The 57,671-nt window shown below is 73.8% G+C and carries 5 protein-coding genes (2 of these 5 cut by a window edge); all 5 read left to right on the forward strand.

The window, feature by feature from the left end; all coding sequences use genetic code 11:
* On the forward strand, positions 1-16,673 hold the 3' end of the coding sequence (locus tag ACZ6ZT_RS22590; protein WP_469721567.1) for a type I polyketide synthase. The gene continues 17,629 nt to the left of window position 1, outside the view; 16,673 of the gene's 34,302 nt are visible here — the last part of the coding sequence; its start codon lies beyond the left edge, outside the window; it ends in the stop codon at positions 16,671-16,673.
* A 108-nt stretch (positions 16,674-16,781) separates the two neighbouring features.
* The gene (locus ACZ6ZT_RS22595) at positions 16,782-27,119 is read left to right on the forward strand and encodes a type I polyketide synthase (RefSeq protein ID WP_469721568.1); all 10,338 of its coding nucleotides are present in this window, start codon (positions 16,782-16,784) and stop codon (positions 27,117-27,119) included.
* A 24-nt stretch (positions 27,120-27,143) separates the two neighbouring features.
* On the forward strand, positions 27,144-47,204 hold the full coding sequence (locus ACZ6ZT_RS22600) for a type I polyketide synthase (RefSeq protein WP_469721569.1): 20,061 nt from the start codon (positions 27,144-27,146) through the stop codon (positions 47,202-47,204).
* Positions 47,205-47,306: 102 nt separating this feature from the next.
* On the forward strand, positions 47,307-52,328 hold the full coding sequence (locus tag ACZ6ZT_RS22605) for a type I polyketide synthase (protein ID WP_469721570.1): 5,022 nt from the start codon (positions 47,307-47,309) through the stop codon (positions 52,326-52,328).
* A gap of 291 nt (positions 52,329-52,619) precedes the next feature.
* Positions 52,620-57,671 carry the 5' portion of a type I polyketide synthase gene (locus ACZ6ZT_RS22610; RefSeq protein WP_469721582.1) on the forward strand. Its footprint extends 10,488 nt past the window's final position, so only the first 5,052 of its 15,540 coding nucleotides appear in the window; its start codon is at positions 52,620-52,622; its stop codon lies off the right edge, out of view.

The raw sequence follows: 57,671 nt of genomic DNA on the forward strand, positions 1-57,671 counted from the left end.
AGCTCACGGGCACGGCTGCCCGGAGCGGTTTCGCCGGTGATCTGGACTCTCGCTTCTGGGACGCGGTGGAGCGCGAGGACGCGCAGTCCCTCGCCGGCACGCTGGAGATGGCGGACGAGAGTGCGTGGGGTTCGGTCCTGCCGGCGCTGTCGGCCTGGCGCCGTGGCCAGCGGACGCAGTCCGAGGTCGACCGCTGGCGTTACCGGGTGTCGTGGAAGCCGCTGATGGATTCGGCGCGCGGTGCGCGGTTGTCGGGTAGTTGGTTGGTCGTGGTGCCTGCCGGTGGTGTGGATGACGCTGCTGTGGTGGGTGCGCTGGCCGGGCGGGGGGCTGAGGTCCGTCGGGTCGTGGTGGAGGGTGGCGCGGTGCGTGCCGCGCTGGCTGACACGGGTGCGGTCGCGGGTGTGGTGTCGCTGTTGGCGCTGGATGAGGCGGCTGGGGTGGTTCCCACCGCTGAGCTGCTTCAGGGGTTGGGTGCGGCTGGGGTGGAGGCGCCGTTGTGGTGTCTGACCCGTGGTGCGGTGAGTGTGGGTCGGTCCGACCTTCTGGTGTCTGCTGTTCAGGCGCAGGTGTGGGGTCTGGGTCGGGTTGCCGCTCTGGAGGTTCCGGAGCGGTGGGGTGGTCTGGTGGACCTTCCCGAGGTGTGGGATGAGCGGGCGATGGGCCGGCTGGTCGCCGTGCTGGCCGGTGGTCTCGCTGGTGAGGACCAGGTCGCGGTGCGGTCGTCGGGGGTCTTCGGGCGTCGGCTGGTTCGCGCGGCTGCTGGTGGTTCGGGTGCGTGGGTGCCGTCCGGGACGGTGCTCGTCACTGGTGGTACGGGTGCTCTCGGCGGTCGGGTGGCTCGTTGGCTGGCCGGTGCGGGCGCTGAGCGGCTGGTGCTGACCAGCCGTCGGGGTGCGGACGCGCCGGGTGCTGCTGAGCTGGTGGCGGAGCTGTCCGGGCTGGGTGTTGAGGTTTCGGTGGTGGCGTGTGATGCCGCCGATCGCGATGCGCTGCGTACGCTCCTCGCGGGTGAAGCCGACGGCTTGACCGCTGTCGTGCACACCGCTGGGATCCTGGACGACGGTGTGCTGGACGCGCTGACCGCCGAGCGGTTCGAGGGCGTGCTGCGGGCGAAGGCCACGTCCGCGCTGAACCTGCACGAGCTGACTGTCGAGCTCGGGATCGAGCTCTCCGCCTTCGTGCTGTTCTCCTCGATGAGCGGCACGATCGGTGCGGCCGGTCAGGGTAACTACGCTGCCGCGAACGCCTTCCTGGATGCTCTGGCCGAGCAGCGGCGGGCCGCCGGGCTGCCTGCGACCTCCCTCGCGTGGGGTCCGTGGGCTGAGGGCGGTATGGCGGCCGACGAGGCGATGGACGCCCGTATGCGGCGTGAGGGGTTGCCGCCCATGGCGCCCGATACGGCGATGGCCGTGCTGCGGCAGAGCGTGACCCCGTCGGGTGACGCGGCGCTGCTCGTCGCGGACGTGGACTGGGAGCGGTTCGGCCCCGCCTTCACCGTCGTACGGCCCAGCACCCTCTTCGCCGAACTGCCCGAGACCCGCCCCGCCGGGCCGGCTGCCCGCGCGGAAGCCACCGGTACGCCGGTCGGGAAGTTCGCCGGGCTCGGTGCGGCCGAGCTGGAGCGGGAGCTGCTCGGCATGGTCCGCGCTCAGGTCGCGGCGGTGCTCGGACACGAGGGTTCCGGCACGGTGGGTGCGGAACGCGCTTTCAAGGAGCTGGGGTTCGACTCGCTGACGGCTGTGGAGCTGCGCAACCGGCTCGGTGCCGTGACCGGTGTGTCCCTGCCGGCGACGCTGATCTTCGACTACCCGACGGCCTCCGCCCTCGCCGCGTACCTGCGTGATGAACTGCTGGGCAGCCAGGCCGAGATCGCCGGTCCGGTCGCCGTCACCGTCGCGGCCGACGACGACCCGATCGCGATCGTGGCGATGAGCTGCCGCTTCCCGGGTGGTGTCCGTACGCCCGAGGATCTGTGGAAGTTGCTGTCCGAAGGCGGAGACGCCATCGGCGAGTTCCCCGCCGACCGTGGCTGGGACATGGAGCGGCTCTACAGCCCGGACCCGGACCAGCAGGGCACCTTCTACGCCCGTGAGGGCGGTTTCATCTACGACGTCGCGGACTTCGACGCCGACTTCTTCGGGATCTCGCCGCGCGAGGCCCTCGCCATGGACCCCCAGCAGCGGCTGCTGCTGGAGACGACGTGGGAGGTGTTCGAGCGAGCCGGGATCGACCCCGAGACGCTGCGCGGCAGCCAGGCCGGAGTCTTCGTCGGCACCAACGGCCAGGATTACGACGGCACGTTCAAGGTGGTCCCGGAGGGCATCGAGGGCTTCCTCGGTACGGGTAACGCGGCGAGCGTCGTTTCGGGTCGTCTTTCGTACGCGTTCGGGCTTGAGGGCCCGGCCGTGACCGTCGACACGGCGTGCTCCGCCTCCTTGGTGGCGCTGCACTGGGCCGTTCAGGCGCTGCGCAACGGCGAGTGCTCGCTCGCGCTGGCCGGTGGTGTGACGGTGATGTCGTCGCCGGGTGCCTACATCGACTTCAGCCGTCAGCGCGGTCTGGCCGCCGACGGCCGGATCAAGGCGTTCGCGGCGGGTGCGGACGGAACCGGCTGGGGCGAAGGCGTCGGCATGCTGCTCGTGGAGCGGCTGTCGGACGCGCGGCGCAACGGCCACCCCGTGCTGGCGGTGGTGCGGGGTTCCGCGATCAACCAGGACGGTGCCAGCAACGGTCTGACGGCGCCCAACGGGCCGTCCCAGCAGCGCGTCATCCGCGCCGCCCTCGCCAGCGCCGGCCTCTCCGCCACGGATGTGGACGCGGTGGAGGCGCACGGTACGGGGACCCGGCTGGGTGACCCGATCGAGGCGCAGGCCCTGCTGGCCACGTACGGCCAGGAGCGCCCGGCAGACCAGCCGCTGCTGCTCGGTTCGATCAAGTCGAACATCGGGCACACGCAGGCCGCGGCCGGTGTCGCAGGTGTGATGAAGATGGTGCTGGCGATGCAGCACGGGGCGCTTCCGCAGACCCTGCACGTCGATGAGCCCACCCCGCACGTCGACTGGACGACGGGCGACATCGAGATCCTGACCGAGCGGCGGGAGTGGCCGGAGACCGGCCGTCCGCGCCGGGCCGGCATCTCCTCGTTCGGCTTCAGCGGCACCAACGCCCACACCATCATCGAGCAGGCCCCCGAGGCCGAGGCCGAGGCGACGGAGACGGCCGGGCTGCCCCAGGTGCGTCCCGGTGTCCTCCCGTGGGTGGTGTCCGCGAAGAGCGCGGCTGCCCTCCGCATCCAGGCGGAACGCCTGGGTGCCTGGATCGCCGCGAACGACGGGCTGCACGCCCCCGCCGACATCGCCTACTCCCTGGCCACGTCGCGAGCGGCGCTCGAACACCGGGCCGCTGTCGTCGCCGAGGACCAGGTGGAGTTCCTCGCCGCGCTGAACGCTCTTGCCGCCGGTGAGTCGGCGCCCGGGCTGGTGCGCGCTGCGGCCTCCGGCGGCGGGCTGGCCTTCCTCTTCACGGGTCAGGGGAGCCAGCGCCTCGGGATGGGGCGTGAGCTGTACGAGGCCTTCCCGGTGTTCGCGGACGCGCTGGACGCGGTGTGTGCGTGGTTCGATCTGGAACTGCCTTTGCGGGATGTCCTGTTCGGTACGGATGGTGATCTGCTGGACCGTACGGAGTTCACGCAGCCGGCGTTGTTCGCGGTGGAGGTGGCGCTGTTCCGGTTGGTGGAGTCGTGGGGTGTGCGGCCGGACTTCCTTTCCGGGCACTCCGTTGGTGAGATCGCCGCCGCGCATGTGGCGGGTGTGCTGTCGCTGGATGACGCGTGCACGCTGGTTGCCGCGCGGGGCCGACTGATGCAGGCGCTGCCGGGTGGTGGCGTGATGATCGCCGTGCAGGCCTCGGAGGACGAGGTTCTGCCCCTGTTGACGGAGCGCGTGAGCATTGCCGCGGTCAACGGGCCGACGTCGGTGGTCATCGCCGGTGACGAGGATGCTGCGGTCGCCGTCGTGGAGGCGTTCTCCGGTCGTAAGAGCAAGCGGCTGACCGTTTCGCACGCGTTCCACTCGCCGCACATGGACGGCATGCTGGAGGACTTCCGCCAGGTGGTGGAGGGACTGACCTTCGACGCCCCGCGGATCCCGGTGGTGTCGAACCTGACCGGTTCGATCGTTTCCGACGAGATGGGTTCGGCGGACTTCTGGGTCCGCCACGTCCGCGAGGCCGTGCGCTTCCTCGATGGTGTCCGCGTCCTGGAGGCGGCCGGAGTAACGACGTACGTCGAGCTGGGCCCGGACGGGGTGCTCTCCGCCCTCGCCCAGGAGTGCGTCGGCGAGGATGCCGTCTTCGTGCCCGTGCTCCGCAAGGACCGGGCCGAGGACCGGTCGGCCACCGCGGCCCTCGCGCAGATCCACGTACGCGGCCTGGCCGTTGACTGGTCGGCGTTCTTCGCGGGTACGGGTGCGCGGCGGGTGGACCTGCCGACGTACGCGTTCCAGCGGCAGCGCTTCTGGCCCGCTGCGGCGGCCTACGTCGGCGGGGATCCGGAGTCGATCGGCCTCGGCGACGCCGCTCACCCGTTGCTCGGTGCGACGGTGACCTTGGCCGACTCGGACGGAGTGCTGCTCGCCGGCCGGCTGTCGCTCGACACGCATCCCTGGCTCGCCGATCACGTGATCCACGGCGGTGTGCTGCTGCCGGGTACGGCCTTCGTGGAGCTGGCGGTGCGGGCTGGTGACCAGGTTGGTTGCGATGTGGTGGAGGAGTTGACGCTGGAAGCGCCGTTGGTGCTGCCCGAGCGGGGCGGTGTGCAGCTCCAGTTGGTGGTGGAGGCGCCCGGCGCGGGTGGTGGGCGGTCGTTCGCCGTGTACTCGCGTCGTCAGGACGCGGCGGCCGAAGAGCCGTGGACGCGCCACGGGTCGGGTGTGCTGGCGGCCGGTGGCCGCTCGGAGGCTTCGCAGGAGTTCGGTGAGCTGGCGGTGTGGCCGCCGGTGGACGCCGTCCCGGTCGACGTGAGCGGGCTGTACGCGGAACTCGCCGGGGACGGCATGGCTTACGGGCCGCTGTTCCAGGGACTGAAGGCCGCCTGGCGGCGCGGAGCGGAGCTCTTCACCGAGGTGGCGCTCCCGGAGCACGGGCACCAGGACGCGGCCCGGTTCGGGCTGCACCCCGCCCTGCTCGATGCGGGCCTCCACGCCATCGGCCACGGTGACCCCGCCGTGGCGGAGACCGGCGCGCAGCTGCCCTTCTCCTGGGCCGGTGTCTCCCTGTACGCGGTGGGTGCTGCTGCTCTGCGGATGCGGTTGACGCCGACGGGTGCGGGTGATCCGCATGCGCTGGCGTTGCTGGTGGCGGATGAGTCGGGGCGGCCGGTGGCGGCGGTGGAGTCGCTGACGCTGCGTCCCGCTTCGGCGGAGCAGGTCAACGCGGCCGGTGCCGGTCACGTGGAGTCGCTGTTCCGCGTGGAGTGGATGACTGCCCCGGCCGGCGCGCCGGTCGTGGCGGCCGACCTCCGGTGGGCGGTGCTGGGCCGGGACGAGCTCGGACTGGGCGACACGGGCGCGTTGGTCACCGAGTACGCCGACGCGGAGGCGTTGGGTGCGGCCTTGGCGGCGGGCGAGCCGGTTCCGGACGCGGTGTTCGTCGTGCCGACCGGTGAGGTGCCCGGCGGTGATGTCGTCGGAGCCGTTCACGGAGCGGTCGCCGCAGCGCTGGAGACGGTGCAGGGGTGGCTGGCGGACGAGCGGTTCGCCGGTACGCGTCTGGTGTGGCTGACCTCCGGGGCCGATGACGGTGCCGGTGAGGGTGTGGTGGACCTGGCCGGTGGCGCGGTGCGCGGCCTGCTGCGGTCCGCGCAGTCCGAGAACCCGGGTCAGCTGGTCATGCTGGACGTGGACGAGGCGTCTTCCGCGTCTGCGGCTGCCGTTGTGGCGGCGTTGGCTTCCGGGGAGCCGGAGGTCGCGGTCCGTGGTGGTGTGATCAGTGCGCCGCGTCTGGTGCGGGTGCCGTCGTCGGAGCGTGGGGACGGGGTGCGGATCGGGTCCTCCGGCACGGTGCTCGTCACCGGTGCTACGGGCAGTCTGGGGCGGCTTTTCGCCCGTCACCTGGTTTCCACGTACGGGGTTGAGCGGCTGCTGTTGACGAGCCGTCGGGGTCCGGCGGCCGAGGGTGCGGATGAGCTCGTCGCGGAGCTCGCCGAGTTGGGTGCGCACGTCGACCTGGTCGCCTGTGACACGGCGGACCGGGAGGCGCTCGCCGCGCTGCTGGCCGGCGTACCGGCCGAGTATCCGTTGACCGCTGTGGTCCACACCGCGGGTGTGCTGGACGACGGTGTGCTGGAGTCGCTGACCCCGGAGCGGGTGGCGACGGTGCTGCGTCCGAAGGTGGACGCGGCGTGGTATCTGCACGAACTGACCCGGGACTTGGACCTGGATGCCTTCGTCCTGTTCTCGGGTGCGGCTGCCGCGTTCGGGGCGGCGGGGCAGGCGAATTACGCCGCCGCGAATGCCTTCCTGGAGGGTCTGGCGGAGCAGCGGCGGGCCGAGGGCCTGCCGGCGACCGCACTGGCCTGGGGGCTGTGGGCCCCGCAGGCGGGCAGCGCCGGTGGCATGGCGGCACAGCTCGACGAGGCCAACCTGCGGCGCATCGCCCGGGAAGGCGTCGCGGCACTCACGGCCGAGGAGGGCCTCGCGCTCTTCGATACGGCGATGACGGTGGAGGACGCGGCGGTGCTGCTGCCGATGCACCTCGACGTCGCGGTGCTGCGGGCGCAGGCGGTGTCGGCCGGTTCGGTGCCGGCGCTGCTGCGGGCACTCGTACGGGTACCGGCGCGCCGGACGGTCGAGCGTCGGGGCGGCGCCGCTGAGGGTGGTTCGCCGCTGGTCGCGCGGTTGCTGGCGCTGCCGGTGGCCGAGCACGAGGCTGCACTGCTGGAACTGGTCTGCGGGCGCGTGGCTGCGGTCCTGGGGCACTCGGGCGCCGAGTCGGTGGACGCCGAACGGGCCTTCCGGGACCTGGGCTTCGACTCGCTGACGGCGGTCGAGCTGCGCAACGTACTGAAGGCCGAGACCGGTCTGCGCCTGCCGCCCACGCTGATCTTCGACTACCCGACGCCGGTCGCCCTCGCCCGCCACCTGCTGGCCGAGCTCGCCGTCACCGTCGGGGCCGACGAGCAGAACGTCGGCCGCGGACGGCTGATGGCCCCCGTACGCCCGGTCACGGGTGTGACGGACGACCCGATCGTGATCGTGGGCATGGGCTGCCGGTTCCCGGGTGGCGTGCGGACGCCGGAGGACCTGTGGCAGCTCGTGGCCGCCGGCCAGGACGGCATCACCGCCTTCCCGACCGACCGTGGCTGGAACCTCGAAGCCCTCTACCACCCGGACCCGGACCACGCCGGTACGTCGTACACCCGTGAAGGCGGGTTCCTGCACGACGCGGCGGAGTTCGACCCGGCGTTCTTCGGGATCTCGCCGCGCGAGGCCCTGGCGATGGACCCGCAGCAGCGCTTGCTGCTGGAGACCTCGTGGGAGGCCTTCGAGCGGGCCGGGATCGACCCGGTATCGATGCGTGGCAGCCGTACCGGCGTCTTCGCCGGCGTGATGTACCACGACTACGCGACCGGATACGGCAACGGCGAGGACCTGCCCGAGGGCGTCGAGGGCTACCTCGGCACCGGAATCTCCGGCAGCATCGCCTCGGGCCGCGTCTCGTACGCGTTCGGCCTGGAGGGCCCGGCCGTCACGGTCGACACGGCCTGCTCGTCCTCGCTGGTGGCGCTGCACTGGGCGATCCAGGCGCTGCGCAACGGCGAATGCGACATGGCACTGGCCGGTGGTGTGGCGATCATGGCCACGCCGGAGACCTTCGTCGACTTCAGCCGTCAGCGCGGTCTGGCGGCGGATGGCCGTTGCAAGTCCTTCGCGGACGGCGCGGACGGCACCGGCTGGGCCGAGGGTGCGGGCATGCTGCTCGTGGAGCGGCAGTCGGACGCCCGTCGTCACGGGCACCCGGTCCTGGCCGTGGTGCGCGGTTCGGCGATCAACCAGGACGGTGCGAGCAACGGCCTGACGGCGCCGAACGGTCCTTCGCAGCAGCGGGTGATCCGTGAGGCGCTGGCCAGTGCGGGACTCGCCACGGCCGATGTGGACGCGGTCGAGGCGCACGGCACCGGGACCCGGCTGGGTGACCCGATCGAGGCGCAGGCGCTGCTGGCGACGTACGGCCAGGACCGGCCGGAGGGCCGGCCGCTGCTGCTCGGTTCGATCAAGTCGAACATCGGGCACTCGCAGGCGGCTGCCGGTGTCGCGGGCGTGATCAAGATGATCATGGCGATGCGGCACGGCGTGCTGCCGAAGTCCCTGCACGTGGACGCGCCGTCGTCGCAGATCGACTGGGAGGCGGGCGAGGTCAGCCTGCTGACCGAGGCGGTGGAATGGCCGGAGACGGGCCGTCCGCGCCGGGCCGGTGTCTCTTCGTTCGGTATCAGCGGTACGAATGCGCACACGATCATCGAGCAGCCGCCGGTCACCGACATGGGGGAGACGCCCACGGAGGACGCCCCGCTGCCGGTGGTGACGTGGACGCTGTCCGCGAAGGGCGGCGAGGCGCTGCGGGCGCAGGCGCGCCGCCTCCAGACCTACGTACTGTCCGCGGCGGATTCCGCGGCGGATGTGCGTCCGGTGGACGTGGCGTGGTCGCTGGCGTCGGGCAGGGCGTCGTTCGAGGACCGTGCGGCGGTCGTGGCCGCTGACCGTGAGGGGCTGCTGGCCGGCCTTGCGGCACTGGCGGAAGGCCGTACGTCCGCTGCTGTGATCGAGGGGGCGCCGGTCTCCGGCAAGGTCGCCTTCCTGTTCACGGGTCAGGGCAGCCAGCGGCTCGGGATGGGGCGTGAGCTGTACGAGGCCTTCCCGGTGTTCGCGGATGCGCTGGACGCGGTGTGTGCGCGGTGTGATCTGGAAGTGCCGTTGCGGGATGTGCTGTTCGGTGCGGATGCCGATCTGCTGGACCGTACGGAGTACACGCAGCCGGCGCTGTTCGCGGTCGAGGTGGCTCTCTTCCGGCTCGTGGAGAGCTGGGGGCTGAAGCCCGACTTCCTCTCCGGGCACTCGATCGGTGAGATTGCCGCCGCGCACGTCGCGGGTGTGCTGTCGCTGGATGACGCGTGCGTGCTGGTGGCGGCGCGTGGTCGGCTGATGCAGGCGCTGCCGGGCGGTGGCGTGATGATCGCGGTGCAGGCCTCGGAGGACGAGGTCCTGCCGCTGCTGACCGAGCGGGTGAGCATCGCGGCGGTCAACGGGCCGACGTCCGTGGTCATCGCCGGTGACGAGGATGCTGCTGCCGCCGTGTTGGAGGCGTTCCCCGACCGTAAGAGCAAGCGGCTGACGGTCTCACACGCGTTCCACTCGCCGCACATGGACGGGATGCTGGACGACTTCCGCCAGGTGGTGGAGGGGCTCACCTTCGACGCCCCGCGCATCCCGGTCGTGTCGAACCTGACCGGCGCCCTGGTCACCGACGAGATGGCCTCGGCCGAGTTCTGGGTCCGGCACGTCCGCGAGGCGGTCCGCTTCCTCGACGGCATGCGGGCCCTGGAGACGGCAGGCGTGACGACGTACATCGAAATCGGCCCGGGGGGCGTGCTCTCCGCCATGGGCCAGGAGTGCGTGAGCGGCCAGGCCGTCGGCTTCGTACCCGTTCTGCGCAGCGGGCGGTCCGAGCCGGAGACGGTCGTCACGGCACTGGCTCAGGCGCATGTGCGGGGTATGCAGGTGGACTGGTCCGGCTTCTTCGCCGGTACGGGTGCCCGCCGCATCGAGCTGCCGACGTACGCCTTCCAGCGCCAGCGCTACTGGCTGGAGATGCCGACGGCTTCGGCGGCCCGCAAGGGGGTCGTGGACGATGTGGACTCCCGCTTCTGGGACGCGGTGGAGCGCGAGGACATGGAGTCCCTGGCTGCCGCGCTGGACTTGGACGACGAGAACGTCCGGGATTCCGTCCTGCCGGCGCTGCCCGCCCTCTCGGCGTGGCGCCGTGGCCTGCGGACTCGATCCGAGGTGGACGCCTGGCGTTACCGGGTGTCGTGGAAGCCGCTGACGGATTCCGCGGGCGGTGCGCGGTTGTCGGGAATCTGGCTGCTCGTGGTGCCCGCCGAGGGCGTGGACGGCACGGCCGTGGCGGAGGCGCTGGCCGGACGCGGTGCCGAAGTGCGCCGGGTGCAGGTCGAGCCGGGTACGGATCGCGTCGCCCTGGCCGGGCTGCTGGCTGATACGGGTGCCAGTGCGGTTGCGGGTGTGGTGTCGCTGCTGGCGCTGGATGAGGTGGCGGGGGTGGTTCCGACCGCTGAGCTGCTTCAGGTGCTGGGTGCGGCTGGGGTGGAGGCGCCGCTGTGGTGTCTGACCCGGGGTGCGGTGAGTGTGGGCCGTTCCGATCTCCTTGTGTCTGCTGTTCAGGCGCAGGTGTGGGGTCTGGGCCGGGTCGCCGCTCTGGAGCTGCCGGAGCGGTGGGGTGGTCTGGTCGATCTGCCCGAGGTGTGGGACGAGCGGGCCATGGGCCGGCTGGTCGCCGTACTGGCCGGTGGTCTTGCTGGTGAGGACCAGGTCGCGGTGCGGTCGTCGGGCGTGTTCGGGCGTCGGCTGGTTCGTGCGGCTGCTGGTGGTTCGGGTGCGTGGGTGCCGTCCGGGACGGTGCTCATCACCGGTGGTACCGGTGCCCTGGGTGGCCGGGTGGCTCGTTGGCTGGCCGGGGCGGGCGCTGAGCGGCTGGTCCTGACCAGCCGCCGTGGTGCGGACGCGCCGGGTGCCGCCGAGCTGGCGGCGGAGCTTGGCGAGCTGGGTGTGGAGGTGTCGGTGGTGGCGTGTGACGCCGCCGACCGGGGTGCTCTGCGTACGCTGTTGGCCGCTGAGGCCGAGACGCTGACCGCTGTGGTCCACACCGCTGGGATCCTGGACGACGGTGTGCTCGACGCGCTGACGCCGGAGCGGTTCGAGAGCGTGCTGCGGGCCAAGGCGACGTCCGCTCTGAACCTGCACGAGCTGACCGTCGAGCTCGGTATCGAGCTTGCCGCCTTCGTGCTGTTCTCCTCGATGAGTGGGATGACCGGTGCGGCGGGTCAGAGTAACTACGCTGCCGCGAACGCCTACCTGGATGCTCTGGCCGAGCAGCGGCGGGCCGCCGGGCTGGCGGCGACCTCCCTCGCCTGGGGTCCGTGGGCTGACGGCGGCATGGCCGCCGACGAGGCGATGGACGCGCGGATGCGGCGCGAGGGGCTGCCGCCCATGGCGCCCGATACGGCGATGGCCGTACTGCGAGAGAGCGTCGGGGATTCCGGCGATGCGGCGCTGCTCGTCGCGGACGTGGACTGGGAGCGGTTCGGCCCGGCCTTCGGCCTCGTACGGCCCAGCACCCTCTTCGCCGAGTTGGTGGAGACCCGGCCCGACGTCCGGCCCGACGCGACCGGTTCGCCGGTTGACCGGCTGGCCGGGCTCGGTGCGGCCGAGCTGGAGCGAGAGCTGCTCGGCATGGTCCGCGCTCAGGTCGCGGCGGTACTCGGACACGACGGCGCTGACGCCGTCGGAGCCGAGCGCGCCTTCAAGGAACTGGGGTTCGACTCGCTGACGGCTGTGGAGCTGCGCAACCGGCTCGGTGCCGTGACCGGTGTGTCCCTGCCGGCGACGCTGATCTTCGACTACCCGACGGCTTCCGCCCTCACCGCGTACCTGCGTGATGAACTGCTGGGCAGCCAGGCCGAGATCGCCGGTCCGGTCGCCGTCACCGTCGCGGCCGACGACGACCCGATCGCGATCGTGGCGATGAGCTGCCGCTTCCCGGGTGGTGTCCGTACGCCCGAGGATCTGTGGAAGTTGCTGTCCGAAGGCGGAGACGCCATCGGCGAGTTCCCCGCCGACCGTGGCTGGGACATGGAGCGGCTCTACAGCCCGGACCCGGACCAGCAGGGCACCTTCTACGCCCGTGAGGGCGGTTTCATCTACGACGTCGCGGACTTCGACGCCGACTTCTTCGGGATCTCGCCGCGCGAGGCCCTCGCCATGGACCCCCAGCAGCGGCTGCTGCTGGAGACGACGTGGGAGGCGTTCGAGCGAGCCGGGATCGACCCCGAGACGCTGCGCGGCAGCCAGGCCGGCGTCTTCGTCGGCACCAACGGCCAGGACTACGGAGCGATGCTCCAGACCGTTCCGGACGGTATCGAGGGCTTCCTCGGCACGGGCAATGCGGCGAGCGTCGTGTCCGGTCGGCTTTCGTACGCCTTCGGGCTTGAGGGTCCGGCCGTGACCATCGACACCGCCTGCTCGGCCTCGCTCGTCGCCCTGCACTGGGCGGTCCAGGCGCTCCGCAACGGCGAGTGCTCGCTCGCACTCGCCGGTGGTGTGACGGTGATGTCGTCGCCGGGTGCCTACATCGACTTCAGCCGTCAGCGCGGTCTGGCCGCCGACGGCCGGATCAAGGCGTTCGCCGCCGGTGCGGACGGTACGGGCTGGGGTGAGGGTGTCGGCATGCTGCTCGTGGAGCGGCTGTCGGATGCCCGACGCAACGGCCACCCGGTCCTGGCGGTGGTGCGGGGTTCCGCGATCAACCAGGACGGTGCCAGCAACGGTCTGACGGCCCCCAACGGGCCGTCCCAGCAGCGCGTCATCCGCGCCGCCCTCGCCAGCGCCGGCCTTTCCGCCACGGACGTGGACGCCGTCGAAGCACACGGCACGGGAACGACCCTCGGCGACCCGATCGAGGCACAGGCGCTCCTGGCCACCTACGGCCGGGAGCGGCTCGACGGGCAGCCGCTGTTCCTGGGCTCGATCAAGTCGAACATCGGGCACACGCAGGCCGCGGCCGGTGTCGCGGGTGTGATGAAGATGGTGCTGGCGATGCAGCACGGGGTGCTTCCGCAGACCCTGCACGTGGATGAGCCCACCCCGCACGTCGACTGGCAGACGGGGGAGATCGCCCTGCTGACCGAGCGGCGGGAGTGGCCGGAGACCGGCCGTCCGCGCCGGGCCGGCATCTCCTCGTTCGGCTTCAGCGGCACCAACGCCCACACCATCATCGAGCAGGCTCCGGACGGCGCCGAGGACGTAACGCCGACCGCTTCGGAGCGGAAGCGGCCGACGGTCACCCCGTGGACGTTGTCCGCGAAGAGCGACGCGGCCCTGCGGTCGCAGGCCGAGCGGCTGGCGTCGTGGATCGCGTCCGGTGAGGAACTGCCGGACACCGCCGACGTCGCCTACTCCCTGGCCACGTCCAGGTCGGCGCTCGCGCACCGGGCCGTCGTCGTGGGCCGGGAGCGCGAGGAGTTCCTGTCCGCGCTGAAGGCCCTCGCCGCCGGTGAGCAGCCGGCCGGAGCCGTGCGCGCCACGGCTTCCGGCGGCGGGCTGGCGTTCCTCTTCACGGGGCAGGGGAGCCAGCGCCTCGGGATGGGGCGTGAGCTGTACGAGGCCTTCCCGGTGTTCGCGGACGCGCTGGACGCGGTGTGTGCGCGGTTCGATCTGGAACTGCCGTTGCGGGATGTCCTGTTCGGTACGGATGGTGATCTGCTGGACCGTACGGAGTTCACGCAGCCGGCGTTGTTCGCGGTGGAGGTGGCGCTGTTCCGGCTCGTGGAGAGCTGGGGCGTGCGGCCTGACTTCCTCTCCGGGCACTCGATCGGTGAGATCGCGGCGGCGCATGTCGCCGGAGTGTTCTCCCTGGAGGACGCGTGCGCGCTGGTTGGCGCGCGGGGTCGTCTGATGCAGGCGTTGCCTTCGGGCGGGGCCATGATCGCGGTCCAGGCGTCGGAGGACGAGGTCCTGCCGCTGCTGAACGACCGGGTGAGCATCGCCGCCGTGAACGGTCCGCAGTCGGTGGTGGTCGCGGGTGATGAGGATGCGGCTTTCGCCATCGCTGCGGCCTTCCCGGACCGCAAGTCGAAGCGGCTGACCGTTTCGCACGCGTTCCACTCGCCGCACATGGACGGGATGCTGGCCGACTTCCGCAAGGTGGCCGAGGGCATCACGTACGACACCCCCCGTATCCCGGTCGTCTCCAACCTCACCGGGGCCCTCGTCTCCGACGAGATGGGCTCGGCGGACTTCTGGGTCCGCCACGTCCGCGAGGCCGTCCGCTTCCTCGATGGCATCCGCGCCCTGGAGGCCGCCGGAGTGACCATGTACGTGGAGCTGGGCCCGGACGGGGTGCTCTCCGCCCTGGCCCAGGACTGCGTCACCGACGGCATCGCCGCTTTCGCGCCGCTGCTCCGCAAGGGCCGGGACGAGGCGGAGACGCTGGTCACCGCCCTCGGCCAGGCCCATGCCCACGGCGTCACCGTCGACTGGGCGGCGTACTTCGCCGGTACCGGCGCCCGCCGGGTCGACCTGCCCACGTACGCCTTCCAGCGCAAGCGGTACTGGCTGGAGGAGGCCCACCGCCCGTCGGCGGCGCCGTCCGACGCCGCCGGTGCTGCGGCGGTGGACGCCCCCTTCTGGGAGGCCGTCGAGAACGCCGACCTGGCCGCCCTCACCGCCACCCTGGACATCGACGCCGAGCAGCCGCTGAGCGCCCTGCTCCCGGCCCTGTCCGCCTGGCGGCGGCAGCGCGCGGAGCGGTCGGTCGTCGACACCTGGCGTTACGGGGTCACCTGGAAGCCCCTGGCCGGCGCGGACGCCGCCGCCCGCCCCGCCGGGACGTGGCTGGTCGTCACCCCCGCGACGGGTGACGGCACCGCGCTCCCCGGCATCGCCGAGGCGCTGCGGGCCCAGGGCGTGGACGTACGGGAGGTCCTGCTGGACCCGGCCGTCACCGACCGGGGTGCCGTGGCCGACCGGCTGCGTACGGCCCTCGCGGGGGACCGGACGCCCGACGGCGTGGTGTCCCTGCTGGCCTTCGCGGACTCCCCGCACCCGGCCCACCCGGCAGCGCCGGCCGGCCTGCTGCTCACCGGCACGCTGGTCCAGGCCCTCGGCGACGCCGAGGTCGACGCACCGCTGTGGTGCCTGACCTCCGGCGCCGTCGCGACCGGCCCCGCCGACCGGGTCCGCAGTGCCGCCCAGGCGCAGGTCTGGGGGCTCGGCCGGGTGGTCGCCCTCGAACACCCCGAGCGCTGGGGCGGTCTGGTCGACCTGCCCGCCGCCCCCGACGGCCGCACGCTCGCCCGGCTGCTCGCCGTACTCGGCGGGGCCGACGGGAGCGGGGCCGAGGACCAGATCGCCGTACGGTCCGCCGGTCTCCTCGTACGCCGCATCGAGCACGCCGCCTCACCGGCCGCCGTCCCCGCCACCGGCGGCGGCGACGCCGGAGCGCGGTCCGGCTCCTGGCGGGCGCGCGGCACCGTCCTGGTCACCGGCGGCACGGGCGCGCTCGGCGCGCACGTCGCCCGCTGGCTGGCCGCGCACGGCGCCGAGCACCTGGTGCTGGCCGGGCGGCGCGGGGCGCAGGCCCCGGGCGCTGCGGACCTGGTCGCCGAGCTCGCGGGACTCGGCGTAAGCGCCACGGCCGTGGCGTGCGACGTGGCCGACCGGCAGTCCGTGGGCGACCTGCTCGCGGCGCTGCGCGAGGACACGTCGGTGCCCGCCCTGACGGCCGTCTTCCACACGGCGGGCGTCGGGCAGCTGACCCCGCTCGCCGAGACCGGACCGGACGAGGTCGCCGCCGTCCTCGCCGCCAAGGTCGCGGGCGCCGAACACCTCGACGAGCTGCTCGACGGCGCGGAGTTGGACGCCTTCGTCCTCTTCTCCTCCATCGCCGGCGTCTGGGGCAGCGGTGGCCAGGGCGCCTACGCGGCGGCCAACGCCCACCTCGACGCGCTGGCGCGGCGGCGCCGCGACCGCGGGCTGACGGCGACCGCCGTCGCCTGGGGGCCGTGGGGCGAGGGCGGGCTCGTCGCCGACGACGAGGCCGCCGGTCAGCTGCGGCGCCGCGGCCTGCCGGTGATGGCGCCCGAACGGGCCGTCGCCGCACTCCAGCAGGCGCTGGACGCGGATGACACGGCCGTCACGGTCGCCGACGTCGACTGGGACCTGTTCGTCCCGGCCTTCACCGCCGCCCGCCCGCGCCCGCTCATCGCGGACCTGCCCGAGGTGAGCCGCGTCCTCGACGCCGAACGGCACGCCTCCGGCGCCGGTACCGGTGCGGACGGCGGCGCCGGTGAAGCCGGCCGGCTGGTGGACGAGTTGCGGGGCATGGGCGCCGAGGAGGCCGAGCGCCGCCTGCTCGGCCTGGTACGGGAGCACGTCGCGGCGGTCCTCGGACACGAGGGGACCGCCACCGTCGAGGCGGGCCGCGCCTTCAAGGAGCTGGGCTTCGACTCGCTCACCGCCGTCGAACTGCGCACCCGCCTCGGCGCGGCCACGGGGCTGCGACTGCCCGCCGCCCTCGTGTTCGACCACCCCACGCCCGCCGCGCTGGCCGCGCACATCCGCGCCGAACTCCTCGGCGAGGACACGGTGCCCGCGCTCCCGGCCCTCGCGGAGATCGACAAGCTGGAGTTCGTCCTCTCGTCCGTCCCCGGGGACGACGCCGCCGAACGCGCCCGCGTCACGGCACGGCTCGAAGCGCTCCTGGCGACCTGGAACAGGACCGAGCGCGCCGCCCTCGCCCTGGAGGACGAGGAGACGGTCATCGAATCGGCGTCCGCCGAGGACCTCTTCGACATCATCAACAACGAATTCGGAAAAGCCTGACCTTGATGCCCGATCCGATGCCCGATCTGATATCCGATCTGATATTCGATCCGATGGCTCAGCCGAATCCCGCATGCAATCCGCATTTCTCCAGGAGGTGACGTTCCAGTGGCCGGCGCGAACGAAGAAAAGCTTCTCGAAAACCTGAAGTGGATGACCACGGAGCTGCGGCGGTCCCGCCGCCGCCTCCAGGAGGTCGAGCAGGACGCCCGTGAGCCCCTCGCGATCATCGCGATGAGCTGCCGCTTCCCCGGCGGCGTCCGGTCCCCCGAGGACCTGTGGCGCCTGGTGTCCGAGGGCGGCGACGCCATCACCGGATTCCCCGACGACCGGGGCTGGGACATCGCGTCCCTCGCGAACCCGGACCCGGACCCGGACGCCGACCGAAAGGGCACCTTCTACAACACCGGCGGCGGATTCCTCGCCGACGCCACCCGGTTCGACCCGGCATTCTTCGGAATATCGCCGCGCGAGGCCCTGGCGATGGACCCGCAGCAGCGCCAGATCCTGGAAACCTCGTGGGAGGTCTTCGAACGGGCCGGGATCGACCCCGCCGCCGTGCGCGGCAGCCGGACCGGCGTCTACATCGGCGCGGGCGCCATGGGCTACGGGTCCGACCTCCGCGAGGTCCCCGAGGGCCTCGAAGGACTCATGCTGACCGGTGGCGCGACGAGCGTGCTGTCGGGCCGCGTCAGCTACGTCCTCGGCCTGGAGGGCCCGGCCGCCACCATCGACACGGCCTGCTCCTCCTCCCTCGTCGCCCTCCACCTGGCCGGGCAGGCGCTGCGCCAGCGCGAGTGCTCGCTGGCCCTGGTCGGCGGGGTGTGCGTGATGCCCACCCCCGACGTGTTCGTCGAGTTCAGCCGCCAGCGCGGCCTCGCCGCCGACGGCCGCTGCAAGTCCTTCGCCGCCGCCGCCGACGGCACCGGCTGGTCCGAGGGCGTCGGCGTGCTCCTCGTGGAACGGCTGTCCGACGCGCAGCGCAACGGGCACCCCGTACTGGCCGTCGTCCGGGGCAGCGCGGTCAACCAGGACGGTGCCAGCAACGGCCTCACCGCCCCCAACGGGCCCGCCCAGCAGCGCGTCATCCGCCAGGCCCTGGAGAACGCCCGCCTTTCGGCCGCCGAGGTCGACGCGGTGGAGGCGCACGGCACGGGGACCCGGCTCGGCGACCCCATCGAGGCACAGGCGCTGCTCGCCGCGTACGGGCAGGACCGCCCGGCCGGCCGGCCGCTGCGCCTCGGCTCCCTCAAGTCGAACCTCGGCCACACCCAGGCCGCCGCCGGCGTCGCCGGGATCATCAAGACGGTCATGGCGATCCGCCACGGCGTCCTCCCGCAGACCCTGCACGTCGACGAGCCGACCCCCGACGTCGACTGGTCGGCCGGCGCCGTGTCGCTGCTCACCGAAGCCATGCCCTGGCCCGAGACCGGGGCTCCGCGCCGCGCGGCCGTCTCCGCCTTCGGCGTGAGCGGCACCAACGCGCACACCATCATCGAGCAGGCCCCCGAGGCGGAGGCGGCCGACGAGGCCGCGGGAGAGGCGCCCGCCCCGGCACCCGTACAGGCGCCGGCGCTGCTGCCCTGGACGCTGTCCGGGCGCAGCGCCGCCGCCCTGCGCGCCCAGGCCGCCCGGCTGATCGCCGCCCGCGCGGCGCGCACCGTCGACGCCTCCGGCCTCGACCTGGGCTTCTCCCTCGCGACCACCCGGGCCGCCCTGGAACACCGCGCGGTGCTCATCGGTCGCACGGACGCCGACCTCGACGCCGCCCTCGCCGCGCTCGCCGCCGGTGAGGAAGCGCCGGGGCTGGTCACGGACACCACGGCCGAGGGCAGGACCGCCTTCCTGTTCACGGGGCAGGGCAGCCAGCGCCTGGGCATGGGGCGCGAACTGTACGAGACGTATCCGGTGTTCGCGGACGCGCTGGACGAGGTGTGCGCCCGTATCGAACTGCCGCTGAAGGAGGCGCTGTTCGGCGCTGACGCGGCGCTGCTGGACCGTACGGAGTACGCCCAGCCGGCGCTGTTCGCGGTCGAGGTGGCGCTGTTCCGGCTGCTCGAAGCGTGGGGTGTGCGGCCCGACTTCCTGTCCGGGCACTCCGTCGGCGAGATCGCCGCCGCGCACGTGGCGGGCGTCCTCTCGCTCGACGACGCGTGCGTACTCGTCTCCGCCCGGGGCCGCCTGATGCAGGCGCTTCCGGCCGGTGGTGTGATGATCGCGCTCCAGGCGTCGGAGGACGAGGTTGTGCCGCTGCTCACCGATGGCGTGAGCATCGCGGCCGTCAACGGTCCGGCTTCGGTCGTGATCGCCGGTGACGAGGACGCGGCGGCCGCCATCGTGGAGGTGTTCACGGACCGCAAGTCCAAGCGGCTGACCGTCTCGCACGCCTTCCACTCCCCGCACATGGACGGCATGCTCGACGCCTTCCGCGAGGTGGCCGAGGGACTGACGTACGCGGCCCCCGGCATCCCGGTCGTGTCCAACGTGACCGGTGCCCTCGTCACGGACGACATGGCCTCGGCCGAGTTCTGGGTCCGCCACGTCCGCGAAGCCGTGCGCTTCCTCGACGGCGTCCGCGCCCTGGAAGCCGCCGGCGTGACCACGTACGTGGAGCTCGGGCCCGACGGCGTCCTGAGCGCCCTCGCCCAGGACTGCGTCACCGGTGCGGGCGCCGCCTTCGTCCCGGCCCTGCGCGCCGGCCGTCCGGAGAGCGAGTCGGCCCTCGCCGCCCTCGCCCGTGCCCACGCCCACGGCGGCACGGTCGACTGGTCGGCGTACTTCGCCGGCACCGGCGCCCGCCGCGTCGACCTGCCCACCTACGCCTTCCAGCACGAGCGCTTCTGGCTGGAGCCCGGCGCCGACCCGGCGGGCGACGTCAGCGTGGCCGGACTCGACCCCGCCGGGCACCCCCTCCTGGGCGCGGCCGTCACCCTGGCCGGCTCCGGCCACCTGCTGTGCACCGGCCGGATCTCGCTCCGCACCCACCCTTGGCTCGCCGACCACACCGTGGCCGGTACGGCGGTACTGCCCGGCGCCGCGTTCGTCGAACTCGCCGTGCGCGCCGGTGACCAGGCCGGCTGCGGGCACATCGAGGAACTCGCGCTGGACGCGCCGCTCGCCCTGCCCGCCGACGACGGCGTACGGATCCAGGTGCTGGTGGAGGACCCCGACGAGCGGGGGCGCCGCGCCTTCACCGTGTCCGCCGGGCGGGAGGGCGCAGTGGGCGGGGCCGGTGGCGACACCGGCTGGACCCGCCACGCGCACGGCGTCCTCGCCGCCACCGCCAGCGCCGTGTCCGATGCTTCGGACGGACTCGCCGAGTGGCCCCCCGCCGGGGCGGAAACCGTGGACACGGCCCGGCTGTACGAGATCGACGTGGATGCCGACGCCGTCAGCGGCGAAGTCCCCGTGCGCGGACCCCTGTTCCGGGCCCTGGAAGCCGTCTGGCAGCGCGACGGGGAGTACTTCGCGCAGGTCCGCCTGCCCGAAGGGGCTTCGCAGGCCGACCAGTTCGGCCTGCACCCCGTGCTCCTCGACGCCGCCACGCACGTGACCGGCACCGCTGTCGGCCCGGGCAGCGCCTGGTCGGACGTGGCCCTGCACGCCGTCGGCGCGGGAGCCCTGCGCGTCCGCGTCCGGCCCACCGGCGACGGGGCGTTCGCGCTGGACCTCGCCGACGACCACGGTGACCCCGTGGCCACCGTCGGCCGACTGACCCCGCGGGCTTTCGCCGCCGGAGCCACCGCCACCACCACCGCCGAGCCGGTACCGGCCGTGGTCCGCGAGGCGCTGTTCCGCCCCGACTGGACCCCGCTGCCGGTGCACGCCACCGCCACCGAGCCCGTCGGCGGCTGGGCGGCGCTGGGCGACACCGCTCCCGGCCGGGCCGCCCGTTACGCCGACCTGGCGGAGCTGGGCGCGGCGATCGACGCCGGCGCACCCGTCCCGGCGTACGTCCTGGCCCCCTTCACCCGGCGGGCCGACGGGCCGGACACCCTGAGCGAGGCCGCCGACCGGGCGCTCGCCCTGGTCCAGGCCTGGCTGGCCGACAGCCGCTTCGAGACGTCCCGCCTCGTCGTCGTCACCAGCGGTGCGGTCGCCGGACCCGGCGAAGGCGCCGAGGACCTGCCGCACGCGGCCGTCCGGGGCCTGCTGCGGTCGGCGGAGACCGAGAACCCCGGCCGCTTCGTCCTCGCCGACGTCCGCGGCCCTTCCCGCCTCGCCGACCCGGCCGAGGCGGCCGTCCTCGCCGCCGCCCTCGACTCCGGCGAACCGGAGCTGCTGCTGCGCGACGGAACCGTCCACGTCTCCCGGCTGCGCCGCACCGGTGCCTCTGGGGCCGCCACCGGGGCCGTCATCGACCCGGACGGCACCGCCCTGATCACCGGCGGCTCCGGCACCCTCGCCGGCATCACCGCCCGCCACATGGCCGAGGCCCACGGCGTACGGAACCTGCTGCTGCTCAGCCGACGCGGAGCCGACGCCCCCGGCGCGGCCGAACGCACCGCCGAGCTCGCCGCGTTGGGCGCCCACGTCACCTGGGCCGCCTGCGACGCCGCCGACCGCGACGCCCTCGCCGCCGTCCTGGCCGCGATCCCCGCCGAGCACCCCCTCACCACCGTGGTCCACACGGCGGGCGTCCTGGACGACGGCATCGTCACCTCCCTCACCCCCGAACGCCTCGACACCGTCCTGCGGCCCAAGGCCCTCGCCGCCCACCACCTGCACGAGCTGACCCGCGACCTGCCGGTCACCGCCTTCGTCCTCTACTCCGCCATCGCGGGCACCCTCGGAGCCGCCGGCCAGGCCAACTACGCCTGCGCCAACGCCTACCTGGACGCCCTCGCCGAACTCCGCCACCACCAGGGCCTGCCGGCCGCCTCCCTCGCCTGGGGCCTCTGGTCCGAAGCGGGCGGCATGATCAGCGGACTCGACGAGACCCAGCTGCGCCGCATGGAACAGCACGGAATGGGCGCCCTCAACGCCGCCGACGGCATGGCCCTGTTCGACGCTTCTCTGGCCTCCGGGCGGCCCGTCCTCGTCCCCGCCCGCCTGAACCCGACCGCCCTGCGCGACGCCGCCGCGCCGGGCCCCGTAGCCCCCGTCTTCCGGGAACTCCTGGGCCCGGCCGGGCGCCGGACCGCGCGGACCCGAGGTGACGCGGACACCTCGCTCGCCGAACGGCTGACCGGCCTCACCCGGGCCGAACAGGACCGCGTCCTGCTCGACCTCGTACGCTCCCAGGTCGCCTCCGTCCTGGGACACGCCTCGGCCGAACGGATCGAGCCCGACAAGGCGTTCAAGGACCTCGGCTTCGACTCGCTGACCGCCGTCGAGCTGCGCAACCGCCTCGGCGCGGCCACCGGACTGCGGCTCGCCACCACCCTCGTCTTCGACCACCCGAACCCGACCGCGCTCGCCCGCCTGCTGCGCACCGAACTGCTGGGCGCGGACGAGGCGTCCGACGCGCAGGGCGTACCCTTCGCCACCGGTGCCGGGGTTGACGACGATCCGATCGCGATCGTGGCGATGAGCTGCCGCTACCCCGGCGGCGTCCGCGCCCCCGAGGACCTGTGGCGGCTCGTCGCGACCGGCGGCGACGCCATCGCCACCCTCCCCGTCAACCGGGGCTGGGACACCGCCGAGCTGTACGCCGGACAGGACGGCGACGGCAGCGCCTTCTCCGGCGGCTTCCTCTACGACGCCGACTCCTTCGACGCCGACTTCTTCGGCATCTCCCCGCGCGAGGCCCTGGCGATGGACCCGCAGCAGCGGCTCCTGCTGGAAACCTCCTGGGAGGTGATCGAACGGGCGGGCATCGACCCGGCCACTCTGCGCGGCAGCCGCGCCGGTGTCTTCGTCGGCGCCTCCTACACCGGCTACGACGCCCAGCTGGAGCGCTCCGCCGACGTGGACGGCGTGACCGGCCACGTGATGACCGGCAACGCGGGCAGCGTCATGTCCGGCCGTGTCTCCTACGCCCTCGGCCTGGAGGGCCCGGCGGTCACCGTCGACACCGCCTGCTCGTCCTCGCTGGTCGCCCTGCACTGGGCGATCCAGGCCCTGCGGGCCGGCGAGTGCACCCTCGCCCTCGCGGGCGGCGTCACGGTGATGTCGACGCCGGGCACCTTCAGCGAGTTCAGCCACCAGGGCGGCCTCGCCCCCGACGGCCGCTGCAAGGCGTTCGCGGCGGGTGCGGACGGTACGGGCTGGGGTGAGGGTGTCGGCATGCTGCTCGTGGAGCGGCTGTCGGACGCGCGCCGCAACGGTCACCCGGTGCTTGCGGTGGTGCGTGGTTCTGCGGTCAATCAGGATGGTGCGAGTAATGGTCTGACGGCTCCGAACGGTCCGTCGCAGCAGCGGGTGATCCGTGCGGCGCTCGCCGGCGCGGGTCTGTCGGCGGCTGATGTGGACGCGGTCGAGGCGCACGGTACGGGGACCCGGCTGGGTGACCCGATCGAGGCGCAGGCGCTGCTGGCGACGTACGGCCAGGACCGGCCGGAGGGCCGGCCGCTGCTGCTGGGCTCGGTCAAATCGAACATCGGGCACACGCAGGCGGCTGCCGGTGTGGCGGGTGTGATCAAGATGGTGATGGCGATGCGGCACGGGGTGCTTCCGCAGACCCTGCATGTCGATGAGCCGACCCCGCACGTCGACTGGACGGCGGGCGACATCGAGATCCTGACGGAAGCCACCGCGTGGCCCGAGAGCCGACGGCCGCGCCGCGCCGCGGTGTCCTCGTTCGGCATCAGCGGCACCAACGCCCACACGATCATCGAGCAGGCCCCGGAGGCCACGCAGGAGTCGGCCCCGGCATCCGCCGCCGGTCCCGTGCCCTACGTGCTGTCGGCCAGGACGCCGCAGGCGCTCCGCGACCAGGCCGCCCGCCTGCTGCCCGTCGCCGAGGCCGTAGCCGACTCTGGTCTCGCGGACGTGGCGTACTCCCTGGCCACCGGCCGGGCGTCCCTCGAACACCGCGCGGCGTTCACCGCCGCCGACCGCGAGGGCGTGCTGCGCACGCTCGCCGCCCTCGCGGCCGACGAGCAGACACCGGGTCTGGTCCGCGACACCGTGTCCGGCGGAGGACTGGCGTTCCTGTTCACGGGCCAGGGCAGCCAGCGCCTCGGCATGGGCCGCGAGCTGTACGAGACCCACTCCGTGTACGCGGCCGCGCTGGATGAGATCTGCGAGCGCTTCGCTCCGGAACTGCCGTTGCGGGATGCCCTGTTCGGTACGGATGGTGATCTGCTGGACCGTACGGAGTACACGCAGCCGGCGTTGTTCGCGGTCGAGGTGGCTCTCTTCCGGCTCGTGGAGAGCTGGGGCGTGCGGCCTGACTTCCTCTCCGGGCACTCGATCGGTGAGATCGCGGCGGCGCATGTCGCCGGAGTGTTCTCCTTGGAGGACGCGTGCACGCTGGTTGCCGCCCGCGGCCGTCTGATGCAGGCGTTGCCGTCGGGCGGGGCCATGATCGCGGTCCAGGCGTCGGAGGACGAAGTCCTGCCGCTGCTGAATGACCGGGTGAGTATTGCCGCCGTCAACGGTCCGCAGTCGGTGGTGGTCGCGGGTGACGAGGATGCGGTGGTCAAGGTCGTTGAGGCCTTCGCCGACCGTAAGTCGAAGCGGCTGACCGTCTCGCACGCGTTCCACTCGCCGCACATGGACGGGATGCTGGCCGACTTCCGCAAGGTGGCCGAGGGGATCACGTACGCCTCTCCCCGTATCCCGGTCGTCTCCAACCTCACCGGGGCCCTGGTCACCGACGAGATGGGCTCGGCGGACTTCTGGGTCCGCCACGTCCGCGAAGCCGTCCGCTTCCTCGATGGCATCCGCGCCCTGGAGGCCGCCGGGGTAACCACATACATCGAGCTGGGCCCGGACGGGGTGCTCTCCGCCCTCGCCCAGGACTGCCTCACCGACGACGGCTCCGCCGCTTTCGCCCCGCTGCTCCGCAAGGGCCGGGACGAGGCGGAGACCCTGGTCACGGCCCTCGGCCAGGCCCATGCCCACGGCGTCACCGTCGACTGGGCGGCGTACTTCGCCGGTACCGGCGCCCGCCGGGTCGACCTGCCCACGTACGCCTTCCAGCCCGTCCGCTACTGGCCCGAGCCGGCCGCCGCGGGCGGGGCCGCCCCGGCCGCCGGTACCGGCAGTGCCATCGACGCCCGTTTCTGGGACGTCGTGGAGCAGGCCGACCTGGCTGTTCTCGCCGACGAGTTCGACGTCGACGGGGAGCAGCCCTTCAGCGCCGTCCTGCCCGCCCTCTCCGCCTGGCGGCGGGGCCGGCAGGCCCGGGCGGAGGCCGATGCGCTCCTCTACCGCGTCACCTGGCAGCCGTTCTCGGGCCGGGACCGGGGCGCCCTCACCGGCGGCACTTGGCTGGTCGCCGTACCGGCCGCGCGGGCCGAGGACCCGTGGGTCCGCGCCCTGACCGACCGGATGGGTGCCGACGGCGCCCGGATCCTGCCGCTTCCGCTCGACGTCACCGACGCCGAGCCGACGGTCCTGCGCGACCACCTGGACGAGCTGCTGCGCGGTGCGGCGGCGGACCTAGCCGCCGGACCGGTCAGCGGCGTCCTGTCGCTCCTGGCCCTGGACGAGCGGCCGCACCCCGAGCACCCCGGCGTGCCCGTCGGGCTCGCCCTCACCGCGGCCCTGGCCTCCGTACTCACCTCGGAGCCCACCGGTCCCGACGAGCGGATCGGCGGCGCGCCCCTGTGGTGCGTCACCCGTGACGCCGTCGCCGCCGTTCCGGGCGACACCCTCGGCGGAGCCGCCCAGGCGCAGGTCTGGGGCCTGGGCCGGGTGTTCGCCCTGGAGCACCCCGACCGCTGGGGCGGACTCCTCGACCTGCCCGAGGTCTGCGACGAGCCGGTCCTGTCCCGCCTGTCCGCCGTACTCACGGCCGCCGGTGACGAGGACCAGCTCGCCCTCCGTACCGCCGGGGCACTCGTACGACGCCTCGTACGCGGCACCACGGCGGCGGACGCGACCGGCGCCCGCCCGGAGTCCCGCTGGACCCCGCGCGGCACGGTGCTCATCACCGGCGGCACGGGCGCCCTCGGCCGCCACGTGGCCCGGCACCTCGCCGAACGCGGCGCGGACCACCTGGTGCTGGTCAGCCGCAGCGGCGCCGCGGCGCCCGGCGCCGACGGGACGCGGACGGAACTCGAAGCACTGGGCGCGGCCGTGACGCTGGCCGCCTGTGACGTCACCGACCGGGACGCCCTCGCCGGACTGGTCGCGGGCCTCGCGGCCGACGGCACCCCCGTACGGGCCGTCGTGCACGCGGCGGGCATCTCCCAGCCGCCCGGCACCGGCACCGACCTGCCCGGCTTCGCCCGGGTCGTCACCGCCAAGACCGCCGGCGCCGTCCATCTCGACGCCCTGTTCGACACGCCGGACTCCCTGGACGCCTTCGTCCTGTTCTCGTCCATCGCCGGTGTCTGGGGCAGTGGCGGACAGGCGGCCTACGCCGCCGCCAACACCTTCCTCGACGCGCTCGCCGAACGGCGCGCGGCCCGCGGGCTCGCCGCCACGGCGGTCGCCTGGGGACCGTGGGCCGAGGGCGGCATGGCCGCCGAGGGCGACGCGGAGGAACAGCTCACCCGGCGCGGACTGCCGCCCGTCTCCCCGGCCACGAACCTGACGGCCCTGGACCGCGCCCTCGCCGGCCGGGACGCCGCCGTCACCGTGGCCGACGTCGACTGGGCGCGTTTCGCACCGGTCTTCGCCGCCGCCCGGCCCCGCCCCCTCGTCGGCGACCTGCCCGAGGTGCGCGAGGCGCTGCGCGGCGAGGCACCCGGCGGCGCGGCCGCCACCGGTGACGCCACGGCGGCCGACGCCGGCGCGGCGCTCCTGCGACGGCTCACCGAACGGTCCGGGGAGGACCGCGACGCCCTGCTCCTCGACCTCGTGCGCGAGCACGCGGCGGCGGCCCTCGGCCACCCCTCCGCGGACGCCGTCGCACCGGACCGGGCCTTCAAGGACCTCGGCTTCGACTCGCTGACCGCCGTCGACCTGCGCAACCGCCTGGGCGCGGCCTGCGGCCTGCGCCTGCCCTCCAGCCTCGTCTTCGACTACCCCAACCCCCAGGCCCTCACCCGCCACCTGCTGCGCACCCTCCTCCCGGAGGGAAGCGGCGGCGACGCGGCCGCGGCGGCCGTCGCGGACCTGGACAGCGACCCGCAGGACGCGGAACTGCGCCGCACCCTGGCGACCATCCCGATGGGCCGGATCCGCGAAGCGGGCCTCCTGGACACCCTCCTGGGGCTCGCCGGATCCGGCACCGAGGCCACCTCGGGGCCCGGCCCCGAGGCCGCCGACGCCGGGGACTCCATCGACGCGATGGACCTCCAGGACCTCCTCGACCTCGCCCTCGACGGGGGCGGCCTCGATGACGACGGCCCCACCGGCGACACCACCACCAGCAACAGCAACTTCTGACGTGCCCGAAGTGCGGAGTAAGTGATGACCACCCCGAACGAAAAAGTCGTTGAAGCGCTGCGGGCCTCCCTCAAGGAAACCGAGCGGCTGCGCCGCCGGAACCAGGAGCTCACCGACGCTTCCCGCGAACCCATCGCGATCGTCGGCATGAGCTGCCGGTTCCCCGGCGGTATCGGTTCGCCCGAAGACCTGTGGAAGCTCGTCGAGAGCGGCGGCGACGCCATCTCGGGCTTCCCCGCCGACCGCGGCTGGGACGTCGAGTCGCTGTACGACCCCGACCCCGACCACCCCGGCACCACGTACGCCCGCCACGGCGGGTTCCTGCACGAGGCACCGGACTTCGACGCCTCCTTCTTCGGGATCTCCCCGCGCGAGGCCCTCGCCATGGACCCGCAGCAGCGCCTGCTGCTGGAGACCACCTGGGAGGTCTTCGAGCGGGCCGGCATCGACCCGGCGACCCTGCGCGGCAGCCGCGCCGGGGTGTTCGTCGGCGCCTCCGCCAACGCGTACGGGGCCGGTTCGGGCGAGCTGCCCGACGGCGTCGAGGGGCACCTGCTGACCGGGACCGCCTCCAGCGTCGTCTCCGGCCGCCTCGCCTACGTCTTCGGTCTGGAGGGCCCCGCCGCCACCGTCGACACGGCCTGCTCGTCCTCGTCGGTGGCCCTGCACATGGCCGTTCAGGCCCTGCGCCAGGGGGAGTGCTCGCTCGCCCTGGCCGCGGGCGTCACCGTCCTCGCCGGGCCGGAGGTCTTCGTCGAGTTCAGCCGCCAGCGCGGCCTTTCGCCCGACGGCCGCTGCAAGTCCTTCGCCGAGGCGGCGGACGGCACCGGCTGGTCGGAGGGCGTCGGCGTCCTGCTGGTGGAACGCCTCTCCGACGCCCGTCGCAACGGTCACCGCGTCCTGGCGGTCGTCCGCGGCTCGGCCGTCAACCAGGACGGCGCCAGCAACGGCCTGACCGCCCCGAACGGCCCCGCCCAGCAGCGCGTCATCCGCCAGGCCCTGGAAAGCGCCCGGCTCACCCCCGCCGACATCGACGCCGTGGAGGCACACGGCACCGGTACCACCCTGGGCGACCCGATCGAGGCCCAGGCGCTGCTGGCCACGTACGGGCAGGACCGGCCGGAGGATCGGCCGCTGTGGCTCGGCTCCCTGAAGTCGAACCTCGGGCACACGCAGAACGTCGCCGGCATCGCGGGCGTCATCAAGATGGTCATGGCGATGCGGCACGGCGTGCTGCCCCGGACCCTGCACGTCGACGCGCCGACCTCGCACGTCGACTGGGAGAGCGGCGCGGTCTCCCTGCTCACCGAGCAGCGCGCCTGGCCCGAGACGGGCCGCCCGTACCGGGTCGGCGTCTCCGCCTTCGGCGTCAGCGGCACCAACGTCCACACGATCATCGAACAGGCTCCGGACGCCGACCGGACCCCGGAACCGGAGTCCGGGCCCGCCCCGACGGCGGTCGCGCCGGTCGTGCCCTGGATCGTCTCGGGCAAGGGCCGGGCCGCCCTGCGCGGGCAGGCGGCGCGCCTGCTGGCGCACCTGACGGAAGAGCCGGGGCCGAGCCCGGTGGACGTCGCACGGTCCCTGGTGGTCGGCCGGGCGTCGTTCGAGGAGCGGGCGGCCGTCGTCGCCGCCGACCGTGACGGCCTGCTGGCGGGGCTCGCCGCGCTGGCGGCGGACGGCACGGCGCCGGGCCTGGTCACGGGGTCGCCGAAGGGCGGGAAGCTCGCCTTCCTGTTCACCGGGCAGGGCAGCCAGCGGCTCGGGATGGGGCGTGAGCTGTACGAGGCCTTCCCGGTGTTCGCGGAGGCGCTTGATGCGGTGTGTGCGCGGCTGGAACTGCCGCTGCCGCTCCGGGATGTGCTGTTCGGTACGGATGGTGATCTGCTGGACCGTACGGAGTACACGCAGCCGGCGCTCTTCGCGGTCGAGGTGGCGCTGTTCCGGCTGGTGGAGAGCTGGGGGCTGAAGCCCGACTTCCTTTCCGGGCACTCGATCGGTGAGATCGCCGCCGCGCACGTCGCGGGCGTGCTGTCCCTGGACGATGCCTGTGCGCTGGTGGCGGCTCGTGGGCGGTTGATGCAGGCGTTGCCGTCGGGTGGCGTGATGATCGCGCTCCAGGCGTCGGAGGACGAGGTCCTGCCGCTGCTGACCGAGCGCGTGAGCATTGCCGCGATCAACGGGCCGACGTCGGTGGTCATCGCCGGTGACGAGGACGCGGCGACCGCGATCGTGGCGGCCTTCGCCGACCGCAAGAACAAGCGGCTGACCGTTTCACACGCGTTCCACTCGCCCCACATGGACGGGATGCTGGACGACTTCCGCCAGGTGGTGGAGGGGCTCACCTTCGGTGCCCCGCGTATCCCGGTCGTGTCGAACCTGACCGGCGCCCTGGTCACCGACGAGATGGGCGCGGCGGACTTCTGGGTCCGCCACGTCCGCGAAGCCGTGCGCTTCCTGGACGGCATCCGCGCCCTGGAGGCCGCCGGCGTCACGACGTACCTCGAACTCGGTCCCGACGGGGTCCTCTCCGCCCTCGGGCAGGAGTGCTCCGAGACGGACGGAGCGGACTTCGTGCCCCTCCTCCGCAAGGGCCGCCCCGAGGCCGAGGCCCTGGTCACCGCCGTGGCGCGGGCCCACACCCTCGGCGTCGGGATCGACTGGGCCGCGTACTTCTCCGGCACCGGCGCCCGCCGGATCGACCTGCCCACGTACGCCTTCCAGCGCGAGCGCTACTGGATCGAGCCCGGCACCTCCGCAGGCGACCTCGGCGCGGCGGGCCTGGACGAGGCCGCCCACCCGCTGCTCGGCGCCACGGTCGCCCTCGCCGACTCCGAGGGCTTCGTCTTCACCGCCCGGCTCTCGCCGACCACCCACCCCTGGCTGGCCGACCACGCCGTCATGGGCAGCGTCCTGCTCCCCGGCACCGCCTTCGTCGACCTGGCGATCTGGGCCGGTGACCAGGTGGGCTGCGACCTCGTGGAGGAACTCACCCTCGAAGCACCGCTGGTCCTGCCCGAACGCGGCGGCGTCCAGCTCCAGATGCACGTCAGCGCGCCCGACGCCGACGGCAGCGGCCGACGCTCCTTCAGCCTGGCCTCCCGCCCGAAGGACAGCGCGCCCGACGAACCCTGGACCCGGCACGCGGGCGGCGTCCTGGCCCCCCTGGCCACCGGCGCCACCGCCGCCCCGGCGCCGTTCGCCGACGGCGTGTGGCCCCCGGCCGGCGCCGAGCCCCTTCCCACGGACGGCCTCTACGCCGACCTCGCCGAGGTCGGCATGGGCTACGGCCCGGCGTTCCGCGGTCTCACCGCCGCCTGGCGGCACGGCGACAGCGTCTACGCCGAGGTCGCCCTGCCCGAGGGGACCGCCGCCACCGCGGCCGACTTCGGCCTGCACCCCGCCCTGCTGGACGCCGCGCTCCACACGCTGGGCCTCGGCGTCATGGGCGGCACCGAAGGCGAGGGACGGCTCCCGTTCGCCTGGAGCGGCGTCACCCTCCACGCGAGCGGCGCCGACGCCCTGCGCGTGCGCCTCTCCCCGACCGGCACGGGCGGTGGCGTACGCCTGGAGATCGCGGACGCGACGGGCGCGCCCGTCGCCACCGTCGACTCGCTCGTCCTGCGCGCCGTATCGGCCGAGCAGGTCCGGGCGGCCGGCACCGCCCACCACGCGTCGGTGTTCCGGGTGGAGTGGACGGCGCTGCCGACCACCCCCGCCCCCGCCGCCCGCTGGGCCGTCCTGGGCACCGCGATCCCCGCCGCCCTCCTCGCCGCCGGCCCGGCCGGCGACGGGATCACCGTCCACGCCGACCTGGCCGCCCTGGCCGCCGCCGTCGAGGCCGGAGAGCCCGCGCCCGACGCCGTGTTCGCCGCCTACGGACAGGCCGCCCCCGAAGGCGCCGCCGCCCCCGAAGGCACCGCCGCGCCGGAGCTCTCCGCCGACGCCGTGCACGGGGCCACGCACCACGCCCTGGCCCTCGCCCGGACCTGGCTGGGCGAAGAGCCCTTCACCGGCGAGCGGTTCGCCGGCACCCGCCTGATCGTCCTCACCCGGGGCGCCCTCGCCACCGGTGCCGATGCCGACGCCACCACGGCGGACCCGGCCGTCGACCCCGTCCACGCGGCCGTCCACGGCCTGCTGCGCTCCGCGCAGGCCGAGCACCCCGACCGGCTGCTGCTCCTCGACACCGACGCCACCGAGACCTCCGTACGCGCCCTGCCCGCGGCCCTCGCCACCGCCGTGGCCCTCGGCGAACCGCAACTCGCCGTCCGCGCCGGGACCGTCCTCGTACCCCGCCTCGCCCGCGTGGCCCGGGACACCGAGACGGAGGAGCAGGCCCCGGCCGGCACCACGTACGCGCCCGGCTCGACCGTGCTGATCACCGGCGCGGGCGGACTCCTCGGTGGTCTGATCGCCCGCCGTCTCGTCACCGAACACGGCGTACGCCACCTCCTGCTCGTCGGCCGACGCGGCGGATCCACCCCCGGCGCGGACCTGCTCGGCGCCGAACTCGCCGCCGAGGGCGCGACGGTGACCTGGGCCGCCTGCGACGTCGCGGACCGGGACGCCCTCGCCGCCGTCCTGGCCGGCATACCCGCCGAGCACCCGCTCGGCGCGGTCGTACACACCGCAGGCGTGCTCGACGACGGCGTGATCACCTCCCTCACCCCCGATCGCCTGTCGGCCGTACTGCGCCCCAAGGTCGACGCTGCCTGCAACCTCCACGAGCTGACCCGCGACCTCGGCCTCTCCGCCTTCGTGCTGTTCTCGTCCATCGGCGGCGTCTTCGGCGGCGCCGGACAGGGCAACTACGCCGCGGCCAACGTCTTCCTCGACGCGCTCGCCCGCCACCGGCGTTCCCTCGGACTCCCCGCCACCTCCCTCGCCTGGGCCCTGTGGGCCGACGGAGCGGGCATGGCGGGCAGCCTGACCGACGCCGACGTCAGCCGCATGACGCGCGGTGGACTGCCCCCGCTCACCTCGGCGGAAGGCCTCGACCTCTTCGACCTGGCCCACCGCATCGACGAGCCGGCGCCGGTCCTGATGCGGATCGACCTGCCCGGCCTGCGCGCGCAGGCCCGCGGCGGAGCCCTGTCCCCGCTGCTGCGCGGGCTCGTACGGGTCCCCGTACGCCGCTCCGCGCACGGCGCGGCCACGACGGCGGGCCTCTCCGGACTGCGGCAGCGCCTCGCCGGGCTCCCGGCAGCCGAGCAGGACCGCGTGCTGCTCGACCTCGTACGCAAGCAGGTCGCCACCGCCCTCGGCTACCCGGGCCCCGCCTCCGTCGAGCCGGGCCGCTCCTTCAAGGAGCTCGGCTTCGACTCGCTCACCGCCGTCGAACTGCGCAACCTCCTCGGCGAGGCCACCGGCCGCCGGCTGCCCGCCACCCTGGTCTTCGACTACCCGACCGCCACCGCCCTCGCCCGCTACCTCCGCGAGGAGGTCGTCGGCGACCTCGCGGACCACGCCGGCCTCCCGGCCCGGCTGCCGGCCGCCGCCACGACACGCGCCGAGGACGACGACCCCATCGCGATCGTCGCGATGAGCTGCCGCTTCCCCGGAGGCGTCACCTCGCCCGAGGACCTGTGGCGGCTCCTCGCCGAGGGCCGCGACGGCATCACCGCGTTCCCCGCCGACCGCGGCTGGGACCTCGACTCCCTCTACAGCGACGACCCCGACCGGGAAGGCACCAGCTACGTCCGTGAGGGCGGCTTCCTCCACGAGGCCGCCGAGTTCGACGCCTCCTTCTTCGGGATCTCCCCGCGCGAGGCCCTCGCCATGGACCCGCAGCAGCGCCTGCTGCTGGAGACCACCTGGGAGACTTTCGAACGCGCCGGAATCGACCCGACCGGCGTGCGCGGCAGCCGTACCGGCGTGTTCGTCGGCTCCAACGCGCAGGACTACCTCCAGCTGTGGCTGAACGACGGCGACGGCCTCGAAGGCCACCTCGGCACCGGCAACGCGGCCAGCGTCGTCTCCGGCCGCATCTCCTACTCCTTCGGGCTGGAGGGCCCGGCCGTCACCGTCGACACCGCCTGCTCCTCCTCGCTCGTCACCCTGCACCTCGCCGCCCAGTCACTGCGCCGCGGCGAGTGCGCGATGGCGCTCACCGGCGCGGTGACGATCATGTCCACGCCCGGTGCGTTCACCGAGTTCAGCCGCCAGCGCGGCCTGGCGGAGAACGGCCGCATCAAGGCCTTCGCCGCCGCCGCCGACGGCACGATCTGGTCCGAGGGAGTCGGCCTGCTGCTCCTGGAGCGGCTCTCCGACGCCCGCCGCAACGGCCACCCGGTCCTCGCCGTCGTCCGCGGCACCGCCGTCAACCAGGACGGCGCCAGCAACGGCCTCACCGCCCCCAACGGCCCCTCGCAGCAGCGCGTCATCCGCGAGGCCCTCACCGACGCCGGCCTCACCACCGCCGACGTCGACGCCGTCGAGGCCCACGGCACGGGAACGAAGCTGGGCGACCCGATCGAGGCGCAGGCGCTGCTGGCCACGTACGGCCAGGACCGGCCGGCGGACCGGCCGCTGCTGCTGGGGTCGGTGAAGTCGAACATCGGCCACACGCAGGCCGTCGCCGGTGTCGCCGGTGTGATCAAGATGGTCATGGCGATGAGCCACGGGGTACTGCCCCAGACCCTCCACATCGACGAACCGACCCCCTACGTCGACTGGTCGGCCGGAGACATCCAGCTGCTGACCGAGTCCGTCGCGTGGCCCGAGACCGGCCGTGCGCGCCGCGCGGGCATCTCCTCGTTCGGCTACAGCGGCACCAACGCCCACGCCGTCATCGAGCAGGTACCGCCGTCGGCGGACGACCGGGACGAGCCGGTCGCGGCCGCCCCCGGGCTGCCGGTGCTGCCGTGGCTCGTCTCCGGCCGCACGGCGGCCGCCCTGCGGGCCCAGGCGGAACGACTCCGCCCGGTCGCGGCCGACCTCGTCGCCGCCACGGGTGCCCGTGGCGCGCTCGACCTCGGCCACTCCCTCGCCGCGCACCGCGCGTCCCTGGAGCACCGCGCCGTGGTGCTCGGCGCACCGTCGGACGGCGACACCCTCGTCGGCCGTCTGGCCGCCCTGGCCGCCGGAGAGCCCGTACCGGGTCTGGTACGGGGCACGGTGTCGAGCGGCGGGCTGGCCTTCCTCTTCACGGGCCAGGGCAGCCAGCGGCTCGGGATGGGGCGTGAGCTGTACGAGGCCTTCCCGGTGTTCGCGGCCGCGCTGGACGCGGTGGGTGAGCGGCTGGACCTCGAAGTGCCGCTGCGGGATGTGCTGTTCGGTACGGATGGTGATCTGCTCGACCGTACGGAGTACACGCAGCCGGCTTTGTTCGCGGTGGAGGTGGCGCTGTTCCGGCTGCTGGAGTCGTGGGGTGTGCGGCCGGACTTCCTGTCCGGGCACTCCGTGGGTGAGATCGCCGCCGCCCATGTGGCGGGGGTGCTGTCGCTGGACGATGCGTGCGTGCTGGTCGCGGCGCGCGGCCGGTTGATGCAGGCGCTGCCGGGCGGTGGCGTGATGATCGCGCTGGAGGCGGCGGAGGACGAGGTCCTGCCGTTGCTGACCGAGCGGGTGAGCATTGCGGCGGTCAACGGGCCGCGCGCGGTGGTGGTGGCCGGTGACGAGGACGCGGCGACGGCGGTCGTGGCGGCCTTCCCGGACCGCAAGTCGAAGCGGCTGACCGTTTCACACGCGTTCCACTCGCCGCACATGGACGGCATGCTGGACGACTTCCGCCGGGTCGTGGAGGGCCTCAGCTTCGACGCCCCGCGGATCCAGGTGGTGTCGAACCTGACCGGTTCGGTCGTCTCCGAGGAGATGGCCTCGGCGGACTTCTGGGTCCGGCACGTCCGCGAGGCCGTGCGGTTCCTGGACGGCATCCGCGTCCTGGAGGCGGCGGGCGTCACGACGTATCTCGAACTCGGTCCCGACGGGGTGCTGTCCGCCCTGGCCCAGGAGTGCCTGACGGGTGATGCGGACGTCGCCCTCGCCCCGCTGATGCGCGCGGGGCGCGGCGAGGCGGAGACCGTGGTCGGCGCCGTCGCCCAGGCCCACGTACGGGGCGTCGAGGTGGACTGGTCCGCCTACTTCGCCGGTACGGGTGCCCGCCGGATCGAGCTGCCGACGTACGCCTTCCAGCGCCAGCGCTACTGGCCGGAGACCGTCCTGTCGAACGGTGCCATCGCCTCCGCTCCGGCGGCGAACGCGGTGGACGCCCGCTTCTGGGAGGCGGTGGAGAGCGGCGATCTCGGCTCCCTGGCGTCCGAACTGCACGTGGCCGACGATGCGCGCTTCAGTGACCTCGTCCCCGCCCTGTCGGCATGGCGTCGCCAGGGTCAGGAACAGTCCGAGGTGGACGGCTGGCGTTACCGGGTGTCGTGGAAGCCGCTGACGGATTCCGCGGCTGGTGCGCGGTTGTCGGGTAGTTGGTTGGTTGTGGTGCCGGCCGGTGGTGTGGATGACGCTGCTGTGGTGGGTGCGCTGGCCGGGCGGGGGGCTGAGGTCCGCCGGATCGTGGTGGAGGGTGGCGCGGTGCGTGCCGCGCTGGCTGATGCCGACACGGGTGCGGCCGTTGCGGGTGTGGTGTCGCTGCTGGCGCTGGATGAGGCGGCCGGGGTGGTTCCGACCGCTGAGCTGCTTCAGGCGTTGGGTGAGGCCGGGGTGGAGGCGCCGTTGTGGTGTCTGACCCGGGGTGCGGTGAGTGTGGGGCGTTCGGACCAGCTGGTGTCTGCTGTTCAGGCGCAGGTGTGGGGTCTGGGCCGGGTTGCCGCTCTGGAGCTGCCGGAGCGGTGGGGTGGTCTGGTCGATCTGCCCGAGGTGTGGGACGAGCGGGCCATGGGCCGGCTGGTCGCCGTACTGGCCGGTGGTCTTGCTGGTGAGGACCAGGTCGCGGTGCGGTCGTCGGGTGTGTTCGGGCGTCGGCTGGTTCGTGCCGTCGCCGGGAACGCGAGTTCCTGGGTGCCGTCCGGGACGGTGCTCGTCACTGGTGGTACGGGTGCTCTCGGTGGCCGGGTGGCTCGTTGGCTGGCCGGTGCGGGCGCTGAGCGGCTGGTGCTCACCAGCCGCCGGGGTATGGACGCGCCGGGTGCCGCTGAGTTGGTGACGGAGCTTGGCGAGCTGGGTGTTGAGGTTTCGGTGGTGGCGTGTGATGCCGCCGATCGTGACGCGCTGCGTACGCTCCTCGCGGCTGAGGCCGACGGCCTCACGGCGGTCGTGCACACCGCTGGGATCCTGGACGACGGTGTGCTCGACGCGCTGACGCCCGAGCGGTTCGAGAGCGTGCTGCGGGCGAAGGCCACGTCCGCGCTGAACCTGCACGAGCTGACCGTCGAGCTCGGGATCGAGCTCTCCGCCTTCGTGCTGTTCTCCTCGATGAGCGGCACGATCGGTGCGGCCGGTCAGGGTAACTACGCTGCCGCGAACGCTTACCTGGATGCTCTGGCCGAGCAGCGGCGTGGTGCCGGGCTGGCCGCGACGTCGATCGCCTGGGGTCCGTGGGCCGAGGGCGGTATGGCCGCCGACGAGGCGATGGACGCGCGCATGCGGCGGGGCGGCGTCCCGCCCATGAACGCCGACCTCGCCATCACCGCCCTCCGCCAGGCCGTCGGCTCCGGCGAGGCGGCATTGACGGTGGTCGACGTCGACTGGGCGAGGTTCGCGCCCGGCTTCACGGCGGTGCGCGTCGGCCGGCTGCTCGCCGATCTGCCCGAGGCTGAAGCCGTCACCCGTGGCCCGGAGCGCACGGACGACCTGACCGAACGCTCGGGTTCGGCCCTCGCCGAGCACCTGCGCACTCTGTCCGCCGCCGACCGGGACCCCTTCCTCCTCGGCCTGGTGCGTACCCGGGTCGCCGAAGTCCTCGGGCACTCCGGTGCCGAAGACGTCGAGGCCGGACGGGCCTTCCGCGAGATCGGCTTCGACTCGCTCACCGCGGTCGAGCTGCGCAACCGGCTCGGCGCGGCCACCGGACTGCGGCTGCCCGCCACCCTCGTCTACGACTACCCGACCCCGGCCGCCCTGGCTGCCCACCTGCTCTCCGAACTCCTCGGAACACAGGTGGCTTCCGCCGGCTCCGTCGCCACGGCGGCAGCGGCGGCCGACGACGACCCGATCGCGATCGTCGCGATGAGCTGCCGTTTCCCCGGCGGGGTACGGACGCCGGAAGACCTCTGGCAGCTGCTCGTCTCCGGCACCGACGCGATCTCCGACCTGCCGCTGGACCGGGGCTGGGACCTCGACGCCCTGTACGACGCCGACCCGAGCGCCCAGGGCACCTCGTACGCCCGACAGGGCGGTTTCCTCTACGACGCGGCCGACTTCGACGCCGACTTCTTCGGGATCTCGCCGCGCGAGGCCCTGGCGATGGACCCGCAGCAGCGGCTGCTGCTGGAGACGTCCTGGGAGGCCTTCGAGCGGGCCGGCATCGACCCCGAGACGCTGCGCGGCAGCCAGGCCGGTGTGTTCGTCGGGACCAACGGCCAGGACTACCTCTCCGTCCTGCTGGAGGAACCGGCCGGTCTGGAGGGGCACCTGGGGACCGGCAACGCCGCCAGCGTCGTGTCCGGGCGTCTGTCGTACGTGTTCGGGCTCGAAGGCCCGGCGGTCACGGTCGACACCGCCTGCTCGTCCTCGCTGGTCGCCCTGCACTGGGCGATCCAGGCGCTCCGCAACGGCGAGTGCTCCTTGGCCCTGGCCGGTGGCGTCACCGTCATGTCGACGCCCGGCACCTTCATCGAGTTCAGCCGCCAGCGCGGTCTGGCCGCCGACGGCCGCATCAAGGCGTTCGCGGCGGGTGCGGACGGTACGGGCTGGGGCGAGGGCGTCGGCATGCTCCTGGTGGAGCGGCTCTCGGACGCCCGCCGCAACGGCCACCCGGTCCTCGCGGTGGTGCGCGGCTCGGCGGTCAACCAGGACGGTGCGAGCAACGGTCTGACGGCCCCCAACGGGCCGTCCCAGCAGCGCGTCATCCGCGCCGCCCTCGCCAGCGCCGGACTCTCCGCCGCTGACGTGGACGCGGTCGAGGCGCACGGCACCGGTACGACGCTCGGCGACCCGATCGAGGCCCAGGCGCTCCTGGCCACCTACGGACAGGAACGACCGGAGGGGCAGCCGCTGCTGCTCGGTTCGGTCAAGTCCAGCATCGGGCACACGCAGGCCGCCGCCGGTGTCGCCGGTGTGATCAAGATGGTCATGGCGATGCGGCACGGGCAGCTGCCCGAGAGCCTGCACATCGACCGGCCGTCCCCCCAGGTCGACTGGGAGGCGGGCGACATCGAGTTGCTCACCGAGCGGCGGGAGTGGCCGCGGACCGGCCGTCCACGCCGGGCCGGCATCTCCTCGTTCGGCTTCAGCGGCACCAACGCACACACGATCATCGAACAGGCCCCGGACACCGAACCCACGGGGGCGGGCTCCGAGGAGCCGGGGCACGCGCCCCTGCCCCTGGTGGTCTCCGCGAAGAGCGAGGCGGGGCTCCGCGCCCAGGCCGAGGGCCTTCGCGCACGCCTGCTCGCCGACCCCGGGCTGCGCCCGGCCGACGTCGGCGCCACCCTCGCCACCGGCCGCTCGGCGTTCGAGCAGCGCGCGGCGGTCGTGGCCGCAGACCGTGACGGCCTGCTGTCCGCCCTCGCCGCTCTGGCGGAGGGCGGTTCGGCGGCGGGCCTGGTGACGGGCTCGCCGGTCGGCGGCAAGGTCGCCTTCCTGTTCACCGGGCAGGGGAGCCAGCGCCTCGGGATGGGGCGTGAGCTGTACGAGGCCTTCCCGGTGTTCGCGGACGCGCTGGACGCGGTGTGTGCGCGGCTGGAACTGCCGCTGCGGGATGTCCTGTTCGGTACGGATGGTGATCTGCTGGACCGTACGGAGTTCACGCAGCCGGCGTTGTTCGCGGTGGAGGTGGCGCTGTTCCGGCTCGTGGAGAGCTGGGGTGTGCGGCCGGACTTCGTGGCCGGGCATTCGATCGGTGAGATCGCCGCCGCCCATGTGGCGGGTGTGCTGTCCCTGGACGATGCCTGTGTGCTGGTCGCCGCGCGCGGCCGGCTGATGCAGGCGCTTCCGGCCGGTGGTGTGATGATCGCGCTCCAGGCGTCGGAGGACGAGGTCCTGCCGCTGCTGACGGAGCGGGTGAGCATCGCTGCGGTCAACGGTCCGCGTTCGGTGGTGGTGGCCGGGGACGAGGATGCGGCTCTCGCCATCGCCGCCGCCTTCCCGGACCGGAAGTCGAAGCGGCTGACCGTCTCGCACGCGTTCCACTCGCCGCACATGGACGGGATGCTGGGCGACTTCCGCCAGGTGGTGGAGGGGCTCACCTTCGCCGCCCCGCGGATCCCGGTCGTGTCGAACCTGACCGGCGCCCTGGTCACCGACGAGATGGGCGCGGCGGACTTCTGGGTCCGCCACGTCCGCGAGGCCGTGCGATTCCTGGACGGCATCCGCGCCCTGGAGGCGGCGGGCGTCACGACGTATCTGGAACTCGGTCCCGACGGGGTCCTCTCCGCCCTCGGGCAGGGGTGCTCCGAGCGGGACGGGGTGGCCTTCGTGCCCCTCCTCCGCAAGGGCCGTCCCGAGGCCGAGGCGGCGATGACCGCCCTGGCCCGGAGCCACGTCCGAGGGATCTCCCTCGACTGGCGGGCGGTCTACGGGACCGGGGCCGTACGCGTCGACCTGCCGACGTACGCCTTCCAGCGCAGCCGGTACTGGCCGGAGACGGCACTCGTCCGCCGTGCCGAGCCGGGGACCCGTACGCCCCTCGACGCCTGGCGCTACCGGGTGACGTGGAAGCCACTGGCGGACTCCGCGGCCGGTGCCGCGCTGTCCGGTACGTGGCTGGTGGTGACGCCTGCCGGTGGTGCCGACGACTTGGCCGTGGTGGAGGCCCTGGCCGCCCGTGGCGCCCAGGTGCGCCGGGTGGCGGTGGAGGCGGGTGCGGGCCGGGAGGCCCTGGCCGGTCTGCTGGCCGAAGCCGATGCCGAAGCCGAAGCTGGAGCCCAGACCGGGCCCGTGGCCGGTGTGGTGTCGCTGCTGGCGCTGGCGGAGGATGCCGAGGTGGTGTCCACGGCCGCCCTCGTGCAGGCGATGGGCGACGCCGATGTGGAGGCGCCGCTGTGGTGCCTGACCCGGGGTGCGGTCAGCGTCGGTCGCTCCGACCTCCTGGTGTCTGCCGTCCAGGCGCAGGTCTGGGGTCTGGGCCGGGTCGCCGCTCTGGAGGTTCCGCAGCGCTGGGGCGGTCTGGTGGACCTGCCCGAGGTGTGCGACGAGCGGGCCTTTGGCCGGCTGGTCGCCGTACTCGCCGGTGGTCTCGCCGGTGAGGACCAGGTCGCGGTGCGGTCGTCCGGTGTCTTCGGGCGCCGGCTGGTGCGTGCCGCCGCTGGTGGTGCTGGTGCGTGGACGCCGTCCGGGACGGTGCTGGTGACCGGCGGGACGGGCGCCCTCGGCGCCCACGTCGCCCGCTGGCTGGCCGGTGCGGGCGCCGAGCGGCTGGTGCTGACCAGCCGCCGTGGTGCGGACGCGCCGGGTGCCGCCGAGCTGGCGGCGGAGCTTGGCGAGCTGGGTGTGGAGGTGTCGGTGGTGGCGTGTGACGCCGCCGACCGGGATGCGCTGCGTACGCTCCTCGCTGCCGAGGCGGAGGTGCTGACGGCCGTCGTGCACACCGCCGGTGTGCTGGACGACGGTGTGCTGGACGCCTTGACGCCCGAGCGGTTCGCGGGCGTGCTGCGGGCCAAGGCCGTCTCGGCCCGCAACCTGCACGAGCTGACCGGCGAACTGGGCATCGAGCTCTCCGCCTTCGTGCTGTTCTCGTCCGTGACGGGCACCTGGGGCACGGCGGGGCAGGCCAACTACGCCGCCGCCAACGCCTATCTGGACGCCCTGGCCGAGCAGCGGCGGGCCGCCGGGCTCGCCGCCACCTCGATCGCCTGGGGCCCGTGGGCCGAGGGCGGCATGGCCGCCGACGGGGCGCTGGAGGCCCGGATGCGCCAGGGCGGCGTGCCGCCCATGGCGGCCGCGTCGGCCATCGGCGCCCTCCACCGCGCCCTCGACGCGAACGACCCGGTCGTCGCGGTCGTGGACGTCGACTGGGACCGGTTCGCGCCCGGCTTCACAGCCGTGCGCGGCGGCAACCTCCTCGCCGACCTGCCCGAGGCCCGCAGCGTCCTCGCCGTACGCGGCGGCGCCGCAGACGGTACGGCCGCCGACGGCCGCGACTCCCTCGCGGGCCGGCTGGCGGGCCTCTCCGCCGCCGAACGCGACCGGCTGCTGCTCGACCTCGTCCGCAAGGAGGTCGCCGCCGTCCTCGGCCACACCGGCGTCGAAAGCGTCGGCGCGGGGCGGGCGTTCAAGGAACTCGGCTTCGACTCGCTGACCGCCGTCGAACTGCGCAACCGCCTGGGCGCCACCACCGGACTGAAGCTCCCGGCCACGTTGATCTACGACTACCCGACCTCCGCCGACCTGGCGGAGCACCTGCGCGGCGAACTGCTGGGCACCGGTGCCGAGGAGGCCGTCGCGGCTCCGATGGGCCGGGCCGCGGTCGACGACGAGGATCCCATCGCGATCGTCGCCATGAGCTGCCGCTTCCCGGGCGGCGTGCGGACCCCCGAGGACCTGTGGCGGCTGCTGGCCGCCGGCGGGGACGCGATCGGCGAGTTCCCGGCCGACCGCGGCTGGGACGCCGAGGAACTGTTCGGGCCGCGCTCCGCGCAGGAGGCGGCGTACGCCCGCGAAGGCGGGTTCCTCTACGATGTCGCGCAGTTCGACCCCGGCTTCTTCGGGATCTCGCCGCGCGAGGCCGTCGCCATGGACCCGCAGCAGCGGCTGCTGCTGGAGACCTCGTGGGAGGCGTTCGAGCGGGCCGGGATCGACCCGGCGTCGATGCGCGGCAGCCAGGCCGGTGTGTTCGTCGGGACCAACGGGCAGGACTACCTCTCGCTCGTGCTGAACTCCGCCGACGGCGGCGACGGCTTCATGAGCACCGGCAACTCCGCGAGCGTCGTGTCCGGGCGTCTGTCGTACGTGTTCGGGCTCGAAGGCCCGGCGGTCACCGTCGACACCGCCTGCTCGGCGTCGCTCGTGGCCCTGCACCTCGCCGTGCAGGCGCTCCGCAGCGGCGAGTGCTCGATCGCCCTGGCCGGCGGTGTCACCGTCATGTCGACGCCGGGCGCGTTCGTCGAGTTCGCCCGGCAGGGCGGCCTCGCCGCGGACGGCCGGATCAAGGCGTTCGCGGCGGGTGCGGACGGTACGGGCTGGGGTGAGGGCGTCGGCATGCTGCTCGTGGAGCGGCTGTCGGATGCCCGTCGCAACGGCCACCCGGTCCTCGCGGTGGTGCGCGGTTCCGCAGTCAATCAGGATGGTGCGAGTAATGGTCTGACGGCTCCGAACGGTCCGTCGCAGCAGCGGGTGATCCGTGCGGCGCTCGCCGGCGCGGGTCTGTCGGCGGCTGATGTGGATGTGGTGGAGGCGCACGGTACGGGCACCCGGCTGGGTGACCCGATCGAGGCGCAGGCGTTGCTGGCCACGTACGGGCAGGAGCGTCCGGAGGGCCGGCCGCTGCTGCTCGGCTCGATCAAGTCGAACATCGGGCACACGCAGGCCGCTGCCGGTGTGGCGGGTGTGATCAAGATGGTGATGGCGATGCGCCACGGGGAGCTTCCGCAGACCCTGCACGTGGACGAGCCGACCCCGCACGTCGACTGGACGGCGGGCGACATCGAGATCCTGACCGAGCGGCGGGCCTGGCCGGAGACCGGCCGTCCGCGCCGGGCCGGCGTGTCCTCGTTCGGTGTGAGCGGTACGAACGCGCACACCATCCTGGAGCAGGCCCCCGAGATCCCCGAGCCGGCAGAGGCCGTGGCCGAGGCTCCCGTGGGCGGCATCCGGCCGTGGATCCTGTCCGGCCGGACCCGGGCCGCCCTGCGCGAGCAGGCCGCCCGGCTCCTCGCCCACCTCGGTGACGAGCGGCCCGAGGACGTCGGTCACTCGCTCGCGACCGGCCGGGCCCTGCTCGACCACCGCGCCGTGATCGTCGCGGGGACGGGGGAGGAGTACCGCGAGGCGCTGACCGCGCTCGCGGCGGGCGACTCCGTCGCCGCGCTGACACAGGGCGTGGCGGCCACCGAGCAGCAGGTGGCGTTCCTGTTCACGGGGCAGGGGAGCCAGCGCCTCGGGATGGGGCGTGAGCTGTACGAGGCCTTCCCGGTGTTCGCGGATGCGCTGGACGCGGTGTGTGCGCGGTTCGATCTGGAACTGCCGTTGCGGGATGTCCTGTTCGGTACGGATGGTGATCTGCTGGACCGTACGGAGTTCACGCAGCCGGCGTTGTTCGCGGTGGAGGTGGCGCTGTTCCGGCTGCTGGAGTCGTGGGGTGTGCGGCCTGATTTCCTCTCCGGGCACTCCATCGGTGAGATCGCGGCGGCACATGTCGCCGGAGTGTTCTCCCTGGAGGACGCGTGCACGCTGGTTGCCGCGCGGGGCCGGCTGATGCAGGCGTTGCCGTCCGGCGGGGCCATGATCGCGGTGCAGGCCTCGGAAGACGAGGTGCTGCCGCTGTTGAACGACCGGGTGAGCATCGCGGCCGTCAACGGTCCGCAGTCGGTGGTGGTCGCGGGTGATGAGGATGCGGTGGTCAAGGTCGTTGAGGCCTTCGCCGACCGCAAGTCGAAGCGGCTGACCGTTTCGCACGCGTTCCACTCGCCGCACATGGACGGGATGCTGGCTCACTTCCGCAAGGTGGCCGAGGGCATCACATACGACACCCCGCGCATCCCGGTCGTCTCCAACCTCACCGGGGCCCTCGTCTCCGACGAGATGGGCTCGGCGGACTTCTGGGTCCGCCACGTCCGCGAAGCCGTCCGCTTCCTCGATGGCATCCGCGCCCTGGAGGCCGCCGGAGTGACCACGTACGTCGAGCTGGGCCCGGACGGGATCCTGTCCGCCCTCGCCCAGGACTGCCTCACCAACGACACCGACGCCTTCGCGCCGCTGCTCCGCAAGGGCCGGGATGAGGCGGAGACGCTGGTCACCGCCCTTGCCCGGGCCCACGTCCAGGGTGTGGACGTCGACTGGGCGGCGTACTTCGCCGGTACCGGCGCCCGCCGGGTCGACCTGCCCACGTACGCCTTCCAGCGCGAGCGCTACTGGGTCGACTCCTTCGCCCCGTCCGAGGACGCCCTGTCGCTCGGCATCGAGTCGGCCGGGCACCCCCTGCTCGGCGCGGCCGTTGAACTGCCGGACACGGGCGGGTTCCTGTTCACCGGCCGGCTGTCCCGCCGTACCCACCCCTGGCTGGCCGACCACGTCATCGCCGACTCCGTGGTCGTGCCCGGTGCGGCCTTCGTCGAGCTCGCCCTGCGGGCCGGCGAGGAAGCCGGCTGCGGCCACCTGGAGGAGCTGACCAACGAAGCACCGCTCGTACTCCCGGAGGACGGTGGCGTACAGCTCCGCCTCACTGTGGGCGGGGCGGACGAGACCGGACGCCGGGCCGTACAGGTGCACAGCCGCCCCGAGGCGGCCGACGGCGACGTGGCGAACGGCGGGGCCTGGTCCCGCCACGCCACCGGATACCTCACCGCGGCCGGCACGGAGGCCGGGACCGACGTCACCCACACCGGTGACACCGGAGTCTGGCCGCCCGCCGGCGCCGACGAGGTGCCGGTGGAGGAGGTGTACGACCGCCTGGCGGTCGCCGGGCTCCACCACGGCACGGCGCTCAGGTCCCTCACCCGGGCCTGGCTGCGCGGCGACGAGGTCTTCGCGCAGGCCCGTCTCTCCGACGAACTGCGGTCCTCGGCGGCCGGGTTCGCCCTGCACCCCGCTCTCCTCGACGCGGCGGTGCAGGCGCTGGCGGTGACGCCCGGCGCAGCCGGTGACGCCACGGTCCGGGAGCCCCACATCTGGCGCGGGGTACGGCTGCACGCGGCCGGAGCGGAGTCGCTGCGGCTGTCCGTCACCTCCGACGGCGCGGGCACCGTGACCGTCGAACTGGCCGACGACCAGGGTGCGACCGTCGCGACCGTCGAGCAACTGGTGACCCGGCGGCTCGACACCGAGCCGTTCGCGGTGACCGCCGGGGACGGGGCGTACGACTCGCTGTTCCGCCTCGACTGGATACGGACGACCGTCCCGGCCGGGACGATCGCCGCGACCCACGTCGTCGTCGGTGACGCCGACGCCCGGGCGGGTCTGACCGCCGCCCTCGGTGGCGCGGGAGTGCCCGTGGCCGCGTACGACGACCTCGCCGCGCTGGACGAGGCCGTCACCGCCGGGCGGCAGGCGATGCCGGACACCGTGGTCGTGCCGTTCATGGCGGCCGAAGGCCGTACGGTCCTCGACGCCGTGGCGCACGAGGCCCGCGAGGTCACGCACCGGGCGCTCGCCGCCGTACAGGACTGGCTGGGCGACGGCCGCTTCGCGGGTGCGCGTCTCGCCGTCGTCACGCGCGGTGCGGTCGCCGCGCACACGGACACCGAGGCGGCCGACCTCGCCCACACCCCGGTGTGGGGTCTGGTGCGGGCCGCGCGGACCGAGCACCCCGGCCGGTTCGTGCTCGTCGACCTCGACGGCACGGACGCCTCCGCCCGGGCCCTCGCGGGCGCCCTCGCCTCCGACGAGCACGAACTGGCCGTGCGGGCGGGCACGTTGTACGCGCCGCGGCTGGCACGGCTGGGCGCGCCGGCCGGTGACGGCGACCTGAGCCGCATCGACACGAGCGGTACGGTCCTGGTCACCGGGGCCGGCGGCGGACTGGCCGGGCTCCTCGCCCGCCACCTGGTCGCCGAACACGGGGTGCGGCACCTGCTGCTCACCGGCCGCAGGGGCGGCGACACCGACGCGGCGGCGGGACTCACCGCCGATCTGGTCGCGGCGGGAGCCGAGGTGACCTGGGCGGCGTGCGACGTTGCCGACCGGGACGCGCTGGCCGCGCTGCTGGGTTCCGTACCGGCCGAGCGGCCGCTGACGGCGGTCGTCCACACGGCGGCGGTCCTGGACGACGGGGTCGTGGACCTGCTCACCCCGGAACGGGTGGACCGGGTCCTGCGGCCCAAGGTCGACGGGGCCCTGCACCTGCACGAGCTGACCCGCCACCTCGACCTGTCGGCCTTCGTCCTCTTCTCCGCCGCCGCCGGTACCCTCGGCGGCGCCGGCCAGGCCAACTACGGCGCGGCGAACGTCTTCCTCGACGCCCTCGCCCGGCACCGCCGGGCCCGTGGCCTCAGCGCGCTGTCCCTCGTGTGGGGCATGTGGGCCGAGGAACGCGGTATGGCGGGCCGGCTCACCGGGGCCGAGCGGGCCCGCGCCGCTCGCGGTGGTGTCGTGCCGCTGTCGGCGGCGGAGGGCCTGGCCCTCTTCGACGCCGCCCTCGCGGCGGCGGACGACGAGCCGGTCCTGCTGCCGGTCGCCGTCGACCTGCCGGCCCTGCGGGCCCGGGCGGCGGACGGCGGCCTCCTGCCGATGTTCCGCGGCCTGGTCCGCACCCCGGTCCGGGCGCGCAACCGGACGGCGGTGCCGGCCGGTGCGAACCCGGCGCAGGCCGCGGCCGCCGGGGCGGACGAACAGAGCCCGGCGCGGCGACTGGCCGGGCTGTCACCCGCCGAGCGGGAGCGGACCGTACTGGACCTGGTGCGCGGGCAGGTGGCCGCCGTACTCGGGTACAAGTCGGCGGAACACGTCGGGGTGGAGCAGGCGTTCAAGGAGCTGGGCTTCGGCTCGCTCACGGCCGTCGAGCTGCGCAACCGGCTCGGCGCGGCCGCCGGGCTGCGGCTGCCCGCCACCCTGGTCTACGACTACCCGAACCCGGCCGCGCTCGCCCGGCACCTGCTGAGCGAGCTCGCCCCCGAGGGCACGGGCGGACGGAAGCTGTCCGTCCTGGAGGAACTCGACCGCCTGGAGAGCACCTTCTCCTCGCTGGACCCGGCGGAACTGGCGGCGGCGGCGGACGACGACGCGGCCCACGCACGGGTCGCCGTACGCCTCCAGACCCTCCTGGCCCAGTGGAACGACGCCCGTACACCGGACGACGACACGGCGGCCGGAGAGATCGAGGACGCCAGCGACGACGAGCTGTTCGCCCTCATCGACAAGAAGTTCGGCCAGGGCTGAACCCCAACCACCCCCAGGCCGTGCCGCCGGAACCCCTGTTCCGGCGGCACGGCCCGGGGGTGCGCGGAATTCCTCCCTATCCTCGGATTCCCCTGAACTCCCATGAATTCCCTTGAGCCCGTCCCCACCACGGTCTCGATCACGCGAACAGGTGAAGCGCCAGTGGCGAACGAAGCAAAACTCCGCGAATACCTCAAGAAGGTCACGACGGATCTCGACGAGGCGTACGGACGTCTGCGGGACATCGAGAGCCAGGCCCACGAGCCCATCGCCATCACGGCCATGAGCTGCCGGTTCCCCGGAGGCGTGCGCACGCCCGAAGAACTCTGGGACCTGCTGGCCGCCGGCGGCGACGCCCTCACCGAATTCCCCGCGGACCGGGGCTGGGACCTGGACCACCTCTTCTCGGACGATCCCGACGACCAGGGCACCTCGACCACCCGCGAGGGCGGCTTCCTCACCGGCGCCGCCGCGTTCGACGCCGACTTCTTCGGGATCTCCCCGCGCGAGGCCATGGCGATGGACCCGCAGCAGCGGCTGCTGCTGGAGACCTCGTGGGAGGCGTTCGAGCGGGCCGGCATCGACCCGCACGCCCTGCGCGGCAGCCAGTGCGGGGTCTTCGTCGGCATGAACGGCTCCGACTACCTCACCCCGCTGCTCGAAGCGGCCGAGGATTACGCCGGCCACCTCGGCACCGGCAACGCCTCCAGCGTGCTGTCCGGGCGCCTCTCGTACACCTTCGGCCTCGAAGGCCCCGCCGTCACCGTGGACACGGCCTGCTCGGCGTCGCTCGTCGCCCTGCACCTCGCCGTCCAGGCGCTGCGGGCGGGAGAGTGCGCGCTGGCCGTGGCCGGCGGCGTCCACGTGATGTCCACGCCCGGCCTCTTCGTGGAGTTCAGCAAGCAGCGCGGCCTGTCCACCGACGGCCGCTGCAAGGCCTTCGCGGCCGGCGCCGACGGCTTCGGCCCGGCGGAGGGCGTCGGCGTCCTGCTCCTGGAGCGGCTCTCCGACGCGCGGAAGCACGGGCGCCCCGTACTGGCCGTCGTCCGCGGCTCGGCGATCAACCAGGACGGCGCGAGCAACGGTCTGACGGCCCCGAACGGCCCGTCCCAGCAGCGCGTCATCCGCCAGGCCCTCGCCAACGCCCGGCTCTCGACCGACCAGGTCGACGTGGTCGAGGCCCACGGTACGGGCACCTCCCTCGGCGACCCGATCGAGGCCCAGGCCCTGCTGGCGACGTACGGGCAGGACCGGCCGGAGGGGCAGCCGCTGCTCCTGGGGTCGGTGAAGTCGAACATCGGGCACACGCAGGCGGCCGCCGGTGTGGCGGGTGTGATCAAGATGGTGATGGCGATGCGCCACGGGGTGCTCCCGCAGACCCTGCACGTGGACGAGCCGTCGCCGCACGTGGACTGGGAGTCGGGCGCGGTCGCGCTGCTCACGGAGCGGACCACATGGCCCGAGACCGACCGGCCGCGTCGTGCGGGGGTGTCGTCGTTCGGGTTCAGCGGGACGAACGCGCACGTGATCGTGGAGCAGGCGCCGGAGGCGGCCGAGGCCTCGGAGGGTGGGGCGCGCTCGGGTATGCCGGTGGTGCCGTGGGTGCTGTCCGGTAAGAGTGCGGCGGCTCTGCGGGCGCAGGCGGAGCGGTTGGCGGGTGTGCCGGGTCTGGCGGAGCTGGATCCGGTGGACGTGGGCTGGTCGTTGGCGTCTTCGCGGGCAGCCCTGGATCACCGGGCGGTCGTGCTGGGTGACCATGCCGCGGGTGTGGCTGCGGTGGCCTCGGGTGGTCTGGCGGCTGGTGTGGTGTCCGGGTCGGTGGTCGGTGGGAAGACCGTGTTCGTGTTCCCGGGTCAGGGTTCGCAGTGGGTGGGGATGGCGGCGGGCCTGCTCGAATCGTCCGCTGCCTTCGCCACGCGGATCGAGGAGTGCGCGAAGGCGCTGGAGCCGTTCACCGACTGGTCGTTGGTGGACGTGCTCCGGGGCGTCGACGGCGCGCCTTCCCTCGACCGGGTGGATGTGGTCCAGCCGGCGCTGTTCGCGGTGATGGTGTCGCTGGCCGAGGTGTGGCGTGGGGCGGGTGTCCGCCCGGGTGCGGTGATCGGTCACTCGCAGGGCGAGATCGCGGCCGCGTGTGTGGCGGGGATCCTGTCGCTGGAGGATGCGGCTCGGGTGGTGGCGTTGCGCAGTCAGGCCATTGGCCGGGTGCTGGCGGGGCTGGGCGGGATGGTGTCGGTGCCGCTTCCGGCCGCTGAGGTGCGGGAGCGGATCGCGCCGTGGGGTGAGGAGCGGATTTCGGTCGCCGCCGTGAACGGCCCGTCGTCTGTGGTGATTTCGGGCGCGGCGGAGGCGGTGGACGAGTTCATGGCCGCGTGTGAGGCGGACGGGACGCGGGCTAAGCGGATCGCGGTGGACTACGCCTCGCACTCCGCACAGGTGGAGCTGCTGCGCGAGGAACTCGACGCGCTGCTGGCCCCGATCGTGCCGCGCGACGCGGAGGTTCCCTTCCTGTCCACCGTCACCGGCGAGTGGGTGAACGGACCCGAGCTGGATGCCGGTTACTGGTTCCGCAACCTCCGTCAGACCGTGGAGCTGGAGCGGGCCACCCGGACCCTGCTCGACCAGGGCTTCGGTGTGTTCATCGAGTCCAGCCCGCATCCGGTCCTCACGGTCGGTCTTCAGGAGACCGTGGAGGACGCGGGCCGTGAGGCCGCCATCCTCGGGTCCCTGCGCCGGGGCGAAGGCGGGCTGGAGCGTTTCTGGCTCTCCCTGGGCGAGGCCTACGTACGCGGTGTGACGGTGGACTGGGAGTCCGTCTTCGCCGGGACCGGCGCCCAGCGCGTCGACCTGCCGACGTACGCGTTCCGGTCGCAGCGGTACTGGCCCGAGCCGGCCCCGGTCGATCCGGAGGCGCCGTCGGCCGGGAGTGCGCTCGATGCCCGTTTCTGGGAGGCCGTGGAGCGCGAGGACCTGGCCGGGCTGAGCGCTGAACTGCACCTGGAGGACGCCGAGCCGCTGACGGCGCTGCTGCCCGCCCTGTCGTCCTACCGGCGGCAGAGCCGTGAGGAGTCCACCGTCGACGGGTGGCGCTACCGGGTCACCTGGAAGCCGCTCGCCGACGCCGAGCCGGCGCGGGCATCGGGGCCCTGGCTGGTCGTGGTCCCGGAAGCCCTGACCGGCCCGGCGGCGGATACGGCCGCCACCGTGCTGCGGGCGCTCGGCGAGCGGGGTGCGCAGGTCCGTACGGCCACCGTGACCGCCGACGCCGCCCACCGTGACGCGCTCGCCGCCGTGCTGGAGGCGGCCACGGACGGGGCCACCGACCCGGCCGGGGTCCTCTCCCTGCTCGCCCTCGGTGGTGCGGGGGCGTTCGCCGCCGGACTGGCGCTGTCCCAGGCCCTCGGCGACGCGGGCGTGGCCGCGCCGCTGTGGTGCGTGACCCGGGGCGCGGTCGCCGCCGGGCGGGCCGACCGGGTCGAGGACCCGGAGCAGGCGCTCCTCTGGGGCCTCGGCCGCGTCGCCTCCATGGAGCAGGGGGGCCGCTGGGGTGGTCTGGTCGACCTGCCCGCCGAGCCGGACGCCCGCTCGCTCGAGCGGCTCGTCGGGGTGCTGGCCGGTGACGGGGCCGAGGATCAGGTCGCGGTGCGGTCGTCGGGGCTGTTCGTACGTCGTCTCGTGCGGGCGCGGCTGGCCGACACCCCGGCCGTGCGCGACTGGCGCCCGGCCGGCACCACGCTGGTCACCGGCGGTACGGGCGCCCTCGGCGCACACGTCGCCCGGTGGCTCGCCCAGAACGGCGCCGAGCACCTGGTCCTGACCAGCCGTCGCGGCGCCGACGCGCCCGGCGCCGCCGGACTGCGCGAGGAGCTGACCGCGCTCGGCGCCCGGGTCACCCTGGCCGCCTGTGACGTCAGCGACCGCGACGCCCTCGCCGCCCTGATCGCGGCCGTCCCCGCCGACCAGCCGCTCACGGCCGTCGTGCACACGGCGGCCGTCCTGGACGACGGGGTCATCGAGACGCTGACCCCCGACCAGGTGGCCGGGGTGCTGCGGGTCAAGGTGGACGGGACGCGGAACCTGCACGAGCTGACGCGCGACCTCGACCTGTCCGCGTTCGTCCTCTTCTCCTCCTTCGCCGCGACCTTCGGCGCCCCCGGCCAGGGCAACCAGGCACCGGGCAACGCCTTCCTCGACGCCTTCGCCGAATACCGCCGGGCCGAGGGCCTGCCGGCCACCTCCCTCGCCTGGGGCCCCTGGGGCAGCGCGGACGGGGACGACAGCGCGGCGGGCGACCGCATGCGCCGTCACGGCATCCTCGCCATGTCGCCCGAGCGGACCCTGACCTCCCTGCGGCACGCCCTGGACCGGGACGAGACCACCCTCACCGTGGTCGACATGGACTGGAAGCGGTTCACCCTCGCCTTCACCGCCGACCGGGCCCGACCGCTGCTGCTGGAGCTCCCCGAGGCGCGGCGCGTCATCGAGAGCGCCGAACGGGAGTCGGCCGAGGACCTCACCGGGGGAGTGCCGCTGACCCGGCAGCTCGCCGGACTGCCCGAGGTCGAGCAGGAACGGCTGCTGCTGGACCTGGTGCGCACGGCCGTCGCCGCCGTCCTCGGGCACGCCGACCTCACGGCCGTCGAAGCCGGCCGGGCCTTCAAGGAGCTGGGCTTCGACTCCCTCACCTCCGTCGAGCTGCGCAACCGCCTCGGCGCGGTGAGCGGGCTCAAGCTGCCGGCCAGCCTGGTCTTCGACCAGCCCACCCCGGCGGCCGTCGCCGCGTACCTGCGCGCCGAGATCGTGCCGGACGCGGTGGCGGGCGGGGCGCCGCTGCTGGAGGAGCTCGACCGGCTGGAATCCGTACTCGAACAGGGCACCGGCGACAACGTCGTACGGGCCCGGGTGACGATGCGGCTCCAGTCGCTGCTGGCGAAGTGGAACGAGAGCGAGGACCCGGCGGCGCGGCCGGCCGGCCCGGCCGGCACCGACGGCGCCGCGCCCGCCGGACCGGCGGGGGACGCGGCGGACGGCGCGGACTCCGGCATCGACGCGGTGGAGCAGCTCCAGGACGCCAGCGACGAGGAGCTGTTCGCCTTTATCAACAAAGGCCTCGGGCGTTATTGACGGGCCGCCGATTTATCGGTGAAGATATCCAGCTCCCCGGGTAATTGACCGGGGAATCACTGCCCCCTACGCATTCCCCTGCCCCAGGGGTGCGTAGGGGGCAGTTAGGGGTTGTAGGACAGATGGGCGAGAAATAGCCTGCGATCGAGCAGTAGCTTCGCGGAGAGCGGAGCGCTCGCATTTCCGATGTCGATTCTCGGGTCTGTACACAGTTTTCCGATGCCGTCTGCTGCAAATGGGTGGTTGCGTTAAATGGCGAATGAAGAGACGCTGCGGGACTACCTGAAGCTGGTGACGGCGGACCTGCACCAGACGCGTCAGCGGCTTCGGGACGTCGAGGCGAAGAACCAGGACCCCGTGGCCATCGTGGGGATGGGCTGCCGCTACCCGGGAGGCGCCACCTCCCCGGAGGAGCTGTGGCAGCTGGTCGCCGACGGCGTCGACGCCATCACCGGGTTCCCCGTCGAGCGCGGCTGGGACATGGACACCGTCTACCACCCCGATCCCGAGCACCCCGGCACCAGTTACGCCGACCAGGGCGGCTTCGTCCGGGACATCGCGCGGTTCGACCCCTCGCTCTTCGGGATCTCGCCGCGCGAGGCCCTCGCCATGGACCCGCAGCAGCGGCTCCTGCTGGAAACCTCGTGGGAGGCCTTCGAGCGCGCGGGCATCGACCCGACCTCCGTACGGGGCAAGCAGGTCGGCGTGTTCGTCGGCACCAGCAACCACGACTACCTGACGGCGCTGCTCAGTTCCTCCGAGAACGTCGAGGGCTACCTCGGGACCGGAAACGCGGCGAGCGTGGCGTCCGGCCGCCTGTCGTACACGTTCGGCCTCGAAGGCCCGGCCCTCACCGTCGACACCGCCTGTTCGTCGTCCCTCGTCGCGCTGCACCTGGCCGTGCAGGCCCTGCGCAACGGCGAGTGCTCGATGGCCCTGGCCGGCGGTGCCACCCTGATGGCCGCGCCGGGCACCTTCATCGACTACAGCAAGCAGCGCGGCCTCGCCACCGACGGCCGCTGCAAGGCGTTCTCGCCCGACGCCGACGGCTTCAGCCTCGCCGAGGGCGTCGGCGTCCTGCTCGTGGAGCGGCTCTCCGACGCCCGCCGCAAGGGCCACCCCGTCCTCGCCGTGGTCCGCGGCACCGCGGTGAACCAGGACGGCGCCTCCAACGGTCTGACCGCCCCCAACGGCCCCTCGCAGCAGCGCGTCATCCTCCAGGCGCTGTCCAACGCCCGGCTCACGCCCGACCAGGTGGACGCCGTCGAGGCGCACGGCACCGGAACCGGCCTCGGCGACCCGATCGAGGCGCAGGCGATCATCGCCACCTACGGTCAGGACCGCCCCGACGGACGGCCGCTGTGGCTGGGCTCCCTCAAGACCAACATCGGTCACGCGCAGGCCGCCGCCGGTGTCGCCGGTGTCATCAAGAGCGTCATGGCGATGCGCAACGGCGTGCTGGCGCGGACCCTGCACCTGGACGAACCGACCCCGCACGTCGACTGGTCGGCGGGCGAGGTGTCCCTGCTCACCGAGGCGCGGCCGTGGCCGGCGCACGAGGGGCCCCGCCGGATCGGCGTCTCCTCGTTCGGCATGAGCGGCACCAACGCGCACGTCATCCTGGAGAGCGCCGAAGAGGCTCCCGAGGAGCCGGTGGCCGAGGCCGCGGCCGGTCCGGCCGGGGCCGCCGCCGTGCTGCCGGTCGTGCTGTCCGGCAAGACCGGGGCCGCGCTGCGCGCTCAGGCCGCCGCGCTGCACGCCCACCTCACGGACCGCCCCGGTCTGCGCGTCCTGGACGTCGCGCACGCGCAGGCCCTCACCCGGGCCGCCCTCGACCGCCGCGCGGCGGTCGTCGCCGAGAGCCGCGACGAGCTGCTGGCGGGACTCGCCGCGCTCGCCGAGGGCCGCACGGCGGCCGATGTGGTCGAAGGATCGGCCACGGAAGGCAAGCTGGCGTTCCTGTTCACCGGCCAGGGCAGCCAACGCCTCGGCATGGGGCGCGAACTGTACGAGACCTACCCGGTGTTCGCGGACGCGCTGGACGAGGTGTGCGCCCGTATCGAACTGCCGCTGAAGGAGGCGCTGTTCGGCGCCGACGCGGCGCTGCTGGACCGTACGGAGTACGCCCAGCCGGCACTGTTCGCCGTCGAGGTGGCGCTGTACCGGCTGGTCGAGTCGTGGGGTCTGAAGCCGGACTTCGTCTCCGGGCACTCGATCGGTGAGATCGCCGCCGCGCACGTGGCGGGCGTGTTCTCGCTCGATGACGCGTGCACGCTGGTCGCGGCGCGCGGCCGGCTGATGCAGGAGCTTCCGTCCGGTGGCGTGATGATCGCGCTCCAGGCGTCGGAGGACGAGGTCCTGCCGCTGCTCACCGACGGCGTGAGCATCGCCGCCGTGAACGGGCCGTCGTCGGTGGTCATCGCCGGTGACGAGGACGCGGCGGCCGCCATCGTGGCGGCTTTCCCGGACCGCAAGTCAAAGCGCCTCACCGTCTCGCACGCTTTCCACTCCCCGCACATGGACGGCATGCTCGACGCCTTCCGCGAGGTCGCGCGCGGGCTGACGTACACGGCTCCCCGCATCCCGGTCGTCTCCAACCTGACCGGCGCCCTCGTGACGGACGAGATGACCGCGCCCGAGTTCTGGGTCCGCCACGTCCGCGAAGCCGTCCGCTTCCTCGACGGCATCCGCTGGCTGGAGAGCCGCGGCGTCACCGCGTACGTGGAGATCGGCCCCGGCGGCGTCCTCTCCGGCCTCGGCCAGGACTGCCAGAGCGCCACCGGTGCCCGCGCCGCCGCGTTCCTGCCCGCGCTGCGCACCGGCCGCCCCGAAGCCCGCTCGCTGGCCGCCGCCGTCGCCGGCGCCCACGTACGCGGCCTCTCCCCGGACTGGGCCGCCCGGTTCGCCGGGACCGGCGCGCGCCGCGTGGACCTGCCGACGTACGCCTTCCAGCGCGAGCCGTACTGGCCCCGCGACCCCTTCAACGACCTGACCGCTCCCGCCGACGGCCGGGAACCGGGCACCATGGACGCCGCGTTCTGGGAGGTCGTCGACAGCGAGGACCTGGCCGCCTTCGCCGACACCCTCGGCATCGACGGCGACGAGCCGCTCAGCGGCGTACTGCCCGCGCTCTCCGCCTGGCACCGCCGCCACCGCGACCGCGACACCGTCGGCGGCTGGCGCTACCGCATCACCTGGAAGCCGCTCACCGCTGCCGAGCCCGGCCCGGTCGCCGGGCACTGGCTCCTCGTCGTGCCCGCCGGGTACGAGGACGCCCCCTGGGCCCTCGCCGCCGCGCGGGCCCTGACCGCGCGCGGGGTCACCGTCGCCACCCTGACGGCCGACGCGACGGCCGACGGCCGCGCCACCCTCACCGCCCGCATCACCGAAGCCCTCGCGGGCGCGGAGGCACCCGCCGGGGTGCTCTCGCTGCTCGCCCTCGACGAGCGGCCGCACCCCGAGGACCCGGCACTGCCCGCCGGCCTCGCCGCCACCCTCGCCCTCATCCAGGCGCTGGGTGACGCGGCCGTCGACGCCCCGCTCTGGGCCGCCACCCAGGGCGCGGTGTCCACCGGCCGCTCCGACCGGCTCACCGCACTCGCGCAGGCGCCCGTCTGGGGTCTCGGCCGCAGCGCCGCCCTCGAACTGCCGGGCCGCTGGGGCGGCCTCGTGGACCTGCCCGCCACCCCCGACGAACGGGCGGCCGGCCGGCTCGCGGACGTCCTCGGCGGCCTCGGCACCGAGGACCACCTCGCCGTACGTTCCACCGGGATCTTCGTCCGCAGGCTGACCCGCGCCCCCGAGGAGCAGATCCCCGCCGAGGAGTGGACCGCCTCCGGCACCGCCCTCGTCACCGGGGCGACCGGCGCGCTCGGCCGGCACGTGGCCCGCTGGCTCGCCCGGACCGGCGCCGCGCACCTGCTGCTGGTGAGCCGCAGCGGGTCCGCCGCCGAGGGCGCCGACGCGCTCGCCGCCGAGCTGCGCGCGCTGGGCGCCCGCGTCACCTTCGCCGCCTGTGACGTGGCCGACCGCGACGCGGTGGCCGCACTCCTCGCCGCCGTCCCGGCCGAACTCCCGCTGACCACCGTCGTCCATGCCGCCGGCGTGCTGGACGACGGCGTCCTGGACGCCCAGACATCCGGGCGCATGGCGGGCGTCCTGCGCCCCAAGGCCCACGCCGCGCAGGTCCTGCACGAGCTGACCCGCGACCTGGACCTCTCCGCGTTCGTCCTCTTCTCCTCCCTCGCCGCCGCCTTCGGCGCCGCGGGACAGGCCAACTACGCCGCCGCCAACGCCTTCCTTGACGCGCTGGCCGAGCAGCGCCGCGCCGACGGCCTGCCCGCCACCGTGATCTCCTGGGGCGCCTGGGCCGAGGGCGGCATGGCCGCCGACGGACTCGTCGCCGAACGGCTGCGCGCCGCCGGACTTCCCGCCCTCGCCCCCGAGCTGGCCCTCGCGGCGATGCACACGGCGCTCACCCTGGACGAGACCGCCTCCGTCGTCGCCGACATCGACTGGGAGCGCCTGGCGCCCGGCCTCACCGCCGTGCGCCCCTGCCCGCTGATCGCCGACCTGCCCGACGCCGCGTACGCCCTCACCGCGTCCGGTGCGTCCGACCCCGCTGGTCAGGGGCCCGCGGACAGTTTCGCGACGGAGCTCGCCGAGGCACCGGCGGCCGAACGCGACGCCCTCGCGCTCGACTTCGTCCGTACGCAGATAGCCGCCGTCCTCGGCTACCCGGGGGCCGCCGCCGTCGACCCGGCCATCGCCTTCCGCGACCTCGGCTTCGACTCCCTGACCGCCGTGGAGATCCGTAACCTCCTCGCCTCCCGGACCGGTCTGCGCCTGCCCGCCACCCTGATCTTCGACTACCCCAACTCCCTGTCCCTGGCGGCCTTCCTCCAGGACGAGCTGCTCGGCGCCGCCCCGGCGGATCCGGCCGCCGCCACCGGTTCGGCGCTCTTGGCCGGCGCCGCCGACGATCCCATCGCCATCGTCGCGATGAGCTGCCGTTTCCCGGGCGGGGTGCGCACCCCCGAAGAGCTGTGGGAGCTGCTCGCCGACGGCCGGGACGCCATCGGCGGCTTCCCCGCCGACCGCGGCTGGGACCTGGACGGCCTGTACGACCCGGAGTCCGTCACCGAGAACACCACCTACGTCCGCGAGGGCGGCTTCCTCGCCGACGCCACCGCCTTCGACCCCGCCTTCTTCGGCATCTCGCCGCGCGAGGCCCTCGCCATGGACCCGCAGCAGCGGCTGCTGCTGGAGACCTCGTGGGAGGCCTTCGAGCGGGCCGGCATCGACCCCGCCACCGTGCGCGGTGAGCGGATCGGCGTCTTCACC

This window comes from Streptomyces sp. NPDC102258, from assembly GCF_055584685.1.

What these genes read in the sequence shown, in the direction of transcription:
- ACZ6ZT_RS22600 (WP_469721569.1), top strand. Translation starts at nt 27,144, where the DNA reads ATGACCACCCCGAACGAAAAAGTCGTTGAAGCGCTGCGGGCCTCCCTC.
- ACZ6ZT_RS22605 (WP_469721570.1), top strand. Translation starts at nt 47,307, where the DNA reads ATGAATTCCCTTGAGCCCGTCCCCACCACGGTCTCGATCACGCGAACA.